General features: G+C 63.9%; 52 protein-coding genes (1 of these 52 only partly in view). 26 read left to right on the top strand and 26 right to left on the bottom strand.

All coding sequences use genetic code 11. The features are described from left to right. Positions 1-125: 125 nt before the first annotated feature. The 3 genes from GJV18_RS14900 to GJV18_RS14890 are packed head-to-tail and all read left to right on the top strand — an operon-like array spanning position 126 to position 3697. Positions 126-788 (top strand): paraquat-inducible protein A, encoded by a 663-nt coding sequence (locus GJV18_RS14900; RefSeq protein WP_160346959.1) that lies wholly within the window; start codon positions 126-128, stop codon positions 786-788. Beyond that, positions 775-1392 (top strand): paraquat-inducible protein A, encoded by a 618-nt coding sequence (locus GJV18_RS14895; RefSeq protein ID WP_160346957.1) that lies wholly within the window; start codon positions 775-777, stop codon positions 1390-1392. Before GJV18_RS14900 ends, GJV18_RS14895 begins: the two co-directional genes overlap by 14 nt. Next, positions 1385-3697 (top strand): PqiB family protein, encoded by a 2313-nt coding sequence (locus tag GJV18_RS14890; RefSeq protein WP_160346955.1) that lies wholly within the window; start codon positions 1385-1387, stop codon positions 3695-3697. The genes GJV18_RS14895 and GJV18_RS14890 overlap by 8 nt, the downstream gene beginning before the upstream one ends. Before the next feature lie 36 nt (positions 3698-3733). On the opposite strand, the gene GJV18_RS14885 is transcribed toward GJV18_RS14890, so the two are convergent. Next, positions 3734-4267 (bottom strand): hypothetical protein, encoded by a 534-nt coding sequence (locus tag GJV18_RS14885; RefSeq protein ID WP_160346953.1) that lies wholly within the window; start codon positions 4265-4267, stop codon positions 3734-3736. A gap of 110 nt (positions 4268-4377) precedes the next feature. On the opposite strand from GJV18_RS14885, the gene pgm reads away from it, so the two are divergent. The 5 genes from pgm to modC all read left to right on the top strand — a co-directional run bounded on the left by pgm (position 4378) and on the right by modC (position 9070). Next, on the top strand, positions 4378-6027 hold the full coding sequence (pgm, locus tag GJV18_RS14880; protein ID WP_160346951.1) for a phosphoglucomutase (alpha-D-glucose-1,6-bisphosphate-dependent): 1650 nt from the start codon (positions 4378-4380) through the stop codon (positions 6025-6027). 3 nt (positions 6028-6030) lie between these two features. Continuing rightward, the gene (locus GJV18_RS14875) at positions 6031-6390 is read left to right on the top strand and encodes a winged helix-turn-helix domain-containing protein (protein ID WP_160346950.1); all 360 of its coding nucleotides are present in this window, start codon (positions 6031-6033) and stop codon (positions 6388-6390) included. 93 nt (positions 6391-6483) lie between these two features. Next, on the top strand, positions 6484-7251 hold the full coding sequence (gene modA, locus GJV18_RS14870; RefSeq protein WP_160346948.1) for a molybdate ABC transporter substrate-binding protein: 768 nt from the start codon (positions 6484-6486) through the stop codon (positions 7249-7251). 5 nt (positions 7252-7256) lie between these two features. Beyond that, entirely contained in the window at positions 7257-7934 is a 678-nt protein-coding gene (gene modB, locus GJV18_RS14865; protein WP_160346946.1) for a molybdate ABC transporter permease subunit, read from the top strand. Then, positions 7934-9070, top strand: coding sequence for a molybdenum ABC transporter ATP-binding protein (modC, locus tag GJV18_RS14860; RefSeq protein WP_160346944.1), 1137 nt, complete (start codon positions 7934-7936; stop codon positions 9068-9070). Before modB ends, modC begins: the two co-directional genes overlap by 1 nt. On the opposite strand, the gene gluQRS is transcribed toward modC, so the two are convergent. Further along, a complete protein-coding gene (gene gluQRS / locus GJV18_RS14855; RefSeq protein ID WP_160346942.1) occupies positions 9067-9954 on the bottom strand; it encodes a tRNA glutamyl-Q(34) synthetase GluQRS in 888 nt (295 codons plus the stop codon). The two genes, modC and gluQRS, sit on opposite strands and share 4 nt — an antisense overlap. Before the next feature lie 69 nt (positions 9955-10023). Beyond that, positions 10024-10467 (bottom strand): RNA polymerase-binding protein DksA, encoded by a 444-nt coding sequence (gene dksA, locus GJV18_RS14850; RefSeq protein ID WP_160346940.1) that lies wholly within the window; start codon positions 10465-10467, stop codon positions 10024-10026. Between the two features lie 196 nt (positions 10468-10663). On the opposite strand from dksA, the gene GJV18_RS14845 reads away from it, so the two are divergent. Together GJV18_RS14845 and sfsA are read left to right on the top strand one after the other, a co-directional pair. After that, positions 10664-11845 carry a pyridoxal phosphate-dependent aminotransferase gene (locus GJV18_RS14845; protein ID WP_160346938.1) on the top strand — a complete coding sequence of 394 codons (1182 nt, stop codon included), beginning with the start codon at positions 10664-10666 and terminating at the stop codon, positions 11843-11845. Beyond that, the gene (gene sfsA, locus GJV18_RS14840; RefSeq protein ID WP_160346936.1) at positions 11835-12542 is read left to right on the top strand and encodes a DNA/RNA nuclease SfsA; all 708 of its coding nucleotides are present in this window, start codon (positions 11835-11837) and stop codon (positions 12540-12542) included. The genes GJV18_RS14845 and sfsA overlap by 11 nt, the downstream gene beginning before the upstream one ends. Here the strand turns inward: sfsA and GJV18_RS14835 are convergent. From GJV18_RS14835 to folM, 9 genes are all read right to left on the bottom strand, one after another. Further along, entirely contained in the window at positions 12493-13692 is a 1200-nt protein-coding gene (locus GJV18_RS14835) for a glycosyltransferase family 4 protein (RefSeq protein ID WP_233280180.1), read from the bottom strand. The two genes, sfsA and GJV18_RS14835, sit on opposite strands and share 50 nt — an antisense overlap. A gap of 76 nt (positions 13693-13768) precedes the next feature. Beyond that, on the bottom strand, positions 13769-14500 hold the full coding sequence (gene cysZ, locus GJV18_RS14830; protein WP_160346932.1) for a sulfate transporter CysZ: 732 nt from the start codon (positions 14498-14500) through the stop codon (positions 13769-13771). 42 nt (positions 14501-14542) lie between these two features. Continuing rightward, positions 14543-16552: a sensor domain-containing diguanylate cyclase gene (locus tag GJV18_RS14825; RefSeq protein ID WP_160346930.1), complete on the bottom strand. Its 2010-nt coding sequence runs from the start codon at positions 16550-16552 to the stop codon at positions 14543-14545. Positions 16553-16668: 116 nt separating this feature from the next. Continuing rightward, positions 16669-17256: a putative glycolipid-binding domain-containing protein gene (locus GJV18_RS14820; RefSeq protein ID WP_160346929.1), complete on the bottom strand. Its 588-nt coding sequence runs from the start codon at positions 17254-17256 to the stop codon at positions 16669-16671. 182 nt (positions 17257-17438) lie between these two features. Next, the gene (locus GJV18_RS14815; protein WP_160346927.1) at positions 17439-17780 is read right to left on the bottom strand and encodes a HopJ type III effector protein; all 342 of its coding nucleotides are present in this window, start codon (positions 17778-17780) and stop codon (positions 17439-17441) included. Beyond that, on the bottom strand, positions 17780-18070 hold the full coding sequence (locus GJV18_RS14810) for a DUF1244 domain-containing protein (protein ID WP_160346925.1): 291 nt from the start codon (positions 18068-18070) through the stop codon (positions 17780-17782). Before GJV18_RS14810 ends, GJV18_RS14815 begins: the two co-directional genes overlap by 1 nt. Before the next feature lie 105 nt (positions 18071-18175). After that, positions 18176-18547, bottom strand: a complete 372-nt coding sequence (folX, locus tag GJV18_RS14805) for a dihydroneopterin triphosphate 2'-epimerase (RefSeq protein ID WP_160346923.1) — start codon at positions 18545-18547, stop codon at positions 18176-18178. Next, complete coding sequence (folE, locus tag GJV18_RS14800; RefSeq protein WP_160346921.1) at positions 18547-19107, bottom strand: GTP cyclohydrolase I FolE; 561 nt, start codon at positions 19105-19107, stop codon at positions 18547-18549. Before folE ends, folX begins: the two co-directional genes overlap by 1 nt. A gap of 20 nt (positions 19108-19127) precedes the next feature. Then, the gene (folM, locus tag GJV18_RS14795) at positions 19128-19838 is read right to left on the bottom strand and encodes a dihydromonapterin reductase (RefSeq protein ID WP_160346919.1); all 711 of its coding nucleotides are present in this window, start codon (positions 19836-19838) and stop codon (positions 19128-19130) included. 260 nt (positions 19839-20098) lie between these two features. On the opposite strand from folM, the gene GJV18_RS14790 reads away from it, so the two are divergent. Next, positions 20099-20395, top strand: coding sequence for a DUF6482 family protein (locus GJV18_RS14790; RefSeq protein ID WP_160346918.1), 297 nt, complete (start codon positions 20099-20101; stop codon positions 20393-20395). On the opposite strand, the gene GJV18_RS14785 is transcribed toward GJV18_RS14790, so the two are convergent. After that, the gene (locus GJV18_RS14785; protein ID WP_160346916.1) at positions 20396-20833 is read right to left on the bottom strand and encodes a thiol-disulfide oxidoreductase DCC family protein; all 438 of its coding nucleotides are present in this window, start codon (positions 20831-20833) and stop codon (positions 20396-20398) included. A 90-nt stretch (positions 20834-20923) separates the two neighbouring features. On the opposite strand from GJV18_RS14785, the gene GJV18_RS14780 reads away from it, so the two are divergent. The 3 genes from GJV18_RS14780 to GJV18_RS14770 all read left to right on the top strand — a co-directional run bounded on the left by GJV18_RS14780 (position 20924) and on the right by GJV18_RS14770 (position 26648). Further along, positions 20924-21877, top strand: a complete 954-nt coding sequence (locus tag GJV18_RS14780) for a MerR family transcriptional regulator (RefSeq protein WP_160346914.1) — start codon at positions 20924-20926, stop codon at positions 21875-21877. 196 nt (positions 21878-22073) lie between these two features. After that, the gene (locus GJV18_RS14775) at positions 22074-23852 is read left to right on the top strand and encodes an acyl-CoA dehydrogenase C-terminal domain-containing protein (protein ID WP_160346912.1); all 1779 of its coding nucleotides are present in this window, start codon (positions 22074-22076) and stop codon (positions 23850-23852) included. A 288-nt stretch (positions 23853-24140) separates the two neighbouring features. Beyond that, a complete protein-coding gene (locus GJV18_RS14770) occupies positions 24141-26648 on the top strand; it encodes a LuxR C-terminal-related transcriptional regulator (protein ID WP_160346910.1) in 2508 nt (835 codons plus the stop codon). Positions 26649-26783: 135 nt separating this feature from the next. On the opposite strand, the gene GJV18_RS14765 is transcribed toward GJV18_RS14770, so the two are convergent. Continuing rightward, positions 26784-27587: a SirB1 family protein gene (locus tag GJV18_RS14765; RefSeq protein WP_160346908.1), complete on the bottom strand. Its 804-nt coding sequence runs from the start codon at positions 27585-27587 to the stop codon at positions 26784-26786. Positions 27588-27695: 108 nt separating this feature from the next. On the opposite strand from GJV18_RS14765, the gene GJV18_RS14760 reads away from it, so the two are divergent. The 4 genes from GJV18_RS14760 (at position 27696) to GJV18_RS14745 (ending at position 32124) form a co-directional block, all read left to right on the top strand. Further along, a complete protein-coding gene (locus GJV18_RS14760) occupies positions 27696-28718 on the top strand; it encodes a Leu/Phe/Val dehydrogenase (protein WP_160346906.1) in 1023 nt (340 codons plus the stop codon). A 78-nt stretch (positions 28719-28796) separates the two neighbouring features. Further along, positions 28797-29888 (top strand): pyruvate dehydrogenase (acetyl-transferring) E1 component subunit alpha, encoded by a 1092-nt coding sequence (gene pdhA, locus GJV18_RS14755; RefSeq protein ID WP_160346904.1) that lies wholly within the window; start codon positions 28797-28799, stop codon positions 29886-29888. Further along, entirely contained in the window at positions 29881-30867 is a 987-nt protein-coding gene (locus GJV18_RS14750; RefSeq protein ID WP_160346902.1) for an alpha-ketoacid dehydrogenase subunit beta, read from the top strand. The genes pdhA and GJV18_RS14750 overlap by 8 nt, the downstream gene beginning before the upstream one ends. 147 nt (positions 30868-31014) lie before the next feature. After that, positions 31015-32124 carry a dihydrolipoamide acetyltransferase family protein gene (locus GJV18_RS14745; RefSeq protein WP_160346900.1) on the top strand — a complete coding sequence of 370 codons (1110 nt, stop codon included), beginning with the start codon at positions 31015-31017 and terminating at the stop codon, positions 32122-32124. Between the two features lie 138 nt (positions 32125-32262). Here the strand turns inward: GJV18_RS14745 and GJV18_RS14740 are convergent, their stop codons facing one another. The 7 genes from GJV18_RS14740 to arsB all read right to left on the bottom strand — a co-directional run bounded on the left by GJV18_RS14740 (position 32263) and on the right by arsB (position 39697). After that, complete coding sequence (locus GJV18_RS14740) at positions 32263-32523, bottom strand: YebG family protein (RefSeq protein WP_160346898.1); 261 nt, start codon at positions 32521-32523, stop codon at positions 32263-32265. Positions 32524-32722: 199 nt separating this feature from the next. Continuing rightward, positions 32723-35359, bottom strand: coding sequence for a DEAD/DEAH box helicase (locus tag GJV18_RS14735; RefSeq protein WP_160346896.1), 2637 nt, complete (start codon positions 35357-35359; stop codon positions 32723-32725). Between the two features lie 99 nt (positions 35360-35458). After that, positions 35459-36334, bottom strand: coding sequence for a helix-turn-helix domain-containing protein (locus tag GJV18_RS14730; protein ID WP_160346894.1), 876 nt, complete (start codon positions 36332-36334; stop codon positions 35459-35461). A gap of 87 nt (positions 36335-36421) precedes the next feature. Further along, entirely contained in the window at positions 36422-37294 is an 873-nt protein-coding gene (locus GJV18_RS14725; protein WP_178113458.1) for a cation transporter, read from the bottom strand. 63 nt (positions 37295-37357) lie between these two features. Then, a complete protein-coding gene (locus tag GJV18_RS14720; protein ID WP_160346892.1) occupies positions 37358-37591 on the bottom strand; it encodes a thioredoxin family protein in 234 nt (77 codons plus the stop codon). Between the two features lie 15 nt (positions 37592-37606). Beyond that, positions 37607-38611: a permease gene (locus tag GJV18_RS14715; RefSeq protein ID WP_160346890.1), complete on the bottom strand. Its 1005-nt coding sequence runs from the start codon at positions 38609-38611 to the stop codon at positions 37607-37609. Between the two features lie 9 nt (positions 38612-38620). Continuing rightward, positions 38621-39697 (bottom strand): ACR3 family arsenite efflux transporter, encoded by a 1077-nt coding sequence (gene arsB / locus GJV18_RS14710; RefSeq protein WP_160346888.1) that lies wholly within the window; start codon positions 39695-39697, stop codon positions 38621-38623. A 141-nt stretch (positions 39698-39838) separates the two neighbouring features. Here arsB and GJV18_RS14705 point away from each other — a divergent pair, with 141 nt between their 5' ends. The 5 genes from GJV18_RS14705 (at position 39839) to GJV18_RS14685 (ending at position 44399) form a co-directional block, all read left to right on the top strand. Continuing rightward, positions 39839-40612 carry a metalloregulator ArsR/SmtB family transcription factor gene (locus tag GJV18_RS14705; protein ID WP_160346886.1) on the top strand — a complete coding sequence of 258 codons (774 nt, stop codon included), beginning with the start codon at positions 39839-39841 and terminating at the stop codon, positions 40610-40612. An 18-nt stretch (positions 40613-40630) separates the two neighbouring features. After that, complete coding sequence (locus GJV18_RS14700) at positions 40631-40963, top strand: YnfA family protein (RefSeq protein ID WP_325065260.1); 333 nt, start codon at positions 40631-40633, stop codon at positions 40961-40963. A gap of 24 nt (positions 40964-40987) precedes the next feature. Continuing rightward, on the top strand, positions 40988-41992 hold the full coding sequence (locus GJV18_RS14695; protein ID WP_160346882.1) for an ArsJ-associated glyceraldehyde-3-phosphate dehydrogenase: 1005 nt from the start codon (positions 40988-40990) through the stop codon (positions 41990-41992). Between the two features lie 209 nt (positions 41993-42201). Further along, complete coding sequence (gene arsJ / locus GJV18_RS14690) at positions 42202-43428, top strand: organoarsenical effux MFS transporter ArsJ (RefSeq protein ID WP_160346880.1); 1227 nt, start codon at positions 42202-42204, stop codon at positions 43426-43428. A gap of 74 nt (positions 43429-43502) precedes the next feature. Then, a complete protein-coding gene (locus GJV18_RS14685) occupies positions 43503-44399 on the top strand; it encodes a DMT family transporter (RefSeq protein WP_160346878.1) in 897 nt (298 codons plus the stop codon). Between the two features lie 377 nt (positions 44400-44776). Here the strand turns inward: GJV18_RS14685 and GJV18_RS14680 are convergent, their stop codons facing one another. Then, complete coding sequence (locus GJV18_RS14680) at positions 44777-47146, bottom strand: DNA polymerase II (protein WP_160346876.1); 2370 nt, start codon at positions 47144-47146, stop codon at positions 44777-44779. 223 nt (positions 47147-47369) lie between these two features. Between GJV18_RS14680 and GJV18_RS14675 the strand changes: the two genes are divergently transcribed. From GJV18_RS14675 to GJV18_RS14665, 3 genes are all read left to right on the top strand, one after another. Next, positions 47370-49367, top strand: a complete 1998-nt coding sequence (locus GJV18_RS14675; protein WP_160346874.1) for a peptidase U32 family protein — start codon at positions 47370-47372, stop codon at positions 49365-49367. Between the two features lie 307 nt (positions 49368-49674). After that, positions 49675-49926: a type II toxin-antitoxin system Phd/YefM family antitoxin gene (locus tag GJV18_RS14670; RefSeq protein WP_160346872.1), complete on the top strand. Its 252-nt coding sequence runs from the start codon at positions 49675-49677 to the stop codon at positions 49924-49926. Then, positions 49923-50177: a Txe/YoeB family addiction module toxin gene (locus tag GJV18_RS14665; protein WP_160346870.1), complete on the top strand. Its 255-nt coding sequence runs from the start codon at positions 49923-49925 to the stop codon at positions 50175-50177. Before GJV18_RS14670 ends, GJV18_RS14665 begins: the two co-directional genes overlap by 4 nt. Before the next feature lie 15 nt (positions 50178-50192). On the opposite strand, the gene GJV18_RS14660 is transcribed toward GJV18_RS14665, so the two are convergent. From GJV18_RS14660 to GJV18_RS14645, 4 genes are all read right to left on the bottom strand, one after another. Next, positions 50193-51167, bottom strand: coding sequence for a hypothetical protein (locus tag GJV18_RS14660; RefSeq protein ID WP_160346868.1), 975 nt, complete (start codon positions 51165-51167; stop codon positions 50193-50195). A gap of 114 nt (positions 51168-51281) precedes the next feature. Next, positions 51282-51653 (bottom strand): hypothetical protein, encoded by a 372-nt coding sequence (locus GJV18_RS14655; RefSeq protein WP_160346866.1) that lies wholly within the window; start codon positions 51651-51653, stop codon positions 51282-51284. An 18-nt stretch (positions 51654-51671) separates the two neighbouring features. Next, positions 51672-52505, bottom strand: coding sequence for an SDR family oxidoreductase (locus GJV18_RS14650; protein ID WP_160346864.1), 834 nt, complete (start codon positions 52503-52505; stop codon positions 51672-51674). A 154-nt stretch (positions 52506-52659) separates the two neighbouring features. Next, on the bottom strand, positions 52660-52759 hold the final stretch of the coding sequence (locus GJV18_RS14645; RefSeq protein ID WP_160346862.1) for a multidrug transporter. The gene runs 365 nt beyond the window's last position; the window shows 100 of its 465 coding nt (coding positions 366-465); its start codon lies beyond the right edge, outside the window; its stop codon occupies positions 52660-52662.

The raw sequence follows: 52759 nt of genomic DNA, 5'->3' as shown, positions 1-52759 counted from the left end.
ACCAAAACCCCCGATCGTGAAAACGGTCGGGGGTTTTACTTTGCGTGTCGTTTATTAACTTGTCTGGTGCAGTCGGCTATTGCCGCTGGGCTAGAATAAGCCCGCCTTTATAAGAGTCTTGCTGCATGAGTGATCAGACCGTAAGCCAGGTGTCAGGGGATTTGCCCGATCTTGATCGGCTGATTGCCTGTCATGAGTGCGATCTGCTGATGCACAGACCGCCATTGAGATTGGGCGAGCGGATTGAGTGCCCGCGTTGCGGCTACGAATTGCACACTCAGCGCGCGCGGGTGGTAGAGCGCAGCATGGCCTTGGTTATTACGGCATTGCTGCTGTTTGTACCGGCGAATTTCTTGCCGATCATGCAGCTTAATCTGCTTGGCCAGGCCAGCGAGGACACCGTCTGGAGTGGGGTGCTTGGCCTCTATGACAGCGGCATGCAGGGTATTGCTCTGGTCGTCTTTCTTTGCAGCATGGCGGTGCCGCTGCTCAAGCTCTTGTGTCAGTTTGCCGTATTGCTGAGCATTCGCCTGGATATCGGACGCAGCTATGGATTGCTGCTGTACCGCATCTATCACCATATGCGCGAGTGGGGGATGCTGGAGGTCTATCTGATGGGCATTCTGGTGTCGTTGGTGAAGTTAGCCGATCTGGCAGACGTGACGCTGGGGCTTGGCTTGCTGTGCTTTATTGCCCTGCTGTTGGTGCAGGTGTGGCTGGAGGTCATCATGTCGCCCCAGCAGATCTGGCAGTCGCTGGCGGGGGAGGTTGGGCATGCGGGCGATTGATGTCGGGCTGGTCATCTGTCATGAGTGCTATCAATTGAATGCGCAACAAGACGGACAGCAGTTTTGTAGCCGTTGTGGCTGCCACCTGCATGCGCGGCGCCCGAACAGTTTGGCGCGCACCTGGGCTCTGCTCCTGGCTGCGGCTCTTCTTTATATTCCGGCCAATCTCTTGCCGATCATGACGGTCAACTCTTTGGGGCGTGGGCAGTCCGATACCATCATGTCCGGGGTGGTGACGCTGGTGAATTTCGGCATGCTGCCGATTGCCGCAGTGGTGTTTATTGCCAGCATTCTGGTGCCCACCTTCAAACTGGTGGGGATCGCGCTCCTGCTGTATTCGGTGCAGCGCCACCAGCCGATGTCGGCCCGTCAACGCATCCTGATGTACCGCTTTATCGAATGGATCGGGCGCTGGTCGATGCTGGATATTTTCGTGATCGCCATCCTGGTGGCGGTAGTGCGCTTCGGCAATCTGGCCAGTATCGAGCCAGGTTGGGGCGCAGCAGCCTTCGCCAGTGTGGTGATCCTGACCATGCTTGCAGCCCTTACTTTTGACCCACGCTTGATCTGGGATAACACGGAGTCGGATGACGACCATGAATGACTTGCCGAAGGCCAGGGTACGGCCCGCCTCCAATTGGTCGGCGATCTGGGTATTGCCGCTGATCGCCCTGTTGATCGGTGCCTGGCTGGGCTGGCGTGCCTACAGCATGGCCGGGGTCGAGATTCAGGTGGTATTTCCGACGGGGGAAGGCATTCAGGCCGGCAAGACCGAAGTCATTTACAAGGGCATGCCGATTGGCAAGGTGGTGGCGCTGACCCTTGACCGCAGCGATCAGGCCCGCGGGGTAGTTGCGACCCTGGAAATGAGCAAGGATGTTCAGGCGCAACTGCGCAGCAATACCCGCTTCTGGCTGGTCAAGCCGAGTGTCAGTCTGGCCGGTATTACCGGGCTTGAAACTTTGGTGTCGGGTAACTACATCGCTTTTGACCCTGGTGATGGTGAGGTTGCCCTGGAGTTCAAGGCGCTGGCGGAACCTCCCCCCCTGTCCGATGAGCGGCCGGGGTTGCACCTGACCCTCAAGGCCGAGCGTCTGGGTTCATTGAGCCGTGATAGCCCGGTGTTCTACCGGCAGATCCAGGTTGGCCGGGTGAAGAGCTATAACCTGGCCGACGATCAGACCACCATCGAAGTGAAGATTTTTATCGAGCCGCCGTTTGCCGACCTGGTGCGCAAGCACACGCGTTTCTGGAATGCCAGTGGCATCAGCGTGGATGCCGGTCTGGGAGGTCTCAAGCTGCGCACCGAGTCGTTGGCCAGTATGGTGGCCGGCGGTATCGCCTTTGCGACCCCGGAGCATCGCAAGGACAGTCCGCCCACCGATCCGGCATTGCCCTTCCGTCTTTATGAGGACTTCGATAGCGCTCAGGCGGGTATCCGGGTTGTGGTCAAGCTCGACGATTTCAGCGGCTTGCAGGCCGGTCGCACCCCTGTGCTGTACAACGGCATCCAGACCGGCACGCTCAAGCTGCTCAAGATCAATGATGATCTGACCGGTGCGGTGGCCGAACTGACCATGGACCCGCGTACGGAGGAGTTTCTGGTCGAGGGCACCGAGTTCTGGGTGGTCAAGCCGTCGATTTCCCTGGCCGGCATCACCGGTTTGGATGCTCTGGTCAAGGGTAACTATATTGCCGTGCGACCGGGGGAGCGGGGCGGGCTTGCCCAGCGCGAGTTCGAGGCCAGGCGCAAGGCGCCGCCGTTGAATCTGGATGCTCCGGGCCTGCATCTGGTGCTGCTGAGCGACAGCCGTGGCTCGCTGGAAGTAGGCAGCCCGCTCCTTTATCGCCAGCTTCAGGTGGGATCGGTGCAGAGTGTGCAGCTTTCCCGTGATAACCAGGGGATCGCTTTCGGGGTGCACGTCGAACCTGAGTATGTGCTTCTGATCAACTCCAGCACGCGCTTCTGGAATGCCAGCGGCATCAGCCTCAAGGGCGGGCTGTCGGGGGTTGAGGTAAAGGCCGAGTCGCTCCAGACCCTGTTGGCCGGCGGCATCGCCTTCGACACGCCAGACCCGCAGGCGGGTCCGTTAGCGCGGCGGGTATCGCGTTTTGCCCTGCACGCCAATCAGGACAGTGCCTTGCGCACGGGCGTTGAGTTGAGTATTCAGGTGCCCCGTGGCGATGGCTTGGCTGTGGGCACGGCCATCCGTTACAAGGGCCTGGATGTCGGCAAGGTTGAGCGCATCGAGCTGACGAATGATCTGCAGGCCGTGATGCTGCACGCTCGGGTAACGCAAGCTGCGCAGCAGATCGCCCGGGCCGGTACGCAGTTCTGGGTGGTCAAGCCTGAGGTCAGTATGACCCGGGCGGCCAATCTGGAAACCCTGGTCAGTGGCCAGTATCTGGAAGTGATGCCGGCCAGCCAGCCGGGAGCACGGCAGCTCGCCTTTGTCGCGCTGGCCGCGCCGCCCACTGTTTCGACCAAGGAGGAGGGCTTGCGTCTGGTGCTCAGTGCGCCCCGGCGCGGCTCGATCAAGCCGGGTGTGGTGGTCAGCTACCGTGAGGTGCCGGTTGGCAAGGTCACGGATTTCGAGCTGGGGCCGACCTCGGATCGGGTGCTGATCCATATCCTGATTGAGCCGCGTTATGCGCCCCTGGTGCGCACCGGTAGTCGCTTCTGGAATGCCAGCGGCATTGGCGTCAGTGCTGGCCTGTTCAGTGGCGTGGAGGTGCGCACCGAGTCCCTGGAGGCCTTGCTGGAAGGCGGAATTGCCTTCGCTTCGCCGGACAACCCGCAGATGGGCGGCCCGGCGCAGCCTGGGCAAACCTTCGCCCTGCATGATGAGGTCAACGAAGAATGGTTGCGCTGGGCACCGAAGATCGCCCTGCAGCCCGCTGGTCAATAAGATGGCACCGTCCAAGACTTCTACTGGGCGGTCGCTTCACCCTTCGCTCTGGGCGGCTTTCAAACTCTCGTAAGCCGGTGCTGCGTAGATACCAATTTCTACCGCCAGCGCCATGACCCGGGCCAGGTCGCTGCTGTACACCAGCACGGCCTGCAGCTCGTCATCCAGTGGTTCGCTGAAATCCACCAGGGTATAGCCCCCCGTTTCCGGCGACAGGCTGGAGAGTTGCACCTGGATGCGGTTCAGCGCCTTGAGCGGCTCGGTCTTGGCCAGCTGCTTGGGCTTGAGCACAAAGTTGACCTGGGGACCGAAGGAGTCGGTGATCTGCTGAAACAGCTGCTCGTAGCTGTCGGCCTGAAACAGCACGGTGTCGGGCAGGCTGCCCACCACCACCCATTCGCCCAGGGGAATGGGGAAACTGTCGTCGTAATTGATATCCGGGTTGGCGGCGAGAAAGCCCTGTGGGTCGGCGTAGGCCTGGGCCGCTTCTGCGGCGATGCGGGCCACTTCTTCCGGCAACATGCAGCCCGAGCTGATCTTGCTGATGAGTTCTTCAAGCTGGGCTTGCATGGGGTATACCTGACAGGGGGCGGAAGGCTGCACAGGATAGCCTGGCCGCGCTCGGCTCGCGAGCCTGTTAAGCTTGCCGGGTTTTCCGCCATTCACCCTAGGGAGTTCGAGTGAGTTCGCGTATCCATCCTCTGGCCGGTCAGCCGGCGCCCAGTGCTTCTCTTACCGATATCGATCAGTTGCTGACGGCCTACTATGCATGGCAGCCCGACCCGGCCGAGCCTGGCCAGCGGGTGGCGTTCGGCACGTCCGGGCATCGGGGCAGCTCCCTGGCGCGCAGCTTTAACCGCGATCACGTCCTGGCCATCACCCAGGCCATCTGTGATTACCGTGCCGCCCAGGGCATTGGCGGGCCGCTGTTTATCGGCGCCGATAGCCATGCGTTGTCGCAACCGGCTCTGGATACGGCGTTGCAGGTGCTGGCTGCTAATGGCGTGCAGACCCTGCGTTCGCTGGGGGATGAGTTTGTCCCCACGCCGGCGCTGTCGCGGGCCATTCTGACCTACAACAAGGGGCGTGACAGCGCTCTGGCCGATGGCATCGTGATCACCCCCTCGCACAATCCGCCGGACAGTGGCGGCTTCAAGTACAACCCGCCCAATGGTGGCCCGGCGGACAGCGATGTCACCGGCTGGATCCAGCAGCGGGCCAATGCGCTGCTCGAAGGTGGGTTGCGTGAGGTCAGGCAGTTGCCGCTGGCTCAGGCTCGCCAGGCGGCCTGTGTGGCCGAGTACGATTTTCTCGGCCGCTATGTGGATGAGTTGGACGCGGTGCTCGACTTTGCCCCCATTCGCGCTGCCGGTTTGCGTTTGGGTGTCGATCCCCTGGGCGGCGCCGGGGTGCGCTACTGGGGGCGGATTGCCGAGCAGTACGGCCTTGATCTGGATGTGGTGAGTCAGGTGGTCGACCCGCAGTTCGCCTTTATGAGCCTGGACTGGGACGGACAGATCCGCATGGACCCATCCTCCAGCCACGCCATGCAGCGCCTGATCGGCCTGAAGAACGGCTACGACATCGCCTTTGCCTGCGACACGGATTACGACCGCCACGGCATCGTCGCGCCCAGTGTCGGCCTGCTGCCGGCCAACCACTTCCTCAGCGTGGCCGTCGACTATCTGTTCCAGCATCGTCCGCAGTGGCACCCGCAAGCCGCCGTGGGCAAGACCCTGGTCAGCAGCGCCATGATCGACCGCGTCGCTGCACGCCTGGGCCGACCGCTGCAGGAAGTGCCGGTGGGCTTCAAATGGTTCGCCGGTGGCCTGTTCGACGGCAGCCTGGGCTTTGGGGGGGAGGAGAGTGCTGGGGCGAGCTTCCTGCGCCGCGATGGCCAGGTCTGGACCACCGACAAGGATGGCATCGCCATGGCCCTGCTAGCGGCGGAGATGACCGCGGTGAACGGGCGCGACCCGGGCGAGCTGTACCGCAGCCTGACCGATGAGTTTGGCGTCATCCATGCTGACCGCCGCGATGCACCGGCAACTTCTGCGCAGAAGCAGGCCCTGGGCAAGTTGTCGGCCAGTCGGGTGCAGAGCACCGAGTTGGCCGGCGATGCCATCGTTCAGGTGCTCGACAAGGCCCCGGGCAACGCTGCGGCCATTGGCGGGATCAAGGTGCTGAGCGAGGGCGGCTGGTTCGCCGCACGGCCCTCCGGTACCGAGGATATCTACAAGATCTACGCCGAAAGCTACCGCGATCATGACCATCTGCAGCGCATCTTCAGCGAGGCGCAGCAGCTGGTCGATGCGGCACTGCAGGGCTGACCCATGTACCGCCTGGACGTGAAGATTCGCCTGCACAACGGCGCCGATATCGCCATGGGGCCGGGCAAGGCCGAGCTGCTGGCGGCCATTGCCGAGCATGGCTCCATCAGTGCGGCGGCGCGGGCCATGGGCATGTCCTATCGGCGTGCCTGGCTGTTGGTGGAAACCATGAACCGCAGCTTCCGTGAGCCCCTGGTCAGCACCCTGGCCGGCGGCAAGCATGGCGGTGGCACCCAGCTGACCGCCCTGGGCGAACAGGTCATGCAGCGTTATCAGGCCCTGTGCGCCAAGGCCCAGGCGGCGGTGCAGGCTGAGGCGGCCGAGCTGGCCGGCTGGTTGGCGCCTCCGGCTGATCCACAGTAAAGGCCTAGGCCGAGCCTCTGCGGCTTTGCATAACGCTATATTTCTCTGTATATAGCGTTATGCCTATTTCCCGTGGCCTGAGGACAATCGACTATGCCGCGCTCTGTTTTCAATGCAATCAGCCTGTGCCTCGGCCTGGCCCTGAGCCTCAGCAGCCGGGCCGGCGAGGTGCAGGTGGCTGTCGCCGCCAACTTCACCGCGCCGATGCAGGCGCTCGCCAAGCAGTTCGAACAGGCCGCGGGGCATCGAGTGGTGGCGTCTTTCGGGGCCACCGGCCAGCTGTATGCGCAGGTCCGGCATGGCGCACCCTTCGAGCTGTTCTTCTCGGCCGATGCCAGTACCCCGCAAAAGCTGGAGCAGGAGGGGCTGGCGGTGGCCGGCTCGCGCTTCACCTATGCCATTGGCAGCCTGGTGCTGTGGTCGGCACGGGAGGGCTATCTCGACGGCACGGACGCGGTGCTCAGGGCCGGGCGGTTCCGCCATCTGGCCATTGCCGATCCGCAAACCGCGCCTTACGGCCAGGCGGCCGTGCAGACCCTGCAGCAACTGGGCCTGAGCGATGCCCTGCAGGGCAAGCTGGTGGTCGGCCAGAGCATTGGCAAGGCGCTGCATTTCGTCAGCACCGGCAATGCCGAGTTGGGCTTTGTCGCCTTGTCGCAGGTGTATCGGGACGGCCAGCTCAGCAGCGGTTCGGCCTGGCGGGTGCCGGCCGAGCTGCATGATCCGATCAGGCAGGATGCCTTGATGCTCAAGAGGGGGCGCGATAATCCAGTCGCGGCGGCGCTGGTCGAATACCTGCAGGGGGCGCAGGCCGCCGCGATTATCCAGTCCTACGGCTATCAGCTCGCAACCGGACACTGATCACGATGCCACTGACCCAGGCGGATTTCGATGCGGTTTGGCTGACCCTGGAATTGGCGTCGCTGACCACGCTGCTGCTGCTGTTGCTCGGTACCCCTATTGCCTGGTGGCTGGCGCGCACCGCCTCGCGCTGGAAGCAGGTGGTCGGCGCCGTGGTGGCGCTGCCGTTGGTACTGCCGCCCACGGTACTGGGCTTTTATCTACTGATCAGCATGGGCCCCAATGGCTTTTTCGGTCAGCTGACCCAGAGCCTGGGGCTGGGAACCCTGACCTTCACCTTTGCCGGCCTGGTCATCGGCTCGGTGTTCTACTCCCTGCCCTTTGTCGTGCAGCCTTTGCAGAACGCCTTCGAGGCAATCGGCCGGGCCCCGCTGGAAGCGGCGGCGACGCTGCGCGCCAACCCCTGGGATGCCTTCTTTACGGTGGTGCTGCCGCAGGCCAAGGCGGGGTTTATCACCGCCGCCATTCTGGGCTTTACCCATACGGTGGGGGAGTTTGGTGTGGTGCTGATGATCGGTGGCAATATTCCCGGCAAGACCCAGGTGGCGTCGGTACAGATCTACAGCCTGGTGGAAACCATGAACTACGCTCAGGCCCACTGGCTCGCCGGCGGCATGGTGCTGTTCTCCTTTATCGTGTTGCTGGCCCTGTATGCGGGGCGCGGCGCCAGGCGGGTCTGGTAATGCTCAGACGATTATTCGCAGGTACTGCGCCAGATCCGGCTGTGACCCAGGTGGGCACAGGGATCGAGGCGCGCTTCAGGCTGGCGCATCCGGGCTTTGCCCTGGATGTTGCGCTGCAGCTGCCAGGTCGCGGCGTCAGCGCGTTGTTCGGGCATTCCGGCTCGGGCAAGACCAGTTGCCTGCGCTGCTTCGCCGGTCTGGAGCGGCCTGCCGAGGGTTATTTGCGGGTCAATGGCGAGCTGTGGCAGGACAGCGCCCAGGGGATCTTTGTGCCGCCGCACAAGCGGGCGCTGGGCTATGTGTTTCAGGAGGCCAACCTGTTCAGCCATCTGTCGGTGCGGCGTAATCTGGAGTTCGGGCTTAAGCGCATCCCGGCGCATCAGCGCCAGATCCCTTTGGCCCAGGCGGTCGAATTGCTGGGCATCGGGCATCTGCTGCAGCGTCTGCCGGACAAACTCTCCGGTGGTGAGCGTCAGCGGGTAGGGATTGCCCGGGCGCTGCTGACCAGTCCGCGCCTGCTGTTGCTGGACGAGCCCCTGGCGGCCCTCGATCTCAAGCGCAAGCAGGAGGTGCTGCCCTATCTGGAGCGCCTGCACGAGGAGCTGGAGATCCCGGTGATCTATGTCAGCCATTCTCCGGACGAGGTGGCGCGTCTGGCCGATCATCTGGTGCTGCTGGAGGAAGGGCAACTAACAGCCAGCGGTCCTTTGAAGGAAACCCTGCTACGTGCCGACCTGCCCTTTGTACAGGGCGAGGACGCCGAGGCCGTTGTGGAGGGGCGGGTCAGTGGCCATGATGGCGCTTACGGCTTGCTGTCCATTCAGCTGCCGGGCAGTGCAAGCGCATTGCGCCTACCCCATGTGCCCTTGCCGCTGCAGCATGCGGTGCGGGTCAAGATCAAGGCGCGGGACGTCAGCCTGAGCCTGCAGCAGGCCGAGGGCAGCAGCATGCTCAATCTGCTGCCGGTGCGGGTGCTGGATTGGCTGGCCGCCGAGGGGCAGGCCCATGTACTGGTGCGTTTGCAGCTGGGCGACGAGCAGCTGCTCGCCCGTATTACCCGCTATTCCCTGGATCAGCTGGGCCTGTACCCCGGGCTAAGGCTGTGGGCGCAGATCAAGTCGGTGGCCTTGGCCTAGCGCAATTGCGCCTCGGCCAGGGTGCGGGTACGCGGAATGCGGCTGGCGTCCCAGTGCTGGCTAGCCCAGCGCAGCAGTTCCTCGGCGCGGGCCTGTTCGCCGCCGTCCGGCAGCGGCTGGCCGAGGGCGCGCAGGGCGCGCAGCAACATGGGCGTGGCCTGATCCGCCGGCAGGGGCGGGGAGCGGTAGCTTTTGCCCAGCTTGTGGCCGTCGGGCTGGATGATCAGGGGCACATGCAGGTAACGCGGCTGCGTCAGGCCCAGCAGCTCCTGCAGATACAGCTGGCGTGGGGTGGAGTCAAGCAGGTCGGCGCCGCGCACCACATCGGTCACCCCCTGCCAGCCATCGTCCAGAACCACCGCCAGCTGATAGGCATATAGCCCATCGCGGCGGCGAATCACGAAGTCGCCCACCTCGCGGCCCAGATGCTGGCTGTACTGGCCCTGAACCCGGTCGACGAAGCCATAGCGACTTTCCGGTACACGCAGGCGGATGGCGGCGTTGTCCTGGGCGTGGCCGGCCTCGCGGCAGAACCCCGGATAGATGCCCTGATAACCCTCCAGCTGTTTGCGCGAGCAGGTGCAGGCATAGGCCAGGCGGCGTTGCAGCAGCTCGTCCACCAGGGCAGCGTAGGCATCGTGGCGCTCGCTCTGGCGTACCAGCTCACCATCCCAGTGCAGGCCATAGTTTTCCAGGCTTTTCAGGATGGCCGCCTGGGCACCGGGCACTTCCCGTGGGGGGTCGAGGTCTTCCATGCGCAGCAGCCAGCGACCACCCACGGCGCGGGCGTCGAGATAGGAAGCCAGGGCGGCGACCAGGGAACCGAAATGCAGATAGCCGCTAGGTGTGGGGGCGAATCGACCGATATAGGCGGGTGTGTTCATACGGGCGCAAGCCAGTGGCGAACAGAGAGCAAAAACAACAGAGGGTGCCGAAGCACCCTCTGGGACGGATCAGGAACCGACCTGCTTTTCCTTGATTTCCGCCAGGGTCTTGCAGTCGATGCACAGGGTGGCGGTGGGGCGGGCTTCCAGGCGGCGGATGCCGATCTCGACGCCGCAGGAGTCACACCAGCCGTAGTCGTTGTCTTCGATCAGCTGCAGGGTTTCGTCGATCTTCTTGATCAGCTTGCGCTCGCGGTCGCGGGCGCGCAGTTCCAGGCTGAATTCCTCTTCCTGGCTGGCGCGGTCGGCTGGATCGGGGAAGTTGGCCGCTTCGTCCTGCATATGGTGCACGGTACGATCGACTTCCTGCATCAGCTCCAACTTCCACTTGTTGAGGATGTTGGTGAAGTGGGCGCGCATCGGCTCACTCATGTACTCCTCGCCCTTGGATTCTTTATAGGGCTCGAAACCACGAGTCAGTTGGCTGCTTTTTTCTTTTGCTTTGGTGGGCATGGATGACCGCCTCTCACTCTCTCTAATCCACTGCGCAGGATGGTGTCCCTTGCCGAGCACGCTCGACCCTGCGGCTGCAAGCGGGCGAACTTACCAGATCAATGCAGGCCGCGCCACTCCCGGTTGTCGAAGCTGCTGAGCTTTAGCCGAACTCATGGTTTAGAATCCGCCGCTTACCTCCTATTTAGGCAGCTCCATGGCCCCGTCCTACAGTGCGCGCAGTCGCGCCATAGAACCCTTTCACGTGATGGCCCTGCTGGCCCGCGCCAACCAGTTGCAGGCCGAAGGCCGCGACGTGATCCACCTGGAAATCGGCGAGCCGGACTTCACCACCGCCGCGCCCATCGTCGCCGCCGGCCAGGCCGCGCTGGCCAATGGGCATACCCGCTACACCGCGGCGCGCGGCCTGCCGGCCCTGCGCGAGGCGATTGCCGGTTTCTATGCCCAGCGCTACCGGCTAAGCATAGACCCTGAGCGGATTCTGATTACCCCGGGCGGCTCCGGCGCCCTGCTGCTGGCCGCCAGCCTGTTGGTCGACCCAGGCAAGCACTGGCTGCTGGCCGACCCCGGCTATCCCTGCAACCGTCACTTTCTGCGCCTGGTGGAAGGCGCCGCGCAGCTGGTGCCGGTGGGCCCTGAGGTGCGCTATCAGCTGACCCCCGAACTGGTGGCGCGGCACTGGGATCGCGATAGCGTCGGCGCCCTGGTCGCTTCGCCGGCCAACCCGACCGGCACTGTGCTCGATCGTGATGAACTGGCCGGCCTGTCCAGTGCGCTCAAGTCCCGCGGTGGGCATCTGGTGGTGGATGAGATCTATCACGGTCTGACCTACGGGATGGACGCCGCCAGCGTGCTGGAGGTGGATGACGACGCCTTTGTACTCAACAGTTTTTCCAAGTATTTCGGCATGACCGGCTGGCGGCTGGGCTGGCTGGTGGCGCCGCCGGCCGCGGTGCCGGAGCTGGAAAAGCTGGCGCAGAATCTCTATATCAGCGCGCCGAGCATGGCCCAGCATGCTGCCCTGGCCTGCTTTCAGCCACAGACTCTGGAGATACTCGAACAACGCCGGCATGAGTTTCAGCGCCGCCGCGATTTCCTGCTGCCGGCCCTGCGCGAACTGGGCTTCAAGATCGCTGTGGAGCCTGAAGGCGCCTTCTATTTATATGCCGACATCAGCGCCTTTGGCGGCGATGCCTTCGCCTTCTGCCAGCACTTTCTGGAAACCGAGCATGTGGCCTTTACCCCGGGCCTGGATTTCGGTCGGCACCTGGCCGCTCAGCACGTGCGTTTCGCCTACACCCAGGATCTGCCGCGCCTGCAGCAGGCGGTCGAGCGCATCGAACGCGGTCTGCAGAGCTGGCGCCCCGATGCGCTTTGATCCGCCTTTAGAGGAGGGCCGGCTGCTGCGCCGCTACAAGCGTTTTCTCGCCGATATCGAGACGGTCGGTAGCGAGCTGCTGACGATTCACTGCCCCAATACCGGCTCGATGCTTAATTGCATGAGCGAGGGCGCACGGGTCTGGTTTAGCCGCAGCAATGACCCCAAGCGCAAGCTGCCCGGTACCTGGGAGATCGGTGAAACGCCCCACGGACGTCTGGCGGTGATCAATACCGGGCGGGCCAATGCCCTGGTGGAGGAGGCGCTGCGGGGCGGGTTGATCGCCGAGCTGAACGGCTTTACCGGCCTCAGGCGCGAAGTGCCCTATGGCCAGGAGCGCAGCCGTATCGACTTTCGCCTGGACTACCCGACAGGCCCGGCGTTCGTCGAAGTGAAAAGCGTGACCCTGGGTTTTGCCGACAGCCCTGTGGCCGCCTTCCCCGATGCCCGCACCGAACGTGGCGCCAAGCACCTGCGCGAGCTGGCCAGTCTGGCCCGGGATGGTGTGCGTGCCGTGCAGCTGTACTGCGTCAACCTGGCCGGCATCGAGGCGGTGCGCCCCGCCGAGGAAATCGACCCGGCCTATGCCGCTGCCCTGCGTGAGGCGGTGAGTGCCGGCGTCGAGGTGCTGGCCTATGGCGCCGAGATCAGCCCCGAGCAGGTCTGTCTGGCAAGGCGCCTGGAGGTGCGGCTGTAAGCGCCTGCGGCTGCATGGCACTGCGCAGATAGGCCTCGAACTGCTCGACGATGGCCGGCCAGCCCTGGCGCGAGGCGTGCAGGCGGGCATTCAGGCGTACCCGGCGCAGGCTCTCTTTATCCGTCAGCAGCCAGCTGGCCGCCTCGATAAAGCCCTGCTCATCCTCGGCCAGTGCCAGCGCGCCGTTATGCCCGTGGCGGATATGCTGGGCGGCCGCCGCCTGGTCGAAGGCCACCACGCCCAGCCCTGAGGCCAAGGCTTCGAGCACCACGTTGCCGAAGGTCTCGGAGAGGCTGGGAAACAGGAACAGGTCGCCCGAGGCATAGTGGGCGGCCAGCTCTTCGCCGCGCTGCAAGCCGCAGAAGATCGCTTCCGGCAATTGCTGCTGGAGGCTGGCGCGTTGCGGGCCGTCGCCGACCAGGATCAGCCTCAGGCGCTGCTGGGGGTGTGCCTGCTGCAGGGCGGCAAAACTTTTGACCAGCAGGGCCAGGTTCTTTTCTGCGGCCAGGCGGCCGACATGCAGCACCGCCACATCGTCATCGGCCAGTCCCCAGCGCTCGCGCAGTCTGTCGCAGCGTTTGCCCGGATGGAACAGCTGGCTGTCGACGCCACGGGCCAGCAGCTCCAGGCGTTCGAAGCCGCGGCGGGTGAGTTCGATCTGCTGGCTGATGCTGGGCACCAGGGTCAGTTGCGAGCGGTTATGCATCCAGCGCAGGTAATGGGTAAGGGCGCGGGTCAGCAGGCCGAAGCCATAGTGCCCGCTGTATTGCTGGAAATTGGTGTGAAAGCCGCTGACCACCGGGATGCCCAGCCGCCTTGCGGCGCGCAGGGCGGATAAGCCCAGGGGGCCTTCGGTGGCGATATAGAGCACGTCAGGGCGCTGCCTGCGCCAGCTGCGCAGCAGCTTGTGCAGCGCCGACTGGCCCCACTGCAGGCCCGGGTAGCCGGGCAGCGGCCAGCCGCGGGTCAGCAGCAGTCGTTCGTCGCTCTTGCGCCCCTGATCGCTGCTCTGCCGGGGGCGTATCAGCTGCAGGCGATGGCCGCGGGCCTCCAGCCCCTCGCTGAGGCGGCCGAGGGTATTGGCCACGCCATTGACTTCCGGCGGGAAGGTTTCACTGATCAGGGCGATATGCAGGGAAGATGTGCTCATGGCCGCAGTGTCGGCTGCCGCCATGTAGCGCTTGTGACATTAGCGTTGCGAATTTGTGACCGGGCGCAGCGGTCGGCTAAGCGCGTTCGCGCACCCAGAATACCGTCGCGCCGGCCACGGCCGCCGGCATCATCAGGATATTCAGCCCCGGCACCAGCAGCGCCGCGTAGGTGATGCCGCCAAAGCCCAGGCTCTGCCAGCGCTTCTCGCGCAGCCAGGCGAGCATGTCCTGCCAGCTCATCTTGTTGTTGTCCGCCGGGTAGTCGATGTACTGCACCGCCATCATCCAGATGCCGAACAACAGCCACAGTGGCGCGGCGATCAGGTTGAGCACCGGGATAAAACTCAGGATCAGCAACGCGATGGCGCGCGGCAGAAAGTAGGCCAGCTTGCGCAGCTCGCGGCCCAGGGTACGCGGCACCATGGCCAGCAGTTCGGCCCAGCTGAAGGGCGGGAAGGGATCTTCACCGCGCACCACCACCTCGACCTTTTCCGCCAGAAAGCCATTGAAGGGGGCGGCGATGATATTGGCCAGCAGGGTGAAGGTGAAGAACACCATCAGCAGGACCAGCACCACGAACAGCGGCCAGAGGATGTATTCAAGAAAGCTCAGCCAATTGGGCAGGCTGGGCATAAAGCCGTCGACCCAGCCGCCGAATTGCTGCACGGCCACATAGATCAGACCGACAAACAGGATCAGATTGATCGCCAGGGGGAGCAGCACAAACAGGCGCAGACCGGGGCTGAGTACCAGTTTCAGCCCTTCCTTGAGGTATTGCGGGCCGGTCAGTACGGGAGTTGCAGGCATGGGGATCTCCGCCAGGAACATAACGCGCCGACCTTAGCGGCTTTATTCCTCCGGGGAAAGGGCGCCGGGTAGGGGCGTCGTGGCTTCTGTCGGGCGATAGAGCACAACACTGTTGCGCACCTGCTTGGCCAGGTACATGGCCTGGTCGGCGGCGCTGATCAGGGCGCTGGCGCTGCTTGCGTGCTCAGGGTAGAGGGCGATGCCGACACTGGGGGTGACGAAGTCGATGCGCACGCCCTTGAACTCGAAGGGCTGGCTCAGGGCCTGGATCAGGCGCTGAGCGAGTTTGTCGGCGGCCAGGGCATCGCCGTCCGGCATCAGCAGGGTGAACTCGTCACCGCCCAGGCGATACAGATGCTCGGGTTGGCGCAGGGTGTTGCGCATGCGTTCGGCGATGGCCAGCAGCAGGGCGTCGCCGGTGTCGTGGCCGAAGCGGTCGTTGACCTCCTTGAAGCGATCCAGATCCACATACAGCAGGGCCAGGCCGTGGCCCTGTTGCTGAGCCTGCTCCAGCGCCTGCTGCAGTTGCTCGGCGAAGGCCTTGCGGTTGCCCAGCTCGGTCAGTGGGTCGCGGTAGGCCAGGTCGCGCAATTGCTGCTGATAGGCCATCTGCTCGCTGACATCGCGCAGGATGCCGTGATAACCGGTGAGCTGGCCCTGGTTATCGATAATAAGGGAGAAGCGGATTTCGCAGTGGGCCTGGCTGCCATCGGCCCGTCTGAACGGCGCCGTAAAGGGGCTGATCAGAGTGGTGCCTTCTTCCAGGGCCTGGAGGAACTGGGCCTGGGCGCGCTCGACCTGCTCGGCGCTGAGCAGATCGCGTAGGCTCAGGCCGAGCAGTTGCGCCTGGGAGTAGCCGAGCAGGTCGCCAAGGGCACGGTTGACCTTGAGCAGTTGGCCCTGGGTGTCGATCTCGAAGTAGCCGTCCTGGATCGAGTCGAGAATGGCCTGGTCGCGCACTTCGCTTTGCTGCAGGCGGTCGAGCATCTGGTTCAGTTCGCCGGCCAGGGCGCCCAGCTCGTCGTGGCCCTGATCCTGCAGGCGGCTGAGCACCGGGGCATGACCGATCACGGCGATTTCTTCATGCATGCGCTGCACCCGGCGCAACACCCAGTACTCCAGGCCCAGATAGAGCAGGACGGTGGCGCTGAGGGTGACCAGTACTGCCGCGACCAGAAAAAAGCGGATGGCCAGGTGGCCTTCCTGATAGAGCAGGCGTGGCAGGGTGATCTGCAGGCTCAGCTCGTGCTCTCCACGGCTGTTGCGAAACAGCAATTCGCTGCGTTGCAGCGCCTCTGTCGGGTGCCAGTGGTCGCTCAACAGGGCGCCTCCGTTGTGTTTGGCCAGGCCGCTGGGCAGCGTTTGCCAGGTCTGCTCGGCAGTGCCCTGTGTGGCCGCCCGCAGTTGCAGCTGAGCCTGGCTGCGCGCTTGCAGCTGCTGCAGGCGCCCGACGTCAAGCAGGTGGCCGGCGACTATGCTGCCCGCCGGTTTGGCATCGCGCTGGCTGGTGCTGATCGGGCTGCTCAGCAGCAGGCTGGCCACGCCCTGCACCAGGCTGAGCTGGGCCAGGGCGTGGAGAGGATCGCCGTGGTGCTGCAAGGCACCCAGTTCCTGACTGCGCTGGAGAATGGCCTGGCGCAGGGACGCCAGGCTGCGTGGTGCTTCGTGGTCGATGGAAACCAGCTGATCCAGCGCCGGTGGGGCCCAGAACTCGCCGATCAGCTGCCCTTGCTCATCGAAGAAGAACATGAAGTGAAAGCTCAGGCCGATCAGCACGTCCGAGTGCAGCTGGTGCTGGATAAAGTTGCTGTTCTCGCTCTGCACGAAGCGGTAGCTCTCATCCCACCAGGCATAGCTGCGCAGCATGTTCAGGTAGCCGCTGATCTCGCTGTCGAGGTGGTGGTGCAGTTGCCGGGCTTCGCGCTCCAGGGCCTGCTGATCCTGCTGGTCAAAACGCGCCAGCAGAATGCGTTCGGCCAGGCCATAGACGCTCAACAGGGTCAGGGCCAGTAGCGGGGTGAACAGCCAGAACAGGCGTCTGCGTAAGGGCATGGCGACGGCCGCAGTGAACGGGGGACAGGGGTAGTATAGTCGGCGGCGCAGTATCCTCTGGAATTGCCTGTGGTGCTTATGAGTATTGCCTATGGCGGGTATGGCGCTGGCGTGGATCAGACCCAGGTATTGAGCTTCAGCTCCCGGGCGCTCAGGCGCAGGAACTGGTCGCTGGCCCTGACCAGCAGGGCGTGTTTATCCATGGCCAGCTCGCGGCTGGGCAGGCCTTCCAGCTCACTGCGGTACAGGGTGCTGTGGCCGTCCTGGTGCAGATGCTGATAGCGCTTGCGGCGGGCCTCTACGCGCAGGGTCAGCAGGTCCACATAGGCGACCTGCAGTTGACTGCTTTGTCCGGTTTCCAGGGCGCAGCGCTGCAGAGGCGGGGTGTGGGTGAAGGGCGAGTCGGACAGCATGACCTGCTGACACTGGGCCAGATCCGGGCGCGGTTCGCCGTTGTGAAACCACTGGCCACGGATATCACGGCGCAGTTCCAGGCGCCGCTGGCCGAGGTTGTCCACCTTCAGCCAGAGGCGACGAAAGCGCCATTGCGGGTCACAGTCGAGCACATAGCTGGCCACCATGCTGTGGCCGCGCAGGCTCTGCATCAGATGGCTGCTGGCATGAATGCCGTGTTCGTTGATATGCAGGCGCAGATTCTCCACGCCGGGGTTGTGCCAGGGTTTCCATACCAGGGTTTGCTGCATGGGTGCGACTCCGCGCCGGGTAGCGGGAGTCCAGGGAAGGTGGGTGCGCTTGTGGCGGGCTGACACCTTCCCTGGTGTTCCCGAAAATTCATGGCGCAGATGGTAGTGGCTCGCCTCCAGCCTTGTCTGTCAGCCATTGCCGACAGTTGCGCAGCTTTCTGCGCAGCAGCTGGCGCTGTGATTCAGGCCTTGGCTTGCAGGGGCGGCTGCTCGAAGCGCACGCCGGCCAGGCCGGTGTCCAGCAGGGCGCGGATATTGCCGTGGTCGCTACCGTCCGGGGTGGCCAGCACGCTGCGGTAGTGCTCGCCAAAGCACAGCAGGGTCTCTTCCAGGCTCAGGCCTTCGAGCAGGGCCAGGCCCAGGGTCTTGCACGAGCCTTCGTTCTGCCCGGCGGCATTGACCACCTGGCCATTGCTGAAGGCGCTTGGCTGGTAGTCGTAGTGCTCGGCGATAAAGGCCAGGGTTTCGCTGAACTGGAAGTGCTCGCTGTGCAGGCGGGCACGGAAGTCGCTGAGGGCGGTCATTATTGCTTTCCTTTGTCGAAGGCGGCCTGCTGCTCGCTGCTGGCTTCCTTCTGGTATTTGGCTTTCCACTCGGCATAGGGCATGCCGTAGATTTCTTCCCGGGCTTGGTCCGGGGTGACTTTTACGCCGAGATCGTCGGCGGCGGCCTTGAACCATTTGGACAGGCAGTTGCGGCAGAAACCGGCCAGGTTCATCAGTTCGATGTTCTGTACATCGGGGCGCGAGCGCAGGTGCTGCACCAGGCTGCGGAAGGCGGCGGCTTCGAGTTCCAGGCGTTCTTGTTCGGTCATGGCGATGCTCTCGGATCAGGCGCAAAGGTTGGCGGCGATGATAAGAGCATAGGACCGGCTGTCAATTATTTCCCCGGCTACTTATGGCAGCAGCCGGGGATTTGCTCAGCGGTGCCCGGCGAGGGTGATCGACACCGATTCGGCAAAGCGCAGGGCGTGGGGCTTGTCCACTTCCACTTCGGCGTAGCGCACGGCCTGATTGGCCATCACTAGGTCGAGGATTTCCTGGGTCAGGCGTTCCAGCAGGGCGAAGCGGTTGCCCTCCACGTGCTGAATGATGGCCTTGGTGATGGTGCGGTAGTTGAGGGCGTGGTCGATGTCGTTGTCACGCACAGCCTCCACCGCCGGGTAGAGGATGGTCAGGTTGATCAACACATCCTGCTTGTTGTTGATCTCCTCTTCCTTGATACCGATAAAGGTGCGCAGGCGCAGGTCCTTGACGCGGATGCGCGCCATTCCGGGTTCCAGTCGCGGCATTACTTGCTCCGTCCGATCAGCTGCAGGAATTCGTGGCGAGTGTTGCAGGATTCGCGGAAGGCTCCAAGCATCACCGAGGAAGTCATCACCGAGTTCTGCTTCTCCACCCCGCGCATCATCATGCACATATGCTTGGCCTCGATCACTACCGCCACGCCGGCTGCGTTGGTGACCTTCTGCACGGCATCGGCGATCTGCTTGGTCAGGTTCTCCTGGATCTGCAGGCGGCGGGCGAACATGTCGACAATGCGCGCCACCTTGGACAGCCCCAGCACCTTGCCGGTGGGGATGTAGGCCACATGGGCCTTGCCGATAAAGGGCAGCATGTGGTGCTCGCACAGCGAATACAGCTCGATGTCGCGGACGATCACCATCTCGTCGTTGTCCGAGTCGAACAGCGCGCCGTTGACCACTTCCTCAAGGCTCTTGTGGTAGCCGTTGCACAGGTACTGCATGGCCTTGGCCGCGCGCTTGGGGGTGTCCAGCAGGCCTTCACGTTCGGGGTTTTCACCCACGCCGAGAAGGATTTCACGGTAATGCTCAGGCATCTGTTGATTCATGATCGATCCTCGCAGCCGCCTCATTTGAGGTGGCGGCCGCCATTGACGTTAAGGGTGGTGCCAGTCACGTAGGGGTTGTCCAGCAGGAAGCGCAAGCTCTGGTAGATCACCTGGGGCCCGGGCTCGATGCCCAGTGCCGATTTATTCAGGGTTTGCCGGCGGTACTCGGCATCGTCACCCTCGTTGAACAGGATCAGCGCCGGGGCGATGCCGTTGACCTTGATGGCCGGCGCGAAACGCGCGGCAAAGGACAGGGTCAGGCTTTCCAGTCCGGCCTTGCTGGCGCAATAGGCGGGGCGCTTTGCGCTGCCCTTGCGCGTCACGTCGTCGCTGATATGCACGATGTCGGCGCAGGCAGATGCTCGCAGCAGGGGCTCGCAAGCCAGGTTGATCAGGTAGGGCGCGAGCATGTGCACGCTGAACAGCGCCTGGAAGGCGGCAGCTTCACTACCCGGGGTTTCCGCCAGCCAGTCCGAGGCGTTGTGCACGATGGCGCGTAGCCTGTCGGTGTGCTTGAGCAGGCGCTGGATAAAGTCATTGATCCCCGCTTCGCTGGCAAAGTCTGCCTGCAGGGCGACTGCGCCGCGTTCACGCAGTCGCTCGATGGCCGGGCGTTCGCGGCGATAGCTGATGATCAGCGACTGTCCTTCGTCGAGCAGGCGCTCGGCGCAATACAGGCCGATGCGCTGGCTGGCTCCGGTAATCAGGATGGGGGCGTTGCTCGCGCTCATGGTCGGCTCGCAGGTCAATTGGGTGGGTTCAGCGAAGCGGCGTCGGGATACCTGACCAGTAAGACGCTGCCTCGACTGAACCTGGAGCAAAGTTATACCAGTGTTTGGATTTGTACAACCATATGGGATGTGTGGTTGTTGGAGGTTTTACCGCTGATTGGCCTATTTTATTGAGCTGTAAGGGTTTTTATCCTGACTTGCGCGGCGATAAAGTTATTTCTATCGTGTACATCCATCTTTGTTTTGTATAGGTATTGGCCATGAATGCTTGGCAATTGCGCTTGGCGCTGTGTCTTCGGCAAGTGCTGCGGGTAGAGATCGTGGCGCTGCGCTGTTGTGGCTATGCCGTGCGCGTCGAGTTGCGCAGGGGCGCTGTGCGCGAGTTGCTGCATCCGTCCGGGCGGGCCCTGTGGCCGTCATTGCCCGCCCTCAAGCGCCTGCTGCGCAGCTGTGGTGTGCGTCAGGTGGTGCTGCTGCAGCCGGAGTGCCATGACGAGATCATTGGCCGCCCCGCCATGCAGGAGAAGGATGCGGGGCTCTTGCTGCAGCTCGGCTGATCAGTCGGGGCGATCGCGCCCGGGGGCTGTGCTGCAACTGCTGCTGCCATGACAGCGGCGTGCGCCGTCCGGGTGAGGCAGCCATTCCAGATGGGGGCGCAGCGCACAGAACAGGCGATAACCCAGCTCCAGCAGGGGCCTTAGCGGGCGCCAGGTCAGCGGCGCTGCCCAGCGACCCAGGCCGGCGGCGCGCCAGCTCCAGAGGGTGGCATCCAGGCCGGTGACCCACTGGCCGTCGGCGAAGCGGGCGTGCAGCCGCTCTTGCATCGCCTGGTGCGACAGGCCCAGGGCGGTGGCATCGAATGTGCCGGAGCTGATATCCACCAGCTGCAGCTGTTCGGCGGCCGCACGACGGCGCAAAAGCGCGATCTCGCGGGCGCAGAGCGGGCAGGCGCCATCGTAGTAAAGGGTGAGTGGCCAGGATGGGGACGTGTTCATGGTCTACTCTCTGTACAAGTCTTGTAGAAAGTATGCCGGAAAGAGCTGAGTTACAATGCCCGCACTATTTTTGCCGTGAAATCGCCTGCCATGTCCGATCTCGTTGGTGCGTCGTCCCTCGTTTCGAATGCCCTCAAGCAGGAAGAGCTGTTTCCTATCCGCGAGGTTTCCCGTCTGACCGGGGTCAATCCGGTCACGCTGCGGGCCTGGGAGCGGCGCTACGGCCTGATCCAGCCGACCCGTACCGACAGTGGCCATCGTCTGTATTCCCAGGCCGATATCGAGGCGGTGCGCAGTATCCTGGCCTGGATCGAGCGTGGCGTGGCGGTGAGCAAGGTCGGCAAGATTCTGGCCAAGAGCAGCGCGGTCAAGGCCGCCGGCGCCCCGGTTTACGAAGAGGTGACCGCCAGCGAGTGGGGCGAATGGCAGGCCCAGCTGCGCCGGGCCATCAGCGCCTTCGACGAAGCGCGCCTGGATCGCCTGTATGGCCAGATTTTTTCCAGCTACCCGCTGCCGGTGGTGTTTCAGGACATTCTGATGCCGCTGTGGCAGGAGCTGTTGCTGCGCCAGGATGAGTACGGCCAGACCAGCGAGTGGCTGTTCTTCGACACCTTTCTGCGCGCCCGTACCCTGCAGCGTCTGCAGATCCTCCGTGCCCAGGTGGAAGAGCGGGTGCTGCTGGCGGCCTTGCCGGGCCACTGCCGGGAGCTTGAATTGCTGGTGGCGGGCCTGTTGCTGGGCAGTCACGATATTGCCGTCAGTGTGCTGGGGCTTGGCCAGCCGCTGGAGGAGCTGACCCTGGTCTGCGAAAAAATGCAGCCCCAGGCCCTGGTGCTGTTCTCCAACCAGCCGCCCAGTGAGGATCTGCCCAAGGTTCTGGCGCGTCTGGCCCTGGCCCTGGATTGCCCACTGCTGATGGCCGGCGACGGTGCCGATCTGGCCGAAGACAGCCTGAACGGTTCGCCCATCGCCTGCCTGGGCAATGAAGGCCGCCTGATGCAGCGCCGCCTGCAGCAGTTCCTCGCGGGTCATCTGGATACCTGATCCCTACCACCCCTGCGCTGCTCGCGCCCTGTTGTCTGGGGCGGATGCGGCTGCATGCTGTTCCTGGGTAATGCCGATTAGTTGTACAGCTTGTACAGAAAAAGCTTGCAACTGACGGCTTGTGGCTATACAAAAGCTATACATGATTAATTGTTGTATAGCTTTGATCGCCTAATCAGCCTGAGGACTCGGCAACATGACTCAATACCGCGCACCCCTTCGTGACATGCGTTTCGTTTTTGACGAGGTGCTCGACGCTTATGCCACCCTGCAATCGCTGCCTGCGCAGCGCGAGTTCGGAGACGACCTCGGTGGCGCCATTCTGGAAGAAGCCGCCAAGCTGGCGGAGAACGTTCTGGCCCCGGTCAACGGTCCCGGTGACAAGCAGGGCTGCCAGTACGACCCGCAGACCCACTCGGTGAAAACCCCGGAAGGCTTTCGCGAGGCCTACCAGCAGTTCGCCGAAGGCGGCTGGACCGCACTGGCCTGTACCCCGGAGTTCGGCGGTCAGGGTCTGCCCCATGTGCTGAACATGATGGTCGAGGAAATGGTCTGCTCGGCCAACCTGTCCCTGGGCATGTACCCCGGCCTGACCCATGGGGCGATCAATGCCCTGACCGAACACGGCACCCGTGAGCAGCAGGAGCAGTTTCTGCCCAGGCTGATCAGCGGCGAGTGGACCGGCACCATGTGCCTGACCGAGCCGCAGTGCGGCACCGACCTGGGCCTGATCCGCACCCGCGCAGTGCCCCAGGCCGACGGCAGTTACGCCATCAGCGGCACCAAGATCTGGATCACCGGCGGTGAGCACGATCTGGTCGACAACATCATTCATCTGGTGCTGGCCAAGCTGCCCGATGCGCCGGACAGCGTGAAAGGCATCTCCCTGTTCCTGGTGCCCAAGTTCCTCGAAGACGGCAGCCGCAACCCGGCGTTCTGCGGCGGCCTGGAACACAAGATGGGGATCAAGGGCTCGGCCACTTGCGTGATGAACTTCGAGGGCGCCAAGGGCTGGCTGATCGGCGAGCCGAACAAGGGTCTCAAGTGCATGTTCACCATGATGAACTCGGCGCGCCTGATGGTCGGCATGCAGGGCCTGGGCATTGCCGAAAGCGCCTATCAGGTGAGCCTGGGCTTTGCCAAGGATCGTCTGCAGAGCCGTTCCCTGGCCGGTCCGAAAGCCGCCGACAAGCCTGCAGATCCGATCATCGTGCACCCGGACGTGCGGCGCATGCTGCTGCGGCAGAAAGTGATGATCGAAGGCTGCCGTGCCCTGGCCTATTTCACCGGCCTGCACCTGGATGTGGCCCATGGTCACGAAGATGCCGAGGTGCGCCAGCAGTCCGACGATCTGGTGCAGTTGCTGACCCCGGTGGTCAAGGCCTTCCTCACCGACGAGGGCTTCACCTGCGCCAACGAGGGCCTGCAGGTGCTGGGTGGCTCGGGCTTTACCGAGGACTGGGGCATCGAGCAGCTGGTGCGTGACTGCCGTATCACCCGTATCTATGAAGGCACCAACGGCATCCAGGCCCTTGATCTGGTCGGGCGCAAGCTGGCCCTGGGTGGTGGGCGTGCGGTGCGCGGCTTCTTCGCCCGGGTCGAAGGCTGGCTCAAGGCCAATCCCCAGGCACCTCACGCCGCTGCCGTGGGCAAGGCCCTCAAGCAGCTGCAGCAGGCGACCCTGTGGATCGCCACCGAGGGGATGAAAGACCCCGAGCAGGCGGGCGCTGCGTCCACCCCTTATCTGCGTCTGTTCGCCCTGACCACCCTGGCCTGGTTCTGGGCACAGATGGCCCAGGTGGCCCAGGCCAAACTGGCCGCTGGCAGCACGGAAACCCTGTTCTACGGCGCCAAGCTGAAATCGGCCGACTTCTATATGGCCCGCGTGCTGACCGAAACCGATGGCCTGCTGGCCGAGGTGCAGGCCGGCAAGGCGACCCTGATGGCCTTCAGTGAGGATGAGTTCGCAGCCTGATCAAGGCTGCGTCATAGCTGCGCAATCCGATAGCCACCCTTCTTCCGCCCTTTTCGGCTATCGGATTTTTTTATCCCTTATGCAGACTGTCCGACTGCATATTCGACCCGCGCCACGCGGGTCTTTTTTTGCCTGCTGCACCGCTTCTGTTCCCCGCACGCGGGTATCGGCCAGGGGTGATGAGCGGGGCGCTCTTATGGCGGAGTATCAGCGCCGCGCATACAGCTACAGCCTCCAGGCAGGGCGCGCTAGTCTGCGGGTATAACGATAAAAACCCCACGAGCCGCCATGAACGCTTGCGCGTTATCCCCGCTGCAGATTCCGGCACATTGCCTGCGTCTGCCGGCGCGGCACCTGCCCAGAGATGCATTGCGCACGCTGTTGCTGTCGCGCAGCTACCGGCTGCGCCTGCTGGCCGCGCCGGCCGGGTTTGGCAAGTCGGTGCTGCTGGCCGAGTGCGCACGGGCCTGTCCGGCTGATTGCCTGGTGCTGGGGCTGGATCTGGGTGGGCGGGCGCTGGCAGCGTCCGAGTTGCATGGCCAGCTGGCGCAGATGCTGGGCTATGGGGAGGGGCTGGATGAAGCGCAATTGCTGCAGCGCTTGAGCCTGGACGAGCGGCACCTGTGGCTGATGCTCGATGACTTTCCCCGCGCGCCGGATGCCGCCTTCGATGCCTGCATGGAGCGCCTGCTGCGCGCCTCGGCGCCGTCGCACCAGTGGTGGCTGGCCGGCCGGCGGCGACCGGCCTGTAATCTGCCGCGTCTGTTGCTTGAAGGTGAGCTTCTGGAGCTGGGCGTTGCCGAGTTGAGCCTGAGCCGCGAGGAACTGGGCGTCTGGTTGCAGCAGGACGGCACGCTGGCACCAGCCCTGGACGCGCTTTATCAGCAGACCGCCGGCTGGATCGCTGCCGCGCGCCTGCTCAGTCTGGGCGCCGAGTTGCCCACGCGTCTGGGCGGTGAGGCCGATGCCCTGCTGAGCGACTATCTGGAACATGAGGTCTTCGCGGCCTTGCCCGGCGAGTTGCGTCAGGCACTGTGTCAACTGGCCCATATTCCCCGTTTCAATGCCGCGCTCTGTGAGCATCTGCTGGGCGTGGGAGAGGGCGCGGCTTGGCTGCAGGCGCTGCGCGAGCGTGGTCTGTTTATCCAGCCCCTGGCCGAGGGCGGCTGGTTCAGCCTGTTTGCGCCCCTGGCCCGCTGGCTGCGCGATACCCGCAGCCCTCAGGGCACGTGCCGCTTGCACCTGCAGGCCAGTCAGTGGTTCGCCAGCCAGGGCGATATCCCGGCGGCCCTGGAGCATGCCCTGCAGGCGCGGCAGCCGGAGGTGGCCGCCAGCTTTCTGGAGCGTTTTGCCGAAGAACAGCTGCTGCAGGGCCAGGACCTGCCCCTGTTGCTGCGCTGGTGTGATGAGCTGCCGGCCAGTTTGCTGGGCAGTACGCCGCGGCTGATTCTGCTCAACGCCTGGGTCTTGCTGCTGGCCGGGCGTCTGGATGAGGCACGCAGTTGTGTCGATCAGTTGAGCAAGTTTCAACCGCGCAGCGATGGGCCGCGTAGCCTGGAGCTGTTCGCCCAGTGGCAAGCCATTCAGGGTATCGCCGCCTATGGCCGTGGCTGCGCCCTGGACAGCCGCGAACAACTGCAGGCCGCCCTGGCCGGTTTGCCGGCCAGTGCCTGGGCCCAGGCCCTGCTGTGCCGCTCGATCCTGACCCAGGTGGCGATTGGCGAGGGCGACCTGGGCCTGGCCCAGCAGCTGAGCTGCGAGGCGTTGAAGCAGGCCCGCTTGCAAGGCAGCCCGGTATTCGAGGCCCTGCTGGAGCTGGATCATGCTCTGCTGCTGGAGGCTCGCGGTGAGTTGATCCGCGCCGAGGCCCTGCTGCAGCGCGTGCTCACCCAGGCCGATGACGAACTCTTGCGTCAGACCCTGGTGTATGCGCGCCTGCAGTTGCGCCTCGGACGCCTGGCCCAGCGCCAGGGGCGTGCTCAGGAGGCCGAGGCCCTGTTGCGTGAGGGCCTGCAGCTGGCGTGTTGCAATCAGGATCCCAGTGCCTTCCATGGTTATCTCGGCCTGGCCGAGCTGGCTGCCGGGCAGAACGATCTGGCCCAGGCGTTTGCCCTGCTGGCCGAGGGCGAGCGTCTGATGCAGCGTCAGCGGGTGGCGGAAACCCTGTATCGCGGCCCATTGCTGCTGGCCAGCAGCTGCCTGGGGCTGCGTCAGGGCCATGTCGAGCGGGCCCGGGAGGCTTCGACCCGGGTGCTGGCCTATGCCCGCCGGGTGCGGCAGATGCTGCCGCCGCCCAACTGCCCGGAGATGATTGCGCGCTTTCAGGCCCTGCTGCTGCGCCTGGATCTGCAGCAGGGGCGGGATGTGCGCCTGGCGCTGCAACAGCTGCTGGAGCAGGCGCGCAGCCAGGGGCGCCAGATTTTGCTCAGCGATCTGCTGCAGCTGCAGGCTCAGGCCTGTGCGGCCCAGGGGGATCAGGCTGGCGCCGCCCAGGCGCGTCAGGCCGGCCAGGCGCTGGCCCGGCAGCTCAACTACCAGTGCCCCTGGTTTGCCGAGGGCGAGCGACCGGTCAAGCCCGGGCAGGGCATGGCCGCAGCAGGCGCGGTGCAACTCAGCAGCCGTGAATTGGCGGTGCTGGGCCTGATCGCCCAGGGCCTATCCAATCAGGAAGTGGCCGAGCGGCTGTTTATCTCCCTGCACACGGTCAAGACCCATGCCCGCCGCATCAACGGCAAACTGGGGGTGGCCCGGCGTACCCAGGCGGTGGCCCAGGCCAAGGCCTTGGGGCTTCTTTAACCTATGTACCTAGGGTCGGAGATAATGGCGCTATTGGTAACGGTCGTCATGTGTAGGGTGCGCTATGCGCACCACCTTTGGCAGCGTAATAGCGGTGCGCACGGCGCACCCTGCAGATCCAGTCCGGCTTAAACCTCAATGCAGTGCCGGGCTATCGCTTAATCGCTGCAGGCGCTGACTGAGCTGCAAACGCTGAGCGGGGTCTTCGCACAGCAGCAGGGCGTGCTGCAGATCGAAGCGTTCGCCCTGGGGGCAATCCAGCTGCTGGTAGAGATCGGCCCGGGCCAGGTGATCGTGCAGGTTGGCCGGGCCCAGTTGCAGCACCCGTTCGGCATCCTTGAGCGCGGCCAACGGCTCATCGGCTTGCTGGTGCAGCTGGCGCAGGTTGCGTGACAGGCGCTGGAGCATGGCGCGGGCGTCGCAGGCCAGCAGATGGCTGGCACTGAGCTGGGCCGTGCGGCCCTGGTACAGCTGCAGCAGCTCACGGCAGTCCTGGGCATACAAGCGGCGTCCGCTGCAGGGGTCGAGCTGATGGTCGGCCCCGGGTACGCGCAACAGAAAGCGTCCGGGGAAGTTCACCCCCTGCAGGGCGATACCCAGACGCCGGGCCAGTTCCAGGGCGAGCAGGGCCAGGCTCAGGGGCTGGCCGCGCCGGCGTTGCAGCAGCTGATGCAGCAGAGCGGCGCGTGGCCGCAGGGGCAGGCTGTCGTCCTCATGGAAGTCCAGTTCGTTGAGGCGGCGCAGCAGGGCCTGGGCCAGCTCCCGCTCGGGCAGATCGACCAGGCCGGCGCGCACCTGCAGCAGCAGGCTGTCCAGCTCGGCCAGGGCCTGGGCCGGTTGCAGTTGCGGATCGTGCTCGGCGGCAATCCACAGGGCCGCCTCGAACAGGGCGGGTGGTTGTCGATCCAGGCAGGCGAGGCAGGCGGCGCGTGGGTTCATGGATCTGTTGTAGTCAAGGCTGGCCCGCTCGTCCAGCGCCGACCGCTGGCGGCATGCTCCGGTGTGCCTTGCCTATACTCAGAGGCAAATCAGTACGGGAGCCACAGCATGTTCGCCATGATGGAAACCACCCGGCTGGAGTCCCTGCACTTCGCCCAGGATCCGCAGACCGGCCTCAAGGCCATTATCGCCATCCACAACAGCCGCCTGGGGCCGGCCCTGGGTGGCTGCCGCTATATCAGCTATCCGGACGAGCAGAGTGCCATCGAGGACGCCCTGCGCCTGGCCAAGGGCATGAGCTACAAGGCGGCGCTGGCCGGTGTGGCCCAGGGCGGCGGCAAGGCGGTGATCATGCGCCCGGCCCATGTGGACAACCGTGGCGCCCTGTTCGAGGCTTTCGGCCGTTTTATCGAGACCCTGAACGGCCACTACATCACCGCCATGGACAGCGGCACCTCCAGCGCCGACATGGACTGCATCGCCCAGCATACCCAGCATGTCACCAGCACCACGGCCGAGGGCGACCCCTCGCCGCATACCGCCATGGGCGTGTTCGCCGGAATTCGCGCCACGGCCATGGCACGCCTGGGCAGCGACAATCTGGAGGGGCTGCGGGTCGCCATCCAGGGCCTGGGCAATGTCGGCTATGCCCTGGCCGAGCAACTGCATGCGGCTGGCGCCGAACTGCTGGTCAGCGACCTGGACGAAGGCCGGGTGCAACTGGCGATGGAGCAGCTGGGTGCCCATCCGGTGGCCCGCGAGGCGCTGCTTGAAACGCCCTGCGACATCCTCGTGCCCTGTGGCCTGGGCGGCGTGCTCAATAGCCAGTCGGTGCTGCAACTGCGCTGTGCGGCGGTGGCCGGAGCGGCCAACAACCAGCTGGCCAGCAGCGATGTGGCCGACACCCTGCAGGCTCGCGGCATCCTCTATGCCCCGGATTATGTGATCAATGCCGGTGGCCTGATCTATGTGGCGCTGCGCCATCGCGGCGAAAGCCTGGTGGCCATTACCAGCCACCTGACCCAGATCAGCCGGCGCCTGACCGAGATCTACGCCCACGCCCAGGCCGACAAACGCCCGCCCTCGCGGGTCGCCGATGATCTGGCCGAGCGTCTGCTATACGGGCCTTGAGCTTCACCGCACTGAAACCCCTGCGGGCCACAAGCCTGCAGCTCAGTGGACATCCACAAGATGTCGAGGAGTATGACCATGCCAGACACTTTGAACCTGCCCTATACCCGCCTGCTCGACCCCCAGGGCCGCCCGGTGGCCGAGCTGCCGGCCTGGGCCACTGATCCCGAACTCTTGCTGCGCCTGTACCGGCAGATGGTGCTGACCCGCCTGTTCGACCAGAAGGCCGTGGCTCTGCAACGCACCGGGCGCATCGGCACCTATGCGCCGACCCTGGGCCAGGAGGCCATCGGCGTGGCCATCGGCGCGCTGATGCAGCGCGAAGACGTGCTGGTGCCCTATTACCGCGACACCGCCGTGCAAGTGATGCGTGGGGTAAGGATGGAGGAAATCCTCCTGTACTGGGGCGGCGATGAGCGCGGCAGCGCCTATGTCGATGCGGCGGTGGCCGAGGACTTTCCCCTCTGTGTGCCCATCGCCACCCAGGCCCTGCATGCCTGTGGGGTGGCCAGTGCGTTCAAGATCCGTGGCCAGCACCGGGTGGCGGTGACCACCTGCGGCGACGGTGCCACCAGCAAGGGCGATTTTCTCGAAGCGCTGAACGTGGCCGGCGCCTGGCAGTTGCCCGTGGTCTTCGTGGTCAACAACAACCAGTGGGCCATTTCGGTGCCGCGGCGTATCCAGTGTGGCGCGCCGACCCTGGCGCAGAAGGCCATCGGCGCGGGGTTTGCCGGTGAGCAGGTCGACGGTAACGACGTGCTGGCCCTCTATGCGCGAATGCAGGCGGCCCTGGAGCGTGCCCGTCACGGCAAGGGGCCGGTGCTGCTGGAGTGCCTGAGCTATCGCCTGGGCGATCACACCACGGCCGACGATGCCACCCGCTACCGCAGCAGCGAAGAGGTCAAGCAGGCCTGGCAGGAGGAGCCGATCAAGCGCCTGCAGGCCTTTATGGCCAGCCAGGGGCTGTGGGACGAGGGCCGCGAGCAGGCGCTGATCGCCGAGTGCCAGGCCCAGGTGCAGCAGGCGGTGGAGGCCTTCGAGGCGGTGACCGAGCCACCCGCCGAGGCGGCCCTTGAGTATGTCTACGCGCAGTGGCCGGCGGCCCTGGCCGAGCAGCGCGAGATGCTGCGTGAACGCGCCGAGCGGCGCCGGGAGGCCAGCCATGAGTGAGAAAAAGGCCAGCCTGCTGGAGGCGATCAATCTGGCCCTGCATCGGGCCATGTATGAGGACGAGAATGTCGTGGCGCTGGGCGAGGATATTGGCGTCAACGGCGGGGTGTTTCGCGCCACCGCCGGGCTGCGCGAGGCCTTTGGCATCAAGCGGGTGATCGACACACCGCTGGCGGAAACCATGATCGCGGGTCTTGCGGTGGGGATGGCCGCCCAGGGCCTGAAACCGGTGATGGAAATCCAGTTTCTGGGTTTTATCTATGCCGCCATGGAGCATCTGGTCAGTCACGCCAGCCGCATGCGCAACCGCACCCGTGGCCGCCTCGGCTGCTCCATGGTGCTGCGCAGCCCCATGGGCGCCGGCATCCGCGCCCCGGAACACCACAGCGAGAGCACCGAGGCGCTGTTCGCCCATATTCCCGGTCTGCGCGTGGTCATCCCCTCGTCGCCGGCGCGGGCCTATGGCCTGTTGCTGGCGGCTATCGACGACCCCGATCCGGTGATCTTTCTCGAACCGACCCGCTTGTACCGGATGAACCCGCAAGAGTTGCACGATGACGGCAAACGCCTGCCGCTCGACAGCTGCTTTACCCTGCGTGAAGGCCGCGACCTGACCCTGATCAGCTGGGGTGCGAGCATCCATGAATGCCAGCAGGCTGCCGAGCACCTGGCCGAGCGCGGCGTGTCGGTGGAGCTGATCGATGTGGCCTGCATCAAGCCGCTGGACCTGGACACCCTGGAAGCCTCGGTGCGCAAGACCGGGCGCTGCGTGATCGTGCACGAGGCGCCAAAGAGCTGCGGCGTGGGCGCCGAGATCGCCGCCAGCCTGTATGAGCGGGCCTTGCTGGATCTGCAGGCGCCGATCCAGCGGGTCACCGCGCCGGATATCCCGCCGCCGCTGTATCGCCTGGAGGGGCTGTATATCCCTGGAGTGGACGACATAGTCGCGGCCTGCGCGGCGGTGCTGGATTACGCCTGAGCGCTGCCCTCTCCCCCGGCCCCTCTCCCGCAGGCGGGAGAGGGGAGTGTCGCGATCTGTGGAGCGCTGCAGGATGGCCCCCTCGCCCATTTATGGGAGAGGGCTGGGGAGAGGGTGGCATGGCCGGAAGTGGATCAGGAGAACGCCATGAAATATTTCAAACTGCCCGATCTGGGCGAAGGTCTGCAGGAAGCCGAGATCGTCGAGTGGCACGTCAAGGCTGGCGATGCGGTCAAGGCCGATCAATTGCTGGTGTCGGTGGAAACCGCCAAGGCCATCGTCGATATTCCCGCGCCCTATGACGGCGTGGTGACGAAAACCTTCGGCGTCGCCGGGGATCTGCTGCATGTCGGTGAGCCATTGGTGGCCTATGAGGGCGAGGCCGATGCCGGCACCGTGGTCGGTCGCCTGGAGGGTGGCGGCGGGGCACAGGCCGACCGTTTCTTTATTGGCGCCGCACCTTCTACCCGCGAGCATCTGGCGCCGCGCGCAACGCCGGCGGTGCGCCAGCTGGCGCGGCAACTGGGGGTGGATCTGGCCAGCCTGCACGGCAATGGTACGGACGGCCTGATCACCCGCGCCGATGTCGAAGCGGCCACCCAGAGCGCCCGCGACAAGTTCGGTGGCGACAAGCTGCGCGGTGTGCGGCGCAGCATGGCGATCAATATGGCGCGCTCCCACGCCGAGGTGGTGCCGGTGTTTATCGTCGGCGACGCCGACCTGCATCGCTGGGCCCAGGCGCGCGATCCGCTGGTACGCATCGCCCAGGCCATCGCCGCCGCCTGTCAGGTCGAACCGCTGCTCAACAGCTGGTTCGATGGCAAGTCGCTGTCGCTCAAGCAACATGCGCAGCTGGATCTGGGCATCGCCGTGGACACCCCGGACGGCCTGTTTGTGCCGGTGTTGAGAAATGTCGGTGCGCGCAGCGCCGAGGATCTGAAAAATGGCATGGCGCGGCTGCGCGCGGACGTCAAGGCGCGCTCCATTCCACCCCAGGAGATGATGGGTGCGACCCTGACCCTGTCGAATTTCGGCACCCTGTTCGGCCGCTACGCCAATCCCGTGATCGTGCCACCCCAGGTGGCGATCATCGGCGCGGGCGGTATTCGTGACGAGCCGGTGGCGGTGGATGGCCAGGTGGTGGTGCACCCGATACTGCCGCTGTCGTTGACCTTCGACCACCGTGCGGTCACCGGCGGTGAGGCCGCGCGATTTCTCAAGGCCCTGGTGCAGGGCCTGGAGCAGCCGGAGGGGTGATAAGCCCATAGGCCCAGGGTCTGCGTAGGGTGGATGGCGCTTTATCCATCCACCGCATCGCCAGGGTGGATGAGAACGGCGTCATCCACTCTACGGGAGGCGCGTTGGTGCAGGTGGCGCTACCCGGATCGCGGGGTGCTACTCGGCTTGGGCGTCGCCCAGCTCGCTTAAGGCATCGGGCTGGTTCTTGAAGGCCTTGGCGAAGATCTCGCGGTTCTTGGCCATAAAGATACCCAGTTCCTCGCCCTGTTGTTCGTTCAGCGAGGGTACGGCTTTCTGCAGCACATCGGTGAGCAGTTCGGCCAGCTCCAGCATCTTGTCGTGACGATCGGCTTCGGCCTTATCCATAAACAAACGCTCCAAGTTTCGGCTGCTGCGGTACACCACTTCGACGGCCATTCATCACCTCTACGCCTTCACGCTGATTGATTGAAAATTACTGGTTATTTGTACAGTTGTGGCGAGCATAAAGAACTCGCCGGAATTTGACCAGCGGCAATTGCCTGACGGGTAGGGTGCGCCATGTGCACCGGCAAGGGAAGACAGGCGGTGCGCACGGCGCACCCTACAAGGTCAACGCGGGCAATGGCGGCCGGGTTCAGTCGCTTAACGGCGCAAACAGCGCCTGCAGGTCCTCTTCACCGAGCTGCCACTGGGCCTGGCTGCCGCCTTCCAGCACGCCACGGGCCAGGCTGGCCTTGGCCTGTTGCAGCTGCTGGATCTTCTCCTCGACGCTGCCGCGGGCAATCAGCTTGTAGACGAACACCGGCTTGTCCTGGCCGATGCGATAGGCGCGGTCGCTGGCCTGGGCTTCGGCGGCCGGGTTCCACCAGGGGTCGAAGTGGATCACGGTGTCGGCGGCGGTCAGGTTCAGCCCGGCGCCGCCGGCTTTCAGGCTGATCAGAAAGATCGGCAGTGTGCCGGCCTGGAACTGCTGCACCGGGGTGCGTCGGTCCTGGGTGCTGCCGGTGAGCTTGGCGTAGGGAATATGCCGTTTGCGCAGTTCTTCCTCGATCAGGCTCAGCATGCTGGTGAACTGGGAGAACAGCAGCACCCGGCGGCCCTCGGCGAACAGTTCTTCGAGCATCTCCAACAGGCCGCTGAGCTTGCCCGAATCGGCGCTGCTCAGGCGTCCATCACTGTCTTCGCCGAGCAGACGCAGGTCGCAGCAGGCCTGGCGCAGGCGCAGCAGGGCTTCAAGAATCACGATCTGGCTGCGCGCCAGGCCCTGGCGGGCGATTTCGGCCCGGACCTTCTGGTCCATGGCCAGGCGCAGGGTTTCGTAGCGATCACGCTGTGCCGCACTCAGTTCGACCCAGTGGGTGATCTCGGTCTTGGGCGGCAGCTCGCGGGCCACTTGCTCCTTGCTACGGCGCAGCACGAAGGGTTTGATCCGTCCATTCAGATGCGCCAGGCGCTGGGCATTGCCCTGCTTTTCGATGGGCGTGCGGTAGTCGCGGAAAAAGCTTTTGCTGTCGCCGAGCCAGCCGGGCATCAGGAAGTTGAACTGGGCCCACAACTCGCCCAGGTGGTTTTCCAGCGGCGTGCCGGTCAGGCACAGGCGTTGCCCGGCCCGGATCTGCCCGGCGGCCATGGCTGCCTTGCTGCGCGGGTTCTTGATGTTCTGCGCCTCGTCGAGAATCAGCAGGCGGTAGCGCTGTGCGTTCAGCGCCTTGAGATCGCGGGGCAGCAGGGCATAGGTGGTGAGGATGATGTCGTGCTCGCCGATCTGCTTGAACAGCGCCCGGCGCTTGGGCCCGTGCAGGGCCAGGATCTTGAGCTGCGGGGTGAAGCGTGCGGCCTCGTCCTGCCAGTTGGGGATCAGGCTGGTGGGCATGACGATCAGCGCCGGCTGGGTCAGGCGCCCGGCATTTTGCTCACAGAGGATATGGGCCAGGGTCTGCAGGGTCTTGCCCAGGCCCATGTCATCGGCCAACAGTCCGCCCACTTCCAGTTCGGCCAACGCCTGCATCCAGGCCAGGCCCTGCAACTGGTAGGGGCGCAGTTCGGCCTGCAGCCCCTGTGGCACCGGGCAGCTGGCGCTGTCCAGGGCCTGCAGGCGCTGGGCAAAGTCGCGCAGTTGCACGCCGCCCTGCCAGTTGACGGCCGGGCCCTGTTGCAGCGGCGCCAGGCGTGCGGCATCCAGACGCGGCAGGCGCAGGCGCTGGCCGGCTTCATCCGGGTTGCGCAGAAACAGCTCGCCGAGGGTGGCCAGCAGTGGCTTGAGGCGGGCCAGGGGCAGGGCCACGCGCTTGTGACTGTCGGGCAGGCTGACCAGCAGCTCCTCGTCGTCCTCGCGCTTGTTCAGGGCTTCGCCATTGAGCAGCCAGGGCGTGCGACGGATAGCCTGCAAGAGAATGGGGAGGAGGCTCAGGCGCTGACCGTCGACCTCGATGCCCAGTTCCAGGTCGAACCAGCTTTGTTCGGGGTCTTCCTCGACCGTGGCATACCAGTCGTCGATTTTCGCCAGGTTGAACTGGAAGTCCGGCTGCATGCGGATCTGCCAGCCTTCCTCGCGCAGGTGCGGCAGCTGCTCGCGGACGAAACGCAACCAGGCGGCCTCGCCAGCCAGTTCATAGGCTTCGCCGGCGCTTTCCGGCAGCGCCTCGCTCTGCCTGAGCGCCACCTGCAGGCCGCTTTGCTCCAGGCGCTTGCGCAGCACGGCCTCGCTAGCCGGGTCGCGAACAATGCGCAGGCTCTGGCCAGCGCTCAGGCGCAGCACTGCGTCCTTGCTGTTCCGGCCGCTGACGCTATGGCCCTGGTAGTCGAAGGCCAGGGCCGCACGGTGCTGGGCCTGTTCCTGCATGCGCCCCTTGCGCGCATCGAAATGCACCCGCAGCAGGCTGCCCAGGCTCAGTATCGGCTGCGGCTGCACGCCCTCCAGGCGTTGTTCCTGCAGCGTCTGGCTGGGCGCAATCAGCGGCGACAGGTCGATGCCCTGTTCCTGCTGGCGCTGCAGGGTCAGCAGGGCGCCGGCCACATGCTTGCAGTTGAACCCCACCGGGCAGCTGCAGTGGCCGGTGACGCTCCAGCCCTGGCCGTAGGGGTTGAGGGTGATGCGCTGCTGGTAGGTCTGGCTGCCGGAACCGCGGCAGCTGGCCACCAGGGTGCTGCCTTTGAGGCTGAGCAGGCGGCTGCGGCCCTCGGCGGCATAGGCGCGGCCACGGCTGAGGTCACCGGCGCCGAATTCGGCGCGCCAGTCGTCCTCGCGGATATGCAGCAGGTCCAGGGCCATTAGCGGCACCTGGCAGGGCAGTCAGGGTGAGTCGGCATCGCAGTGTCACATATTCAGGGCAGCCGACGATTCTTACATAGGCCGAGCCCGGACGGGCACTCAACCGCCGAACGTCCTGCGATATTGCCCTGGCGTCACCGCAAACGTCTGGCGAAAGCGATTGCTGAAGTGACTGGCGCTGGCAAAGCCGCAGGCCAGCGCGACCTCGCCCAGGGCCAGCGGACTATGGCGCAGCAGCTGCTGGGCATGGCGCAGGCGCTGGGCCAGCACATAGCGGTGCGGCGGCAGGCCGAAGCTGAGCTGGAACATGCGGGCGAAATGGTATTCGGACAGGGCGCACAGATGCGCCAACTGGCCCAGGCTCAGGGGCTCGGCCAGGTTGGCCTGGATAAACTCGCGCACCCGGCGGCGCTGGGCGGGTGCCAGGCCGCCTTTCAGATGCAGGCCGTCAGGGCGGCCGACCTGATTGAGCAGGGCATGGCTGACCAGCTCATGGGCCAGGCTGCTGCCGAGCAGGCGCTCGCCCGGCTCGCTCCAGTCCAGGCTGGCGAGCAGACGAAAGCGTTGCGCCTGCTGGGCATCGTCGAGAAAGGTGGCCTCGCGCAGTTGCAGTTCCCGGGGCTCGCGATCGAGCAGGTGCACCGCTGCCAGGGCGAACTGCTCCTGGCTGATATACAGATGGGCCAGCTGGATATCGCCGTTGATCACCCAGGCTGACTGATGCCCGGCCGGGAGGATGCACAGCTTGTCCGGCGCGCCCTTGCTGTGCGGGCTCTCGCGGCGAAAGGTGCCGGTGCCGCCGGCCAGGTAGCAGGACAGGGTGTGATGGCTGGGCGCCTGGTACTCGCGCGCGTCATGGCGATTGCTCCACACCGCCGCCGCCAGGCCGTCGCCCAGCTCGGCACTGCGCTGCAGGCGGGCGTTGGGCGAGCTGTGCAGGCTCTGGAACACCTGGAGTTGATGGAGTGGCGGCATGGCATTGTCCTCTGCGTGTCGATGCTACCGCGCAGGCGCCTATCTGCCAGCCCCGGCCGGGCAGAAAAGCGCAAGATTGTGCAAGGCTCAAGCCTGCAGGCGCAGGATGCGCCAGGCCCCCAGCAGTACCAGCAGGCCCACCAGGCTGCCGATCAGCAGGTCCGGCCAGGCGGCGCCGGTCCACAGCACCAGGCTGCCGGCGATGATGACGCCGAGGTTGGCCAGCACGTCGTTGGCCGAGAAAATCCAGCTGGCGCGCATATGCACGCCGCCATGGCGCTGACCGTGGATCAGCATCAGGCAGGCGAGGTTGGCCAGCAGGGCGAGCAGGCCGACGCCCATCATCAGCCAGGATTGCGGCTCGCTGCCATACAGCCAGCGCCGCGCCACTTCGGCCAGCAGCAAGAGCGCCAGCAGGCCCTGTACCAGCCCGGCCAGGCGCGCTGCACCGAGCTGCCGACTGGCTGTCTGACCCACCGCCAGCAGGGCCACGCCATACACCGCCGCATCGGCGAACATATCCAGGGAGTCGGCGATCAGCCCGGCGGACTGCGCCAGCAGGCCCATGGTCAGTTCCAGGGCGAACATCAGGGCGTTGATCAGCAGCAGGGCGTGCAGCACCCGGCGTTGTGCGGCCGTATCCGCCGTGCCGGCCTGGATGCCCTGGTTGGGGCGGGTGTCGAGCAGCTCGGCGCCCAGATTGAGGCTGGCCAGGCGGGCGGCGACCGGACCAATATCCTGGTCGTGCAGCACCTGCAGCTGACGCTGGCTGAGATCGAACAGCAGCCCGCGTACCTCGCTCATGGGCTCCAGGGCAATACGCACCAGGCGTTCCTCGGCCACGCAATCCATGGCCTTGACGCGAAAGTGGCTGACCCAGGCCGCTGTGCCCTGCGCGGTTGGGTCTGATACTGGCGTGGGCGCCTGGCCGCAGCCGCTGGTGCAGTGACAGTCGCTCATCGTCTTAGCTCGGGAATGTTTCCCCGCCTCATACCCATCTATCTGGTTGCCGTATTGGACGACTCAGGCGCCAAGCAGTTTTTCCACTTCGTCGACGGTCAGCACCTTGCCGACCGACACCACCTTGTCGTCAATCGCCAGCGCGGGCGTCGACATCACGCCATGGGCGGCGATTTCGGCGAAGTCGGTGACCTTGAGCACTTGTGCCTCGCGCCCCAGATTGGCCAGCGCGGCCTGGGTGTTCTCTGTCAGGGTGATGCACTTCTTGCAGCCGGAACCGAGGATTTTGATGATCATGGCGTGCTCCATTAGTCAGATAAACAGGTAGGTGAACGCGTTGAACAGATAGCCGATCAGCACAATCCCCAGCGCGACGATGCCGAAGAACAAGGCCAGTAGCGGTGCCTTGACCACTTTCTTGAGCATGATCAGCGAGGGCAGCGACAGCGCGGTAACGGCCATCATAAAGGCCAGCGCCGTGCCCAGGCCGATGCCCTTGGCGACCAGCGCTTCGGCAATCGGCAGGGTGCCGAAGATATCGGCATACATCGGCACGCCGACCAGGGTCGCCAGTGGCGCCGACCACCAGTTTTCCTGCCCCAGCAGCGTTTCGATCCAGTCCGTCGGAATCCAGTTGTGGATGGCCGCGCCGACCCCCACGCCTATCAGGATATAGAGCCAGACCCTGCGGAAAATATCGCTGACCTGGGCCCAGGCGAACTCTGCCCGGTCACGCCGCGTCAGTTCGGTCTGGGGAATGTCGAGCACCGGGTTGTGCATGACAAAGGCTTCGACGTACCGCTCCATCTTCGCCCGGCCGATCAGCGTGCCGCCCAGCACCGCCAGCACCAGGCCGATCAGCACGTAGGCGATGGCAATCGACCAGTTGAAGATGCTCGCCAGCAGAATCACCGAGGCCAGGTCCACCAGCGGTGAGGAGATCAGAAAGGCAAAGGTCACCCCCAGCGGCAGGCCCGAGCTGGTGAAGCCGATAAACAGCGGGATCGACGAGCAGGAGCAGAACGGCGTGATGGTGCCGAGCAGTGCGCCAGTGAGTTTGGCCTTGAAACCACTCATGCCGCCGAGAATGCGCCGCGTGCGCTCGGGTGGAAAGTAACTCTGCACCCAGGAAATGCTGAAGATCAGCACCGCCAGCAGGATAAAGATCTTGATCACGTCATAGATAAAGAAGTGCAGACTGGCGCCCATGCGGCTGCTCATGTCCAGGCCGAAGCCGTCCTCCAGCAGCACGCGCACCAGCCAGGCCAGCCAGTCCATGCGCAGCAGTTGGTCGTTCAGCCATTTGAACAGTTCCATGGGTTTTCCTTAGCCTTGCACCTGCGTGCGCTCATACCAGCCCTTGCTGTTATTGACCATGCGCACCAGCCAGAGCATCACTGGCACCTCGATCAGTACGCCGACCACAGTGGCCAGCGCCGAGCCGGAGTTGAAGCCGTACAGCGCGATGGCCACGGCCACCGCCAGCTCGAAGAAGTTCGAGGCGCCGATCATCGCCGCCGGCCCGGCGATGTCGTGGCGCACCCTGAACTGGCGGCACATCCAGTAGCCCAGGGCGGCGATCAGCAGGGTCTGCAGCAGGATCGGCACCGCCAGCATGGCGATGATCAGCGGCTGTGCGACCAGGGTCTGACCCTGAAAGGAGAACAGCAGCACCAGGGTGGCCAGCAGGGCGAGGATGGAGAACGGCCCGATGCGTGCCAGCGTCGCCTGCAGCGCCGCATCGCCCCGACGCAGCAGGCGCGCGCGGATAAACTGGGCGATGGCCAGGGGGATGACGATATACATCACCACCGACAGCAGCAGGGTGTCCCAGGGCACCGGAATTGACGACACACCCAGCAGCAACGCGACTATGGGGGCGAAGGCGAACACCATCACCAGGTCGTTGATCGCCACCTGGGTCAGGGTGAAGTTGGCGTTGCCCTTACACAGGTTGCTCCAGACAAACACCATCGCCGTGCAAGGCGCGGCGCCCAGCAGGATCAGCCCGGCCACGTAGCTGTCGATCTGCTCGGCCGGCAGCCAGTCGGCGAATACATGACGCAGAAACAGCCAGGCCATAAAGGCCATGGTGAAGGGCTTGATCAGCCAGTTGATGCTCAGGGTCACGCCCAGGCCGGCGCGCTGCTGATAGACCTCGCCGATGGCGCCGAAGTCGATCTTCATCAGCATGGGGATGATCATCACCCAGATCAGTAGGCCCACCGGGATATTCACCTGGGCGATTTCCAATGCGCCCACGGCCTGCGCCGCCTCCGGGGCGAGCAGACCAAAGAGGGTGCCGGCGATAATGCAGAGAAACACCCAGAGCGTCAGGTAGCGCTCGAATGCCCCAAGCGGCGAGGCTGGCTGAGGGGCTGAGGTTTCAGGGCGGTGGGTCATGCTGCAATCCTCGGTTCGAGCTGCGAGTCTAGTCAGTCCAGCTGGGCGCCGTATTGATCTGGAGCAGGCACAATATGCGGTTTACAAGATATACGGATATCAATATATTCGAAAAACCGTATTTGCATGACGACCCTCGCCATGAGCCAGAAGACCCGCGTGCTGTTCCTCTGCGTGGCCAATGCCGCCCGCTCGCAGATGGCCGAAGCCCTGCTGCGCCACACCGACCCCGAACATTACGAGGCATACAGTGCCGGCACCCAGCCGGGCGAGGTGGACTCGCGTGCGCGGCTGGCCCTGGAACAGTTGGGCGTGAGCACCGAGGGCCTGCACAGCAAGCCTCTGGAAGTGTTCGATGGCCAGCAGTTCGACTATGTGATCACCCTGTGCGACAAGTCCGCCTTCGAGTGCAGCACCTTGCCGGGTGCCGGCGAATATATCGCCTGGGACTTCGAAGACCCGGCCAGCAGCCGTCAGGTCAACGCTTACCGGCACTGCCTGCAGCAGATCCACGAGCGCATCAAGATGTTCGTGCTGGTCAAGAACAAGGCGAAAGCGCCATTGCAGATGCTCGCTCCGGTGACCCTGTTCAAGTGCCTGGCCGACGATACCCGCGCCCGCATGACCCAGCTGATCGTACAGGAGGGCGAGCTGTGCGTATGCGAACTGACCGCAGCCCTGGAAGAGAGCCAGCCGAAGATCTCCCGCCATCTGGCCCAGTTGCGCAGCAGTGGCCTGCTGCAGGATCGCCGCGCCGGGCAGTGGGTCTATTACCGCCTGCATCCGCAGCTGCCTGCCTGGGTCGCCGAGACCCTGAATCAGGTGCTCAAGGCCGACGATCCGCAGCTGGCCGAGGATCGCCTGCGTTTGCATGGCATGCGTGACCGCCCCGGTCGTTCCAGCTTGTGCAACTAACCTGCCACTGCCAAGGACATCCCCATGCTCAACACCCTGGGCCTGTTTATCCTCACCGCCCTGGCCGAAATCGTCGGCTGCTACCTGCCGTATCTGTGGCTCAAGCAGGGCAAGAGCATATGGCTGCTGCTGCCGGCCGCCGCCGCGCTGGCACTGTTTGCCTGGCTGCTGACCTTGCACCCCACCGCGGCCGGGCGGGTATATGCCGCCTATGGTGGGGTCTATGTGGCCACTGCCATTGTCTGGCTATGGCTGGTGGACGGCATTCGCCCGAGCCCTTGGGACCTGCTGGGGGCGGCGGTAGCCATGCTCGGCATGGCGATCATCATGTTTGCACCGCGCAATATTTAACCCTTACAACGAGAGACTCTGTCCATGGCTATCAAGGTAGGTATCAACGGTTTCGGTCGCATCGGTCGCCTGGCCCTGCGCGCCGCCTGGCAATGGCCAGAGCTCGAATTCGTGCAGATCAACGATCCGGCCGGTGACGCCGCCACCCACGCTCACCTGCTCAACTTCGACTCGGTTCATGGCCGCTGGCAGCACGAGGCCGGCAGCGATGGCGACTGCGTGGTGATTGACGGCAAGCGCATCCAGGTCACTGCCAACAAGACCATCGCCGACACCGACTGGAGCGGCTGCGACCTGGTAATTGAGGCCAGCGGCAAGATAAAGACCGTTGCCCTGTTGCAAGGCTATCTGGACCAGGGCGTGAAACGTGTGGTGGTCTGCGCGCCGGTCAAAGAGCCGGGCGCGCTGAATATCGTCATGGGCGTCAACCAGCAGCTGTTCGACCCGGCGCAGCATCGCATCGTCACCGCGGCGTCCTGCACCACCAACTGCCTGGCCCCGGTGGTCAAGGTGATCCACGAGCACCTCGGTATCCGCCACGGCTCGATCACCACCATCCATGACCTGACCAATACCCAGAGCATCCTCGATACCCCGCACAAGGACCTGCGTCGGGCACGGGCCAGCGGCATGAGCCTGATCCCGACCAGCACCGGCTCGGCCACGGCGATTGCCGAGATCTTCCCCGAGCTGCGCGGCAAGCTCAATGGCCACGCCGTGCGCGTGCCGCTGGCCAACGCCTCGCTGACCGACTGCGTATTCGAGGTGGAGCGTGCCACCACGGTGGAGGAGGTCAACGCACTGCTGAAAGCTGCTGCCGACGGCCCGCTGGCAGGCATTCTCGGTTACGAGGAGCGGCCGCTGGTGTCCATCGACTATCGCACCGACCCGCGCTCCTCGATTATCGATGCGCTGTCGACCATGGTGGTCAACGGCACCCAGGTGAAGTTGTACGCCTGGTACGACAACGAGTGGGGCTATGCCAATCGCGCGGTGGAGCTGGCGCGGATGGTGGGCACCGCCGATTGAGCCATCGGGCGGGCAAGCCTGCGGCATGTCCGCTCGACAAACTTTGTAGGGTGGATGGCTCCTTTTTCATCCACCACTGCTGTTCGGTGGATGGGTAAAGCGTCATCCACCCTACGGTTTAAGCTGCGTGAAGTCCGCTCCCTCGCCCCTTTGGGGAGAGGGTTGGGGAGAGGGGCTAAAGACACCGCGATTGTTCAGGAAATCAGCTTATGCACGCCTTATCCCGCCTGGTTCCCGAAGTGCGCCAATACCTGCTGGTCACCGGCAACTACTGGGCCTTTACCCTCACCGACGGCGCGCTGCGCATGCTGGTGGTGCTGCATTTTCATAGACTGGGTTACACGCCGCTGCAGATTGCCGCGTTGTTTCTCTTCTATGAGATCTTCGGCGTGGTCACCAACCTGGTCGGTGGCTACCTGGGCGCGCGGCTGGGCTTGAATCGCACCATGAATATCGGCCTGGGCCTGCAGGTGGCGGCTCTGCTGATGCTCACTGTGCCAGCAGCCTGGCTGACCATCCCCTGGGTAATGGGCGCACAGGCCTTGTCCGGTATCGCCAAAGACCTGAACAAGATGAGCGCCAAGAGCTCGATCAAACTGCTGGTGCCGGACAGCCAGCAGGGCACCCTGTACAAGTGGGTGGCGATCCTCACGGGCTCGAAGAATGCGCTGAAGGGCGTGGGCTTCTTTATGGGCGGCGCGCTACTGGCGTTGCTGGGGTTCGCCGGGGCGGTGCTGGCCATGGCCGCCGTGCTGGCGCTGATCTGGCTGGCCAGCCTGATGCTGCTGAAAAAGGACCTGGGCAAGGCCAAGGCCAAACCAAAGTTTCGCGACCTGTTGTCCAAGAGCCGGGCGATCAACCTGCTTTCGGCCGCGCGGCTGTTTCTGTTCGGCGCCCGCGATGTGTGGTTTGTCGTGGCGCTGCCGGTGTACCTGTCCAGTGTGTTTGGCTGGGATTTCTGGCTGGTCGGCGGCTTTCTTGCCACCTGGGTGATTGGCTACGGCATGGTGCAGTCCTTCGCCCCGGCCATCACCGGCAAGGCCAGCGGCCGGGTGCCGGATGGTCGCGCGGCCTTTGTCTGGGCCGCGCTATTGGCCGGCGTGCCGGCGGCCATTGCCCTGGGCCTGGGTACTGAGCTGTCGGCGCAGGTGGTATTGCTCGGTGGGTTGCTGATCTTCGGCGCGCTGTTTGCGGTGAACTCCTCGCTGCACAGCTACCTGATTGTCAGCTACGCCCAGGAAGACGGTGTATCGCTGGATGTGGGTTTCTACTATATGTCCAACGCCCTGGGCCGGCTGCTTGGTACATTGCTCTCTGGCTGGGTCTATCAGGCCTATGGGTTGGCGGCATGCCTGTGGATTTCCTCGGCCTTTGTGTTGCTCGCCATGCTGATTTCCCTGGGGTTGCCCAGGCATCGGGCGCTTGGCTCACTGTAAAAAAGCGCAAGGTTATGCAAGCGCGCCAACGCTGAGCAGGCGCAGACTCTCAAGCCTCTACCGGGAGTCTGTTAATGAACCTGTCGCTCTATCTATTGACCGTACTGATCTGGGGCACCACCTGGATCGCCCTCAAGCTGCAGCTGGGCGAGGTGGCGATTGCCGCCTCCATCGCCTATCGCTTCGCCCTGGCCGCCGCCGTGCTGTTCGCCATCCTGCTGCTCAGCGGTCGCCTGCAGAAAATGGACAGGCGCGGCCAGCTGATCTGCCTGGTGCAGGGCTTGTGCCTGTTCTGCCTGAACTTCATGTGCTTCTACACCGCCAGTCAGTGGATCCCCAGCGGCCTGGTGGCGGTGATTTTCTCCACCGCGACGCTGTGGAATGCGATCAACGCGCGGCTGTTCTTCAAGCAGCAGATCGCCGTCAATGTACTGGTCGGTGGTGCTCTGGGGTTGGGCGGTCTGCTGCTGCTGTTCTGGCCGGAACTGGTCGGACATGAAACCAGCCGTGAAAGCCTGCTGGGCATTGCGTTGGCGGTGCTGGGCACCCTGTTTTTCTCTGCCGGCAATATGCTCTCCAGCCTGCAGCAGAAGAGCGGGCTCAAGCCACTTACAACCAATGCCTGGGGCATGCTGTATGGCACGCTGATGCTGGTGGCGATCTGCCTGGTCAGCGGCACGCCATTTGGCTTCGAGTGGAACAGCCGCTATATCGGCAGCCTGTTGTACCTGGCCATCCCCGGCTCGGTGATCGGCTTTACCGCCTACCTGACCCTGGTCGGGCGCATGGGTCCGCAGCGCGCGGCCTACTGCACCGTGCTGTTCCCGGTGGTGGCGCTGAATATCTCGGTGTTCGTCGAGGGCTACCAGTGGACCGCCCCGGCGCTGCTGGGCCTGGTGCTGGTGATGCTGGGTAATGTGCTGGTGTTTCGTAAACCCAAGGCGTTGCCACTGCAGGCACTGGCGCGTTAGGTCCGTGTAGGGTGGATGACGCACTTTTCATCCACCACTGGGGCCGTAAATGGTGGATGGGTAAAGCGTCATCCACCCTACAAAAGCGTTCAACGTTGCCCCATCCACCATTTGGCTCGCCACGGGCAAACGTCTTTTAGCGAGGCGTAGGGCGGACATGTCGCAGGCTTGTCCGCCAGGCACAGAGGTGGACAAGGCTTCGCCATGTTCACCCTACAAATGGATGTGGCGTTCCTGCATTTATCCGCCGAGAGAGGCGTAGGGTGGATGACGCTCTTTTCATCCACCATTGGGATCAGTTGGTGGATGGGTGAAGCGTCATCCACCCTACGAGGGCGTGGCCCGCCCATCGTCTACCCCTGCGTGTGCAAACGTCTTTAAAACAACCCCAACTGCCCACCGATCAGGGTGGCGAAATCATCCTCGACAAAGGGCAGGATGGCGTCGGCCACCGGTTGCAGTTGGCGGCTCAGGTAGTGGTCGTAGTCGATGGCGGCGTTGCGTGCTTCCAGCGGTTGTGGGCCAGCGCTGGTGATCACATAGCTGATCCAGCCGCCTCGCTGGTATTGCAGCGGGCGGCCGTGGGCGGCGTTGTATTCGTCGGCCAGGCGCGCGGCGCGCACATGGGGCGGCACGTTGCGTTCGTAATCGCTGAGCAGGCGGCGCAGGCGCTTGCGGTAGACCAGCAGCTCATCCAGTTCGCCATTCAGGGTGCGGCTGACGTAATCACGCACATAGTCCTGATAGGGCTGCCCGAGGAAGATGCGTTCGTACAGCTCGCGCTGGAATTGCTGGGCCAGCGGTGACCAGTCACTGCGCACGGTTTCCAGACCCTTGTAGACCATCTCGTGGCTGCCGTCGGGGCGTGTCACCAGGCCGGCATAACGCTTCTTGCTGCCTTCATCGGTGCCTCTGATAGTCGGCATCAGAAAGCGCCGGTAATGGGTTTCGAACTGCAGTTCCAGGGCGCTTTCCAGGCTGTACTCGTCACGCAAGTGATCGCGCCACCAGGCATTGACCTTGGCCACCAGGGCGCGGCCAATCTGCGCCGCCTCCTCTTCGCCGTGTGGGCGTTTAAGCCAGACGAAGGTGGAGTCGGTGTCGCCGTAGATCACCGCATAGCCTTCGGCCTCGATCAGGGCGCGGGTGCGGGCCATGATTTCGTGGCCGCGCAGGGTGATGGAGGAGGCCAGGCGCGTGTCGAAAAAGCGGCAACCGCTGGAGCCGAGCACGCCGTAGAAGGCGTTCATGATGATCTTCAGCGCCTGCGACAGCGGCGCGTTGTGCTCGCGCTTGGCCGCCTCGCGGCCTTGCCATACGCGCTCGACAATCGCCGGCAGGCAATGTTGGGTACGGGAGAAGCGCGCCCCGCGAAAGCCCGGCACCGAATGCGCGTCGTCCGGCTGGCGCAGGCCCTCGATCAGCCCCACCGGGTCGATCAGAAAGCTGCGGATAATCGAGGGGTAGAGGCTCTTGTAATCCAGTACCAGCACCGATTCATACAACCCCGGCTGCGATTCCATGACAAAACCGCCGGGGCTGGCTTGCGGCGGGTTGTCACCCAGGTTCGGTGCGACAAAGCCGCGGCGGTGCATCAGCGGCAGATACAGGTGCTCGAAGGCCGCCACCGAGCCGCCGTTGCGGTCGGCGGGCAGACCGGTGACGGTGGCGCGCTCCAGCAGGAAGTCGAGGATCGCGGTCTTGCCGAAGATCCGCGTCACCAGCTCGCAGTCGCGCAGGTTGTAGCGCGCCAGAGCGGGTTTGTCCTCGCGGAACATGCGGTCGATTTCGTCCATGCGCTGGTAGGGCGTGGAGATATCCTTGCCCTCGCCGAGCAGGCTTTGCGCGACGTTTTCCAGGCTAAACGAGGGGAAGCTCCAGGTTGCCGAGCGCAGCGCCTCGATGCCGTCGATGATCAAGCGGCCGGCCGCGTCGGCAAAGAAGTGACCGTTGCCGCTGCCATGTTCGCGCCACTGCATTTCGCTGCCATCGCGGCCCAAACGCAGGGGGATGGCCAGGTTGCGCGCATGTTCATGCAGCACACGCAAGTCGAACTGCACCAGGTTCCAGCCGATGATCGCGTCCGGGTCATGGGCGGCCATCCACTGGTTCAGGCATTCGAGCAGCTCGCCACGGCTGGCGCAGTACTCCAATTTAAAATCCACTGCGGGCGGCTGCTCTGGCGCGCGGCCAAGCATATAGACGTTGCGTTGGCCGCAGCCTTCGAGGGCGATGGAATACAGCTCACCAAAGGCATTGGTTTCGATATCCAGCGAGGCCAGCTTGAGCGTCGGGCGGTAATCCGAGCAGGGCTTGATCTGCGCCTCCAGCAGCAGGGCCGGATTGGCCGCATCGGGTGTGCCGGTGAACTGCACGGGGGCGGTGATAAAGCGCTCCATCAGGTAGCGCTCGGGAGGTCGCACATCGGCCTCGTACACGTCCAGGCCAGCGCGGCGCAGCTGTTTGTCGAGGTCCATCAGGCTGCGGTGCTGTTGGCAATACAGGCCGAGCACCGGGCGCAGGTGAAAGTCCTTGAGGCCCAGTGGACGTAGCTCGACGCCGCGCTCGCCCGCCAGCAGCGCCTGCGCCTGCTCGCGTTGCGCAGCCGGGATAAAGGCCACCGAACTTTGTAGCGGCAGACGCAGCAGGCGCGGACCGTTGTCGGTGGCCAACCAGAACTCCACCTGCGTGCCGGCCGGCGTATCACGCCAGTGTCGGGTCAGCAGAAAGCCCTGTTGTAACTCCACCGTTATCGCCTCAACCCGCCTGAACCTGTAGGGTGCGCCGCGCGCACCGGTATCCGGTTATTTGCAGCGGTGCGCATGGCACACCCTACTCGTTGCGGTCCAATTCTACGCGGGCTTCAATCTGTATGCCTATACAGTATTTAAGCCGCTGCCCGACGGGCACAGACAAATCGGCTATTGCGAGTAAAATGCTCGCCCTGATTGACTGCCCGATAGCGAAACCATGTCCCTGCCCAAGCACCACCTTGAACTCCTGAGCCCGGCGCGCGATACCGCGATTGCCAAGGAAGCCATCCTGCACGGCGCCGATGCGGTGTATATCGGCGGGCCGGGCTTCGGGGCGCGGCACAATGCCAGCAACAGCGTGGCGGACATTGCCGAGCTGGTGCAGTTTGCCCACCTGTTCCATGCACGGGTGTTTGTCACCCTCAACACCATCCTGCATGAGGATGAGCTGGAACCGGCGCGGCAGATGATCTGGCAGCTGTACGAGGCCGGCGTCGATGCGCTGATCGTGCAGGACATGGGCGTGATGGAAATGGACATTCCGCCCATCGAGATCCACGCCAGCACCCAGTGCGATATCCGCACTCTAGAAAAGGCCCGCTTCCTCGATAACGCCGGCTTCTCCCAGCTGGTGCTTGCCCGCGAGCTGAACCTGCAAGAGATCAACAACATCTGTCGCAACGTCGATTCGGCGGTCGAGTTCTTTATCCACGGCGCGCTCTGTGTGGCGTTTTCCGGGCAGTGCAATATCTCCCATGCGCAGACCGGGCGCAGCGCCAACCGCGGCGACTGCTCACAAGCCTGCCGCTTGCCTTACACCCTCAAGGACGATCAGGGCCGGGTGGTGGCGTTTGACAAGCACCTGCTGTCGATGAAGGACAACAACCAGACCGACAACCTGATCCATCTGGTCGATGCCGGCGTGCGCTCGTTCAAGATCGAGGGGCGCTACAAGGACATGAGCTACGTGAAGAACATCACCGCGCACTATCGCCGCGAGCTGGATGCCATTCTCGAACAGCGACCGCACCTGGCCCGCGCGTCCAGCGGCCGTACCGAGCACTTCTTCACCCCCGATACCGACAAGACCTTCCACCGTGGCAGCACCGATTATTTTGTCACCGACCGCAAGGTGGATATCGGCGCGTTCGATTCGCCAACCTTTACCGGGCTGGCGGTGGGCTATATCGAGAAAGTGAACAAACGCGATCTGATCGCCGTGACCGACACGCCGCTGGCCAACGGCGATGGCCTCAACGTGCTGATCAAGCGTGAAGTGGTGGGCTTTCGCGCCAATATCGCCGAGCTTAAAGGCGAGTTCGAGGAAGACGGCGAGAAGCGCTACCGCTACCGCGTCGAACCCAACGAAATGCCCGAGGCCATGCACCGCGTGCGCCCGCAGCACCCGCTCAACCGCAACCTCGACCATAACTGGCAGCAGGCCCTGCTCAAGACCTCATCCGAGCGGCGCATCGCGGTCAGCTGGCAGTTGGTCGTGCAGGGCGATCAGTTGAATCTGAGCGTCACCAGCGCGGACGGCAGCAGCGTAAGCGTCAGTCTGGCCGGGCCGTTCGCCGCCGCCAAGGATGCCGAGCAGGCCCGCGAGCAGCTGGCCGATGGCTTGAGCAAGCTGGGCACCACCATCTACTACAGCACCGGCGTGCAGATCGAGTGCGAGGTCGTGCCCTTTATCCCCGGTTCACAACTCAAGGCCCTGCGCCGCGAAGCCATCGAGGCCCTGACCCAGGCCCGCGTCGCTGCTCACCCGCGTGGCGGGCGCAAGCCGGTCAGCGTGCCGCCGCCGGTGTACCCGGAATCGCACCTGACCTTCCTCGCCAACGTCTACAACGACAAGGCCCGCACCTTCTACAAGCGTTATGGCGTGCAACTGATCGACGCCGCCTACGAGGCCCACGAAGAGTCCGGCGAAGTGCCGGTGATGATCACCAAGCACTGCCTGCGCTTCTCCTTCAACCTCTGCCCGAAACAGGCCAAGGGCGTCACCGGCGTGCGCACTAAGGTGTCGGACATGCAGCTGATCCACCAGGACGAAGTGCTGACCCTGAAGTTCGACTGCAAACCCTGCGAGATGCATATCATCGGCAAGATGAAGGGTCATATCCTCCATCAGCCGCAACCCGGCAGCGCGGCGAGCCAGGGCGGCGCGGTGGGCTATATCAGCCCGGAAGATCTGCTTAAGACCATCAAGCGCTAGTGTGCAGCGGCAGCCGTAGGATGGGTTGAGCGTAGCGATACCCATCAGGTTATCCGCCAAGGCGACGGACAGTGTTGAGCGCCCGATTGTCGATGGGTATCGCGTTGCTCAACCCATCCTACGGGCTTAAGCGAGGTAGCCCGGATGCAATCCGGGACGATTTGTCGATTCGCAACCGTTTCCCGGATTTTATCCGGGCTACGCCAGGCACCTGCTTGCAACTGCCAGCTCCGAAAACCAAGAAAACCCTAGACAGGTTACGAGCTATATATGTACGGTATCGCGTACAGATATAGAGGGTGTTTCAATGGATGCCATCAGCTACACCACAGTGCGCGCCAATCTGGCTCAGACCATGGATCGCGTATGCGAAGATCATGAGCCGTTGATCATCACCCGCAACCGGCAGCAGTCGGTGGTGATGATCTCGCTTGAGGATTACAAGGCCTTGGAGGAAACCGCCTACCTGCTGCGTGCGCCGAAGAATGCCAGGCGCCTGCTGGAGGCCATCGCCAGCCTGGAAAGCGGCCAAGGCCAGGAGCGGAGCCTGGTGGAATGAGGCTGATCTTCGCCGAGCAGGCCTGGGAGGATTACCTCCATTGGCAGGACAGCGACAAGAAGATCCTTAAGCGCATTAACGCCCTGATCAAGGAAACGGCGCGCAGCCCCTTTGCCGGCATCGGCAAGCCGGAGGCGCTCAAGCACGCTCTGGCCGGCTATTGGTCACGCCGTATCAACGACGAGCATCGGATGGTTTATCGGGTGGAGGGCGATGCGCTGTTGATTGCGCAGCTGCGTTATCACTATTAAGTAAGCGAGCGTGGGTTAGCCGAGGCAAAGGTGCTCAGGATTGATGTCATCGGGTACTTTTGTTTTGTACTGTTGAGCGTCAACGCCTTGGGGCCAGTCAGTGTCTGCAGTTGCAACGAGGGTGTCGGGGAAAAGATAGGCCTCAACAACTTCGCCATCCCTGACCATCAATACGCGCAAGTCAAATGAGCAGTCCTGGTTCACGTATCTCTCCGCGAGATCGCGTTGTATAGCTATTGGGTCGAAATCAAATGGATCGTCGCCCTCAAGGTATACCCTTACGCGTGTATGAAAGGGCTGTTTCTGGCCTAGAAGAGGCAATCCATGTAGCGGCGCAAGCTCATCAAGTGCATGGCGCAGTATCTTTTCCCGAGACTCATTGAGATGCCAAGTCCCATCGACATACTTGAGGACACTCAGGATGCTTACAACGAGTGTTCTTAGCTGGGAAGAACTAATGTCAACCATCGATTCAACTACGCCAGTCTTTGAACGAGCTACTCGAATTGCGCCGTCTGCCGAAATGAAGTTCTTGTTATGAATGATCGTTCCGCGAAGTGGTATGAGGGCACTGTAGAGAGCTATGAGGCGTTCTTTTAGCCAGGGGCGGGCTTCAATCTCTTGCGGAAAGACCGAAGAGCCATCAAGTTTTTTCCGTTTTTGATCAAAGCGGAACGTAGACACTATCCCATTTTCCTCAAGGACCCACTCGATGAACATGTCGAGTAACTTGAAGGACGAAACGAAGATAAGAGGTGCGCCTACGTTCAGAAAGTGGGGCCGCCAATCACCGATGACCGCGTTGATTTGCCCATAACTAAAGAAGTCTGGTTTTGATTTTTCGAGCGGGTACACCACGGAGTCAGGCCAGGATGGAAACAACTTCTGCTCAACAACTTCGTACACGGCTTCGAGGAGCCAAAGCTCATATTCCGTGCGCTCAGCAAGCCTATTTAGCGATCCTGTGCTAAATGTCGGATGTGGGGTCATGATGTGGAAATCTATCGACTATAAAGGAAGTTGGATGAGGTTCTTCAGTAGCTTGCTAGTGGTCAGTCGTGCACAGTATCACTGCCCATTTTTGCCTTCTATGGCGCATATTTCTTACTTCCTGCGAGCAAATACCAGCCAGGCCATTAGGGGATAGCAGAAATAGTGCAGGCCGAAGATCAGCAGGCCCATGGGGCTGGGCTCATCTTGCAGCGCCATCATCGCCAATAAACCCAGATAGAGCAGGGCCAGGATGCCGCCATAGAGCGCCAGCAGGCGGCGTCGTTCGCCCTGTTGGGGGCGGCGCTGGTGGCGCCAGACGAACCACAGGGCCATGCCGCCGGCCACCGTGGTGGCGATCAGCAGGGTGGTCAGCGGGCCACCGAGCTTGACCAGGCTGCGCAGCAGCAGATTCAGCACGACCACCGCAATAACGCCGCCGATGGCCAGGTGGGTAACCGGGACGCTGGCGTTGGGCTGATTCATGGGCGGCGCTCCGGTTAGTCAGGCCAGGCTGCGATCCAGGCCAAAGCGTTTTCTCAACACCCGCTCCAGCAGTCCCTTGGGCAGCAAAGCCGCCAGCAGCGGCATGCTGCGGCTGCCATTGCCCAGGCGCAGCAGCCTGGGGCGTTTCTTGCGCTGCACGGCGGCCAGGAGCTGGGCGGCGAACTGGTTGACCGGGGTGGGGTTGTCCTGGGAGGCGTTGGCGCGGGCGCGGATACCCTCGCGGATCGGCCACCAGGGCGAGGCTTCGTCGATCAGCTGCTCGGCCTGCTGGCTGGCATTGGCGCCGAAGCTGGAGGCAATGGCGCCGGGTTGTACTTCCATCACATCGATAGAGAAGGGCGCCAGCTCCAGGCGCAGGGCGTCGGTCAGGGCATGCACGGCGGCCTTGGAGGCGCAGTAGGCACCGGCAAACGGGGTGACCAGTACGCCGGAGACGCTGCCGATATTCACTACCAGCCCCTTGTTCTGACGCAATAGTGGAAAGCAGGCACGGGTGACGCCAATCAGCGAGAACACATTGGTTTCAAATTGCCGACGCATGGCCTCGACACCGCCATCGAGCAGCGGGCCCATGGCGCCGTAGCCGGCGTTGTTGATCAGCACGTCGAGGCCGCCGATTTCGCTTTTCAGGCGTTCGGCCAGCCGGCCCAGGGCCAGGCCATCGTTGACGTCCAGCTCGACCGCATGGAAACCGGCGGCGCTCAGGGCCTCGACATCGGCCGCTTTGCGCGCCGTGGCCCAGACCTGATAACCGGCCTGCTGGAACGCCTCGGCCAGGGCGCGGCCAATGCCGCTGGAACATCCGGTGATCAGTACGCTGGGTTGGGTCATGCGGTGATCCTTGTTGTTATAGCTATTGGATTTATGAAAAACGTAGGCGAGGCAGGCAAGACAAGGCGAAAACAGGCGAGGAAGCGGAGTTTACTGCTGTAAATGAGCATTCCGAGCCTGTTTTCAACGCAGTATTGCCAACGCAGGTAGTTTTTCAACGGCTGAAGGTGCCCTGCAGGCGCTCGGCGCGAAACTCCAGGGTACTGGCGCGATAACCGCTGCGCAGGGTCGGCAGGGGCAAACAGCTCTGCCAG

The organism is Pseudomonas xionganensis (genome assembly GCF_009763245.1).
GTDB classification, from domain to species: Bacteria; Pseudomonadota; Gammaproteobacteria; order Pseudomonadales; family Pseudomonadaceae; genus Aquipseudomonas; species Aquipseudomonas xionganensis.
This window is presented reverse-complemented; position numbering and strand designations above follow the sequence as displayed.

What these genes read in the sequence shown, in the direction of transcription:
- GJV18_RS14900 (WP_160346959.1), top strand. Translation starts at nt 126, where the DNA reads ATGAGTGATCAGACCGTAAGCCAGGTGTCAGGGGATTTGCCCGATCTT.
- GJV18_RS14895 (WP_160346957.1), top strand. Translation starts at nt 775, where the DNA reads ATGCGGGCGATTGATGTCGGGCTGGTCATCTGTCATGAGTGCTATCAA.
- GJV18_RS14890 (WP_160346955.1), top strand. Translation starts at nt 1,385, where the DNA reads ATGAATGACTTGCCGAAGGCCAGGGTACGGCCCGCCTCCAATTGGTCG.
- GJV18_RS14885 (WP_160346953.1), bottom strand. Translation starts at nt 4,267, where the DNA reads ATGCAAGCCCAGCTTGAAGAACTCATCAGCAAGATCAGCTCGGGCTGC.
- GJV18_RS14875 (WP_160346950.1), top strand. Translation starts at nt 6,031, where the DNA reads ATGTACCGCCTGGACGTGAAGATTCGCCTGCACAACGGCGCCGATATC.
- modA (WP_160346948.1), top strand. Translation starts at nt 6,484, where the DNA reads ATGCCGCGCTCTGTTTTCAATGCAATCAGCCTGTGCCTCGGCCTGGCC.
- modB (WP_160346946.1), top strand. Translation starts at nt 7,257, where the DNA reads ATGCCACTGACCCAGGCGGATTTCGATGCGGTTTGGCTGACCCTGGAA.
- modC (WP_160346944.1), top strand. Translation starts at nt 7,934, where the DNA reads ATGCTCAGACGATTATTCGCAGGTACTGCGCCAGATCCGGCTGTGACC.
- gluQRS (WP_160346942.1), bottom strand. Translation starts at nt 9,954, where the DNA reads ATGAACACACCCGCCTATATCGGTCGATTCGCCCCCACACCTAGCGGC.
- dksA (WP_160346940.1), bottom strand. Translation starts at nt 10,467, where the DNA reads ATGCCCACCAAAGCAAAAGAAAAAAGCAGCCAACTGACTCGTGGTTTC.
- GJV18_RS14845 (WP_160346938.1), top strand. Translation starts at nt 10,664, where the DNA reads ATGGCCCCGTCCTACAGTGCGCGCAGTCGCGCCATAGAACCCTTTCAC.
- sfsA (WP_160346936.1), top strand. Translation starts at nt 11,835, where the DNA reads ATGCGCTTTGATCCGCCTTTAGAGGAGGGCCGGCTGCTGCGCCGCTAC.
- GJV18_RS14835 (WP_233280180.1), bottom strand. Translation starts at nt 13,692, where the DNA reads ATGAGCACATCTTCCCTGCATATCGCCCTGATCAGTGAAACCTTCCCG.
- cysZ (WP_160346932.1), bottom strand. Translation starts at nt 14,500, where the DNA reads ATGCCTGCAACTCCCGTACTGACCGGCCCGCAATACCTCAAGGAAGGG.
- GJV18_RS14825 (WP_160346930.1), bottom strand. Translation starts at nt 16,552, where the DNA reads ATGCCCTTACGCAGACGCCTGTTCTGGCTGTTCACCCCGCTACTGGCC.
- GJV18_RS14820 (WP_160346929.1), bottom strand. Translation starts at nt 17,256, where the DNA reads ATGCAGCAAACCCTGGTATGGAAACCCTGGCACAACCCCGGCGTGGAG.
- GJV18_RS14815 (WP_160346927.1), bottom strand. Translation starts at nt 17,780, where the DNA reads ATGACCGCCCTCAGCGACTTCCGTGCCCGCCTGCACAGCGAGCACTTC.
- GJV18_RS14810 (WP_160346925.1), bottom strand. Translation starts at nt 18,070, where the DNA reads ATGACCGAACAAGAACGCCTGGAACTCGAAGCCGCCGCCTTCCGCAGC.
- folX (WP_160346923.1), bottom strand. Translation starts at nt 18,547, where the DNA reads ATGCCGCGACTGGAACCCGGAATGGCGCGCATCCGCGTCAAGGACCTG.
- folE (WP_160346921.1), bottom strand. Translation starts at nt 19,107, where the DNA reads ATGAATCAACAGATGCCTGAGCATTACCGTGAAATCCTTCTCGGCGTG.
- folM (WP_160346919.1), bottom strand. Translation starts at nt 19,838, where the DNA reads ATGAGCGCGAGCAACGCCCCCATCCTGATTACCGGAGCCAGCCAGCGC.
- GJV18_RS14790 (WP_160346918.1), top strand. Translation starts at nt 20,099, where the DNA reads ATGAATGCTTGGCAATTGCGCTTGGCGCTGTGTCTTCGGCAAGTGCTG.
- GJV18_RS14785 (WP_160346916.1), bottom strand. Translation starts at nt 20,833, where the DNA reads ATGAACACGTCCCCATCCTGGCCACTCACCCTTTACTACGATGGCGCC.
- GJV18_RS14780 (WP_160346914.1), top strand. Translation starts at nt 20,924, where the DNA reads ATGTCCGATCTCGTTGGTGCGTCGTCCCTCGTTTCGAATGCCCTCAAG.
- GJV18_RS14775 (WP_160346912.1), top strand. Translation starts at nt 22,074, where the DNA reads ATGACTCAATACCGCGCACCCCTTCGTGACATGCGTTTCGTTTTTGAC.
- GJV18_RS14770 (WP_160346910.1), top strand. Translation starts at nt 24,141, where the DNA reads ATGAACGCTTGCGCGTTATCCCCGCTGCAGATTCCGGCACATTGCCTG.
- GJV18_RS14765 (WP_160346908.1), bottom strand. Translation starts at nt 27,587, where the DNA reads ATGAACCCACGCGCCGCCTGCCTCGCCTGCCTGGATCGACAACCACCC.
- GJV18_RS14760 (WP_160346906.1), top strand. Translation starts at nt 27,696, where the DNA reads ATGTTCGCCATGATGGAAACCACCCGGCTGGAGTCCCTGCACTTCGCC.
- pdhA (WP_160346904.1), top strand. Translation starts at nt 28,797, where the DNA reads ATGCCAGACACTTTGAACCTGCCCTATACCCGCCTGCTCGACCCCCAG.
- GJV18_RS14750 (WP_160346902.1), top strand. Translation starts at nt 29,881, where the DNA reads ATGAGTGAGAAAAAGGCCAGCCTGCTGGAGGCGATCAATCTGGCCCTG.
- GJV18_RS14745 (WP_160346900.1), top strand. Translation starts at nt 31,015, where the DNA reads ATGAAATATTTCAAACTGCCCGATCTGGGCGAAGGTCTGCAGGAAGCC.
- GJV18_RS14740 (WP_160346898.1), bottom strand. Translation starts at nt 32,523, where the DNA reads ATGGCCGTCGAAGTGGTGTACCGCAGCAGCCGAAACTTGGAGCGTTTG.
- GJV18_RS14735 (WP_160346896.1), bottom strand. Translation starts at nt 35,359, where the DNA reads ATGGCCCTGGACCTGCTGCATATCCGCGAGGACGACTGGCGCGCCGAA.
- GJV18_RS14730 (WP_160346894.1), bottom strand. Translation starts at nt 36,334, where the DNA reads ATGCCGCCACTCCATCAACTCCAGGTGTTCCAGAGCCTGCACAGCTCG.
- GJV18_RS14725 (WP_178113458.1), bottom strand. Translation starts at nt 37,294, where the DNA reads ATGAGCGACTGTCACTGCACCAGCGGCTGCGGCCAGGCGCCCACGCCA.
- GJV18_RS14720 (WP_160346892.1), bottom strand. Translation starts at nt 37,591, where the DNA reads ATGATCATCAAAATCCTCGGTTCCGGCTGCAAGAAGTGCATCACCCTG.
- GJV18_RS14715 (WP_160346890.1), bottom strand. Translation starts at nt 38,611, where the DNA reads ATGGAACTGTTCAAATGGCTGAACGACCAACTGCTGCGCATGGACTGG.
- arsB (WP_160346888.1), bottom strand. Translation starts at nt 39,697, where the DNA reads ATGACCCACCGCCCTGAAACCTCAGCCCCTCAGCCAGCCTCGCCGCTT.
- GJV18_RS14705 (WP_160346886.1), top strand. Translation starts at nt 39,839, where the DNA reads ATGAGCCAGAAGACCCGCGTGCTGTTCCTCTGCGTGGCCAATGCCGCC.
- GJV18_RS14695 (WP_160346882.1), top strand. Translation starts at nt 40,988, where the DNA reads ATGGCTATCAAGGTAGGTATCAACGGTTTCGGTCGCATCGGTCGCCTG.
- arsJ (WP_160346880.1), top strand. Translation starts at nt 42,202, where the DNA reads ATGCACGCCTTATCCCGCCTGGTTCCCGAAGTGCGCCAATACCTGCTG.
- GJV18_RS14685 (WP_160346878.1), top strand. Translation starts at nt 43,503, where the DNA reads ATGAACCTGTCGCTCTATCTATTGACCGTACTGATCTGGGGCACCACC.
- GJV18_RS14675 (WP_160346874.1), top strand. Translation starts at nt 47,370, where the DNA reads ATGTCCCTGCCCAAGCACCACCTTGAACTCCTGAGCCCGGCGCGCGAT.
- GJV18_RS14670 (WP_160346872.1), top strand. Translation starts at nt 49,675, where the DNA reads ATGGATGCCATCAGCTACACCACAGTGCGCGCCAATCTGGCTCAGACC.
- GJV18_RS14665 (WP_160346870.1), top strand. Translation starts at nt 49,923, where the DNA reads ATGAGGCTGATCTTCGCCGAGCAGGCCTGGGAGGATTACCTCCATTGG.
- GJV18_RS14660 (WP_160346868.1), bottom strand. Translation starts at nt 51,167, where the DNA reads ATGACCCCACATCCGACATTTAGCACAGGATCGCTAAATAGGCTTGCT.
- GJV18_RS14655 (WP_160346866.1), bottom strand. Translation starts at nt 51,653, where the DNA reads ATGAATCAGCCCAACGCCAGCGTCCCGGTTACCCACCTGGCCATCGGC.
- GJV18_RS14650 (WP_160346864.1), bottom strand. Translation starts at nt 52,505, where the DNA reads ATGACCCAACCCAGCGTACTGATCACCGGATGTTCCAGCGGCATTGGC.